Source organism: Paramagnetospirillum caucaseum (genome assembly GCF_000342045.1).
Classification (GTDB): Bacteria; Pseudomonadota; Alphaproteobacteria; order Rhodospirillales; family Magnetospirillaceae; genus Phaeospirillum; species Phaeospirillum caucaseum.
This window is the reverse complement of sequence record NZ_AONQ01000013.1, coordinates 1-56373: the sequence shown is the minus strand read 5'-3', so window position 1 is coordinate 56373 and position 56373 is coordinate 1. Positions and strand designations below refer to the sequence as shown.

53 protein-coding genes and 1 pseudogene (1 of these 54 only partly in view) are annotated in these 56373 nt (G+C 67.6%); 22 read left to right on the top strand and 32 right to left on the bottom strand.

The features are described 5' to 3' along the window. Together lexA and H261_RS06710 are read left to right on the top strand one after the other, a co-directional pair. Positions 1-444: the 3' portion of a transcriptional repressor LexA gene (gene lexA / locus H261_RS06715; protein WP_008615697.1), read on the top strand. Its footprint begins 264 nt before the window's first position; the window shows 444 of its 708 coding nt (coding positions 265-708); its start codon lies beyond the left edge, outside the window; the stop codon is at positions 442-444. 1 nt (position 445) lies between these two features. Next, positions 446-652: a hypothetical protein gene (locus H261_RS06710; RefSeq protein WP_008615687.1), complete on the top strand. Its 207-nt coding sequence runs from the start codon at positions 446-448 to the stop codon at positions 650-652. A gap of 120 nt (positions 653-772) precedes the next feature. Here the strand turns inward: H261_RS06710 and H261_RS06705 are convergent, their stop codons facing one another. The 7 genes from H261_RS06705 to H261_RS06675 all read right to left on the bottom strand — a co-directional run bounded on the left by H261_RS06705 (position 773) and on the right by H261_RS06675 (position 7908). Beyond that, positions 773-1531, bottom strand: coding sequence for a DUF748 domain-containing protein (locus H261_RS06705; RefSeq protein WP_008615685.1), 759 nt, complete (start codon positions 1529-1531; stop codon positions 773-775). Positions 1532-1629: 98 nt separating this feature from the next. Beyond that, positions 1630-3216, bottom strand: a complete 1587-nt coding sequence (locus H261_RS06700) for a benzoate-CoA ligase family protein (protein WP_008615683.1) — start codon at positions 3214-3216, stop codon at positions 1630-1632. A gap of 47 nt (positions 3217-3263) precedes the next feature. Then, positions 3264-3974 (bottom strand): ABC transporter ATP-binding protein, encoded by a 711-nt coding sequence (locus tag H261_RS06695; protein ID WP_008615682.1) that lies wholly within the window; start codon positions 3972-3974, stop codon positions 3264-3266. After that, positions 3974-4738 (bottom strand): ABC transporter ATP-binding protein, encoded by a 765-nt coding sequence (locus H261_RS06690; RefSeq protein ID WP_008615681.1) that lies wholly within the window; start codon positions 4736-4738, stop codon positions 3974-3976. The genes H261_RS06695 and H261_RS06690 overlap by 1 nt, the downstream gene beginning before the upstream one ends. Next, positions 4735-5727 carry a branched-chain amino acid ABC transporter permease gene (locus tag H261_RS06685; RefSeq protein WP_008615680.1) on the bottom strand — a complete coding sequence of 331 codons (993 nt, stop codon included), beginning with the start codon at positions 5725-5727 and terminating at the stop codon, positions 4735-4737. Before H261_RS06685 ends, H261_RS06690 begins: the two co-directional genes overlap by 4 nt. After that, entirely contained in the window at positions 5724-6584 is an 861-nt protein-coding gene (locus H261_RS06680) for a branched-chain amino acid ABC transporter permease (protein WP_008615679.1), read from the bottom strand. The genes H261_RS06685 and H261_RS06680 overlap by 4 nt, the downstream gene beginning before the upstream one ends. A 127-nt stretch (positions 6585-6711) precedes the next feature. Then, on the bottom strand, positions 6712-7908 hold the full coding sequence (locus H261_RS06675) for an ABC transporter substrate-binding protein (protein WP_040475878.1): 1197 nt from the start codon (positions 7906-7908) through the stop codon (positions 6712-6714). A 265-nt stretch (positions 7909-8173) separates the two neighbouring features. On the opposite strand from H261_RS06675, the gene H261_RS06670 reads away from it, so the two are divergent. After that, positions 8174-8863, top strand: a complete 690-nt coding sequence (locus H261_RS06670) for a fumarylacetoacetate hydrolase family protein (protein WP_008615677.1) — start codon at positions 8174-8176, stop codon at positions 8861-8863. Positions 8864-8872: 9 nt separating this feature from the next. Here H261_RS06670 and H261_RS06665 read toward each other — a convergent pair whose 3' ends face one another. After that, positions 8873-10555: an ATP-binding protein gene (locus H261_RS06665; RefSeq protein ID WP_008615676.1), complete on the bottom strand. Its 1683-nt coding sequence runs from the start codon at positions 10553-10555 to the stop codon at positions 8873-8875. 272 nt (positions 10556-10827) lie between these two features. On the opposite strand from H261_RS06665, the gene H261_RS06660 reads away from it, so the two are divergent. Continuing rightward, positions 10828-12306 carry a hypothetical protein gene (locus H261_RS06660; protein WP_008615675.1) on the top strand — a complete coding sequence of 493 codons (1479 nt, stop codon included), beginning with the start codon at positions 10828-10830 and terminating at the stop codon, positions 12304-12306. On the opposite strand, the gene H261_RS06655 is transcribed toward H261_RS06660, so the two are convergent. The 5 genes from H261_RS06655 to H261_RS06635 are packed head-to-tail and all read right to left on the bottom strand — an operon-like array spanning position 12296 to position 15714. Further along, on the bottom strand, positions 12296-12706 hold the full coding sequence (locus H261_RS06655; protein ID WP_008615674.1) for an iron-sulfur cluster assembly scaffold protein: 411 nt from the start codon (positions 12704-12706) through the stop codon (positions 12296-12298). The genes H261_RS06660 and H261_RS06655 overlap by 11 nt on opposite strands. Beyond that, the gene (locus tag H261_RS06650; RefSeq protein WP_008615673.1) at positions 12703-13905 is read right to left on the bottom strand and encodes an aminotransferase class V-fold PLP-dependent enzyme; all 1203 of its coding nucleotides are present in this window, start codon (positions 13903-13905) and stop codon (positions 12703-12705) included. The genes H261_RS06655 and H261_RS06650 overlap by 4 nt, the downstream gene beginning before the upstream one ends. After that, on the bottom strand, positions 13902-14471 hold the full coding sequence (locus H261_RS06645; RefSeq protein ID WP_008615672.1) for a nucleotidyltransferase family protein: 570 nt from the start codon (positions 14469-14471) through the stop codon (positions 13902-13904). The genes H261_RS06650 and H261_RS06645 overlap by 4 nt, the downstream gene beginning before the upstream one ends. Continuing rightward, positions 14468-15253 (bottom strand): FAD binding domain-containing protein, encoded by a 786-nt coding sequence (locus H261_RS06640; protein WP_008615671.1) that lies wholly within the window; start codon positions 15251-15253, stop codon positions 14468-14470. The genes H261_RS06645 and H261_RS06640 overlap by 4 nt, the downstream gene beginning before the upstream one ends. Continuing rightward, positions 15253-15714: a (2Fe-2S)-binding protein gene (locus tag H261_RS06635; RefSeq protein ID WP_008615670.1), complete on the bottom strand. Its 462-nt coding sequence runs from the start codon at positions 15712-15714 to the stop codon at positions 15253-15255. Before H261_RS06635 ends, H261_RS06640 begins: the two co-directional genes overlap by 1 nt. 69 nt (positions 15715-15783) lie before the next feature. Between H261_RS06635 and H261_RS06630 the strand changes: the two genes are divergently transcribed. Further along, entirely contained in the window at positions 15784-16353 is a 570-nt protein-coding gene (locus tag H261_RS06630) for a Panacea domain-containing protein (protein ID WP_008615669.1), read from the top strand. Next, on the top strand, positions 16353-17186 hold the full coding sequence (locus H261_RS06625; protein WP_008615668.1) for a glycoside hydrolase family 25 protein: 834 nt from the start codon (positions 16353-16355) through the stop codon (positions 17184-17186). The genes H261_RS06630 and H261_RS06625 overlap by 1 nt, the downstream gene beginning before the upstream one ends. Here the strand turns inward: H261_RS06625 and H261_RS06620 are convergent. Both H261_RS06620 and H261_RS06615 read right to left on the bottom strand, forming a co-directional pair. Further along, positions 17138-17602, bottom strand: coding sequence for a MaoC family dehydratase (locus H261_RS06620; RefSeq protein ID WP_008615667.1), 465 nt, complete (start codon positions 17600-17602; stop codon positions 17138-17140). The two genes, H261_RS06625 and H261_RS06620, sit on opposite strands and share 49 nt — an antisense overlap. Next, positions 17599-18879 (bottom strand): MFS transporter, encoded by a 1281-nt coding sequence (locus H261_RS06615; protein WP_008615666.1) that lies wholly within the window; start codon positions 18877-18879, stop codon positions 17599-17601. The genes H261_RS06620 and H261_RS06615 overlap by 4 nt, the downstream gene beginning before the upstream one ends. Before the next feature lie 65 nt (positions 18880-18944). Between H261_RS06615 and H261_RS06610 the strand changes: the two genes are divergently transcribed. The 3 genes from H261_RS06610 to H261_RS23260 all read left to right on the top strand — a co-directional run bounded on the left by H261_RS06610 (position 18945) and on the right by H261_RS23260 (position 21181). Beyond that, positions 18945-19580, top strand: a complete 636-nt coding sequence (locus H261_RS06610; RefSeq protein WP_152426743.1) for a TetR/AcrR family transcriptional regulator — start codon at positions 18945-18947, stop codon at positions 19578-19580. After that, positions 19577-20713 (top strand): NADH:flavin oxidoreductase/NADH oxidase, encoded by a 1137-nt coding sequence (locus H261_RS06605; protein ID WP_008615664.1) that lies wholly within the window; start codon positions 19577-19579, stop codon positions 20711-20713. The genes H261_RS06610 and H261_RS06605 overlap by 4 nt, the downstream gene beginning before the upstream one ends. An 84-nt stretch (positions 20714-20797) precedes the next feature. Then, the gene (locus H261_RS23260) at positions 20798-21181 is read left to right on the top strand and encodes a bacteriohemerythrin (RefSeq protein ID WP_008615663.1); all 384 of its coding nucleotides are present in this window, start codon (positions 20798-20800) and stop codon (positions 21179-21181) included. Between the two features lie 58 nt (positions 21182-21239). Here the strand turns inward: H261_RS23260 and H261_RS06595 are convergent, their stop codons facing one another. Next, a complete protein-coding gene (locus H261_RS06595; protein ID WP_008615662.1) occupies positions 21240-22487 on the bottom strand; it encodes a dicarboxylate/amino acid:cation symporter in 1248 nt (415 codons plus the stop codon). Between the two features lie 213 nt (positions 22488-22700). Here H261_RS06595 and H261_RS06590 point away from each other — a divergent pair, with 213 nt between their 5' ends. Beyond that, entirely contained in the window at positions 22701-23936 is a 1236-nt protein-coding gene (locus H261_RS06590; protein ID WP_008615661.1) for an MFS transporter, read from the top strand. Continuing rightward, positions 23936-24679 (top strand): hypothetical protein, encoded by a 744-nt coding sequence (locus tag H261_RS06585; protein ID WP_008615660.1) that lies wholly within the window; start codon positions 23936-23938, stop codon positions 24677-24679. Before H261_RS06590 ends, H261_RS06585 begins: the two co-directional genes overlap by 1 nt. Here the strand turns inward: H261_RS06585 and H261_RS06580 are convergent. Together H261_RS06580 and H261_RS06575 are read right to left on the bottom strand one after the other, a co-directional pair. Next, positions 24654-26036, bottom strand: coding sequence for a sensor histidine kinase (locus H261_RS06580; protein WP_008615659.1), 1383 nt, complete (start codon positions 26034-26036; stop codon positions 24654-24656). The genes H261_RS06585 and H261_RS06580 overlap by 26 nt on opposite strands. After that, positions 26023-26700 carry a response regulator transcription factor gene (locus tag H261_RS06575; RefSeq protein ID WP_008615658.1) on the bottom strand — a complete coding sequence of 226 codons (678 nt, stop codon included), beginning with the start codon at positions 26698-26700 and terminating at the stop codon, positions 26023-26025. The genes H261_RS06580 and H261_RS06575 overlap by 14 nt, the downstream gene beginning before the upstream one ends. Before the next feature lie 523 nt (positions 26701-27223). On the opposite strand from H261_RS06575, the gene H261_RS06570 reads away from it, so the two are divergent. Further along, positions 27224-27481 (top strand): hypothetical protein, encoded by a 258-nt coding sequence (locus H261_RS06570; RefSeq protein ID WP_008615657.1) that lies wholly within the window; start codon positions 27224-27226, stop codon positions 27479-27481. Here the strand turns inward: H261_RS06570 and H261_RS06565 are convergent. Both H261_RS06565 and H261_RS06560 read right to left on the bottom strand, forming a co-directional pair. Then, positions 27478-28041 (bottom strand): SOS response-associated peptidase, encoded by a 564-nt coding sequence (locus tag H261_RS06565; RefSeq protein WP_008615656.1) that lies wholly within the window; start codon positions 28039-28041, stop codon positions 27478-27480. The two genes, H261_RS06570 and H261_RS06565, sit on opposite strands and share 4 nt — an antisense overlap. Next, the gene (locus H261_RS06560; protein WP_040475855.1) at positions 28020-28787 is read right to left on the bottom strand and encodes a TlyA family RNA methyltransferase; all 768 of its coding nucleotides are present in this window, start codon (positions 28785-28787) and stop codon (positions 28020-28022) included. The genes H261_RS06565 and H261_RS06560 overlap by 22 nt, the downstream gene beginning before the upstream one ends. A gap of 96 nt (positions 28788-28883) precedes the next feature. On the opposite strand from H261_RS06560, the gene H261_RS06555 reads away from it, so the two are divergent. From H261_RS06555 to H261_RS06530, 6 genes and pseudogenes are all read left to right on the top strand, one after another. Next, positions 28884-29816 carry a histone deacetylase family protein gene (locus tag H261_RS06555; protein WP_040475854.1) on the top strand — a complete coding sequence of 311 codons (933 nt, stop codon included), beginning with the start codon at positions 28884-28886 and terminating at the stop codon, positions 29814-29816. 4 nt (positions 29817-29820) lie between these two features. Then, positions 29821-30939, top strand: a complete 1119-nt coding sequence (locus tag H261_RS06550) for a tetratricopeptide repeat protein (protein WP_008615653.1) — start codon at positions 29821-29823, stop codon at positions 30937-30939. Positions 30940-31110: 171 nt separating this feature from the next. Beyond that, positions 31111-31356 carry an exodeoxyribonuclease VII small subunit gene (locus tag H261_RS06545; protein ID WP_008615652.1) on the top strand — a complete coding sequence of 82 codons (246 nt, stop codon included), beginning with the start codon at positions 31111-31113 and terminating at the stop codon, positions 31354-31356. 37 nt (positions 31357-31393) lie between these two features. Beyond that, positions 31394-32284 (top strand): polyprenyl synthetase family protein, encoded by an 891-nt coding sequence (locus tag H261_RS06540; protein ID WP_008615651.1) that lies wholly within the window; start codon positions 31394-31396, stop codon positions 32282-32284. A gap of 10 nt (positions 32285-32294) precedes the next feature. After that, positions 32295-34210: pseudogene (gene dxs, locus H261_RS06535) on the top strand (1-deoxy-D-xylulose-5-phosphate synthase). A gap of 131 nt (positions 34211-34341) precedes the next feature. Beyond that, positions 34342-34659: an ArsR/SmtB family transcription factor gene (locus H261_RS06530; protein WP_008615650.1), complete on the top strand. Its 318-nt coding sequence runs from the start codon at positions 34342-34344 to the stop codon at positions 34657-34659. Between the two features lie 68 nt (positions 34660-34727). On the opposite strand, the gene H261_RS06525 is transcribed toward H261_RS06530, so the two are convergent. From H261_RS06525 to H261_RS06500, 6 genes are all read right to left on the bottom strand, one after another. Then, entirely contained in the window at positions 34728-35756 is a 1029-nt protein-coding gene (locus tag H261_RS06525) for an MBL fold metallo-hydrolase (RefSeq protein ID WP_008615649.1), read from the bottom strand. Positions 35757-35885: 129 nt separating this feature from the next. Beyond that, positions 35886-37268 carry a class II fumarate hydratase gene (gene fumC / locus H261_RS06520; protein ID WP_008615648.1) on the bottom strand — a complete coding sequence of 461 codons (1383 nt, stop codon included), beginning with the start codon at positions 37266-37268 and terminating at the stop codon, positions 35886-35888. A 114-nt stretch (positions 37269-37382) separates the two neighbouring features. Next, positions 37383-40046 carry a cation-translocating P-type ATPase gene (locus tag H261_RS06515; protein WP_008615647.1) on the bottom strand — a complete coding sequence of 888 codons (2664 nt, stop codon included), beginning with the start codon at positions 40044-40046 and terminating at the stop codon, positions 37383-37385. Between the two features lie 19 nt (positions 40047-40065). After that, on the bottom strand, positions 40066-42948 hold the full coding sequence (locus H261_RS06510) for a chemotaxis protein CheB (RefSeq protein WP_152426741.1): 2883 nt from the start codon (positions 42946-42948) through the stop codon (positions 40066-40068). A gap of 50 nt (positions 42949-42998) precedes the next feature. Then, positions 42999-44216, bottom strand: coding sequence for a sensor histidine kinase (locus H261_RS06505; RefSeq protein ID WP_008615645.1), 1218 nt, complete (start codon positions 44214-44216; stop codon positions 42999-43001). Between the two features lie 80 nt (positions 44217-44296). After that, the gene (locus H261_RS06500) at positions 44297-44869 is read right to left on the bottom strand and encodes a hypothetical protein (RefSeq protein ID WP_008615644.1); all 573 of its coding nucleotides are present in this window, start codon (positions 44867-44869) and stop codon (positions 44297-44299) included. A 254-nt stretch (positions 44870-45123) separates the two neighbouring features. On the opposite strand from H261_RS06500, the gene H261_RS26490 reads away from it, so the two are divergent. From H261_RS26490 to H261_RS25740, 4 genes are read left to right on the top strand one after another with little or no spacing between them, the layout of a single operon-like run. Then, positions 45124-45249, top strand: a complete 126-nt coding sequence (locus H261_RS26490; protein WP_268743947.1) for a hypothetical protein — start codon at positions 45124-45126, stop codon at positions 45247-45249. A gap of 21 nt (positions 45250-45270) precedes the next feature. Beyond that, positions 45271-45480 (top strand): hypothetical protein, encoded by a 210-nt coding sequence (locus H261_RS06495; RefSeq protein WP_008615643.1) that lies wholly within the window; start codon positions 45271-45273, stop codon positions 45478-45480. Positions 45481-45504: 24 nt separating this feature from the next. After that, positions 45505-45738, top strand: a complete 234-nt coding sequence (locus H261_RS25745; protein ID WP_008615642.1) for a hypothetical protein — start codon at positions 45505-45507, stop codon at positions 45736-45738. 2 nt (positions 45739-45740) lie between these two features. Then, complete coding sequence (locus tag H261_RS25740; protein ID WP_008615641.1) at positions 45741-45896, top strand: hypothetical protein; 156 nt, start codon at positions 45741-45743, stop codon at positions 45894-45896. A 12-nt stretch (positions 45897-45908) separates the two neighbouring features. Here the strand turns inward: H261_RS25740 and H261_RS06490 are convergent, their stop codons facing one another. The 6 genes from H261_RS06490 to H261_RS26485 form a co-directional block, all read right to left on the bottom strand. Then, positions 45909-47420 carry a radical SAM protein gene (locus H261_RS06490; RefSeq protein ID WP_008615640.1) on the bottom strand — a complete coding sequence of 504 codons (1512 nt, stop codon included), beginning with the start codon at positions 47418-47420 and terminating at the stop codon, positions 45909-45911. Positions 47421-47539: 119 nt separating this feature from the next. Further along, complete coding sequence (locus tag H261_RS06485) at positions 47540-48184, bottom strand: response regulator (protein ID WP_008615639.1); 645 nt, start codon at positions 48182-48184, stop codon at positions 47540-47542. Continuing rightward, complete coding sequence (locus H261_RS23255) at positions 48181-49371, bottom strand: PAS domain-containing sensor histidine kinase (RefSeq protein WP_161625009.1); 1191 nt, start codon at positions 49369-49371, stop codon at positions 48181-48183. The genes H261_RS06485 and H261_RS23255 overlap by 4 nt, the downstream gene beginning before the upstream one ends. 289 nt (positions 49372-49660) lie before the next feature. Further along, positions 49661-51637: an HlyD family type I secretion periplasmic adaptor subunit gene (locus H261_RS06470; RefSeq protein ID WP_152426740.1), complete on the bottom strand. Its 1977-nt coding sequence runs from the start codon at positions 51635-51637 to the stop codon at positions 49661-49663. A gap of 19 nt (positions 51638-51656) precedes the next feature. Then, a complete protein-coding gene (locus tag H261_RS23250; protein ID WP_008615636.1) occupies positions 51657-55628 on the bottom strand; it encodes a peptidase domain-containing ABC transporter in 3972 nt (1323 codons plus the stop codon). 33 nt (positions 55629-55661) lie between these two features. Further along, the coding region (locus H261_RS26485) for a calcium-binding protein (protein WP_008615635.1) at positions 55662-56373 on the bottom strand (712 nt) is incomplete at its 5' end.

The window sequence follows — 56373 nt, the reverse complement described above, 5'->3', positions numbered from 1 at the left end:
GTCATCAAGGGGGGCTTCGCCGCCCAGCAGCTGGCCGGGGCGCCGGTGGCCGGCCCGTCGGATTCCGTCTCCCTGCCGCTCTACGGCAAGATCGCCGCCGGCACCCCCATCGAGGCGCTGCGCGATCATTCCAACAGCGTCGATATTCCCGCCTCCATGCTGGGCAGCGGCAACCATTATGCGCTGACCGTCGATGGCGATTCCATGATCGAGGCCGGCATCAACGACGGCGACACCGTGGTGATCCGCTCCTGCGACAGCGCCGAGACCGGCACCATCGTGGTCGCCCTGGTGGACGACACCGAGGTGACGCTGAAGCGCCTGCGCCGCAAGGGCAATTCCGTGGCGCTGGAACCCGCCAACAAGGCCTACGAAACCCGCATCCTGCCCCCCGACCGGGTCAAGGTGCAGGGCCGTCTGGTCGGCCTGCTGAGGAGCTACTGAGATGGGTTCCTTCCGCCCCCTGCGCTTCGGCTTCACCGCCGACGGCCGCCTGGCCGAGGATGGCTGCGCCGAGATGAGCGTCACCTATGTGGGCCGCCTGTCGCGCTCCAAGGCCGAGGCCGACGCGCGGCGCCGCTTCGAGGAATGGTCCCGCCTGGCCAGCCCCCTGGCCCGGCTGCGCGGCGCCGATCAGGTGGTGCTGGGATAAGTCCGGCAAGGTTGGGCTGCCGCCCAAACCCGCCCGGAGGCCCAGCCTTCCGAACCTCTCGTTTTTCAAAGGAAAAGCCCCCCGGATCATACGATCCGGGGGGCTTCGCCATGATAAGGCCTACTTGCCCAGCAGCCCCTTGACCGCGTTGCCGGCGTCACCGGGGACCAGGGCCTTGGCCTTGTCGCCGACGCCCCCCAGCAGGTTGCCGAAGCTGGTGGCCGATTTGAGGGCGCCGCTGACCAGGGAATCCATCACCTTCTGCGCCACCTGGGCCGACGAGGCGCCGCCGCTGTCCTTGCCGATATTGGTCAGCACGATATCGGCCAGCTTGGCGGTGCCCTGGGCGCCGGGAATGCCGCCGGCCGCCAGCTTGACCTGGCCGCCGGTGATGGCCAGGCGCTCGATGACCAGCTTCTTCTCCTCGTCGTCCTTGGCGGGCTTCTTGGCCGGCTCGGCCTTGCCGCCGGCACCCTGCTTGGCGGTGAAGGCCTTCACGTTCTTCTGGATGGCGTCGATGTTGCTGCCGCCCGCGGCCATCTCGTAGGCCACGAAGGGCGACGCCACGGTGACCTCCTTGACCACCACCGGATTCTTGCCCAGCGAACCGGTGTCGAGCGCCAGGGCGATCTCGCCCAGGCGGATGGCCGGATCGGAGGAGAAGCCGGGCGGATTGGCCACGGTCAGGCCGGAGATGGAGCCCTTGCCCTCGGAGAGCGAGATCTTCACGTCGCCCACCGACACCTTCACGCCGGTGACCTGGGAGCCCACGTCCTCGATCACCTTCTTGACGATGGTGTCCAGCGACGACAGCAGGAACACCGCCGCCCCGACGATGAGGGTCACCAGAACACCCGCCCCGATAAGCAGCTTACGCATGGATTGCCCCCGACCTTGATTGCGGAGCGATTAGTGTGGGCCGGGATGCGGGGATTGTCGAGGGAGTGTCGCGCGACACTCCCTCGATCAGGCCGGCGCTACATCTGCGCGAGGGTACCGCGCAGCTTGAAGCGCTGGATCTTGCCGGTGGCGGTCTTGGGCAGCGCCTCGACGAATTCGATCCAGCGGGGATACTTGTAGGGAGCCAGCTTGGACTTGACGTAGGCCTGAAGCTCCTCCTTGAGGACCTCCGAGCCGCTCTCGCCGGGGGCCAGGACGACGAAGGCCTTGGGCTTGACCAGTCCCTCCGGGTCGGCCTCGCCGACCACGGCGGCTTCCAGCACCTTGTCGTGGGAGATCAGGGCGGCTTCCACCTCGAAGGGCGACACCCAGATGCCGCCGACCTTCAGCATGTCGTCGCCGCGGCCGGCGTAGCGGTAATAGCCGTCCTCGTCCACATAGTACTTGTCGCCGGTATGGGTCCACTCGCCGCGGAAGGTCTTCAGCGACTTCTCGCGCTGATTCCAGTAGGCGGTGGCCGAGGAGGGACCGCGCACGATCAGCTCGCCCATCTCGCCCTGGGGCACCTCGTGGCCGTCGTCGCCGACGATCTTGAGGTCGTAGCCCGGCACCGGCTTGCCCGAGGTGCCGTAGCGGACCTCGCCGTGACGGTTGGAGAGGAAGATGTGCAGCATCTCGGTGGAGCCCAGGCCGTCGAGGATGGCGGCGCCGAAGCGCTCCTCCCAGCGGCGGCCCACATCCTCGGGCAGCGCCTCGCCGGCCGAGACGCAGGCGCGCAGGCGGGTCGAGCCGCTGGCCCGGGTGTACTGGGGATCGGCGAGGATCGAGCCGTACAGGGTGGGCACCCCGTAGAAGATGGTCGGCTGGTGGTCCTTGAGGATCTTCATCACCGCGTCCGGCGTGGGCCGGTCCTTGAGCAGCACCGAGGTGGCGCCCACATGCAGCGAGAAGGTCATGCCGTTGCCCAGGCCATAGGCGAAGAACAGCTTGGCCGCCGAATAGGTGACGTCGGCCTCGGTGATGCCCAGCACCTGCTGGCCGTAATGCACGGCGGTGGCCGGCAGGTCGCGCTGCAGGTGGACGGCGCCCTTGGGCGCGCCGGTGGAGCCCGAGGAATAGAGCCAGAAGGCCACATCGTCGCGGGTGGTCTCGGCGGTCTTCAGCTTGGGCTCGGCGCCGGCCAGCAGATCGGACAGCAACGTATGGCCGTGGGCGTTCTTGCCCGAAACCACCACGTGCTCCAGCATGGGCAGGTCGGGAAGGATGGGCTCGACCTTGTCGAACAGCTCCTCGCTGATCACCAGCACACGGGCGCGCGAGTCGGACAGCATGTAGCCGTAATCGCCGGTGGTCAGCAGGGTGTTGAGAGGAATGGGAACGATGCCGGCCTTGATGGCGCCCCAGAACACCGCCGGGAAATCGACGGTGTCGAGCATGATCATGGCGACGCGGTTCTCCATGTGGAGCCCCAGCCCCTTCAGCGCATTGCCCGCCCGGTTGACCCTTTCCGCCAGTTGGCCATAGGTGTGGCTGCCGTCGGCATCGATGAAGGCCACCTTGTCGGAGCGGCCATCCTTGACGTGACGGTCGATGAACCAGGTGGCGGCGTTGTAGTCGCGCGGGATGTCGAGCGCATGCTCGGACGAGGCGATGGGGGACGTCATGAGGTGTTCTCCTTCCTCCTTAGGCGGGTTGGCGACTGCTTTGCCGGTCACAGCCCGATAAATCGTTCGAGTATGCTCGAATCGCTTTTCAGTTGGTGTGGGCCGCCGTCGAACACCACCTCGCCCTTGACGAGGATGACGTGACGGTCGGCGAGGTCCAGCAGGACCCCCACATTCTTGTCGACCACGATGGTGGCGATGCCGGTCTCCTTGACGTGGCGCACCACCCGCCAGATCTCGCGGCGGATCAGCGGCGCCAGTCCCTCGGTGGCCTCGTCCAGGATCAGCAGGTCGGGATTGGTCATCAGGGCGCGGCCGATGGACAGCATCTGCTGTTCGCCGCCCGACAGGTGGGTGCCCATGTTGTCCAGGCGCTCGGCCAGACGGGGAAAGGTCTCCAGCACCCGCTCATAGGTCCAGTCGGCCCGCCCGCCGGCACCCTTGCGCGCTGCCATCAGCAGGTGCTCGCGCACCGAGAGGTTATGGAACATGCCGCGTCCCTCGGGGACATAGGCGATGCCGCGGCGGATGATCGCGGAGGTCTCCATGCCGGTGACCTCCCGGCCCTGCACGCTCACCTTGCCCTGGCGCGGCGCCACGACGCCCAGCAGGCTTTTCAGCAGGGTGGACTTGCCCATGCCGTTGCGCCCCATCAGCGCCACCGTCTCGCCCACGCCCACGCGGAAATCGACGCCGTGCAACACCTGGGCGGCACCGTAGAAGGTCTGCAGGCCGGAGGCTTCGAGGAACAGTTCCATCAGTAGGCCTCCGCCCCGTCGCCGAGATAGGCGTCCTGCACCGCCTTGCTGGCGCGGATCTGCTCCAGCGGCCCGCTTTCCAGCAAGGTGCCGTTGACCATCACCGACAACACCCTGGCGATGGCGAACACCGCATCCATGTCGTGCTCGATGAGAATCAGCGTGTAGGCGCGGGCCAGATCCTGCAGCAGCCGGACCATGCCCTCGGATTCCTCCTTGCCCATGCCGGCCAGGGGCTCGTCGAGGACCAGGACCTGCGGCGCGGTGGCCAGCACCATGGCGATCTCCAGTTGGCGCTGCTCGCCATAGGACATGGTGCCGGCGACCCGGCCGGCCTTGGCCGCCAGACCGGCCCGCTCCAGTGCCTCGGACGCCATGGCCGAGATGTCGCGGTAGGCGGCTGCGGGCCGCAGGAAGCGCATGGAGGTGGACAGCCGCGACTGCGCCGCCAGCCGGCAGTTCTCGAAGCAGGTGAAGGTGGGGAAGACGTTGGTCTTCTGGTACGACCGGCCGATGCCCAGCCGCGCCACCTTGTGCGCCGGCAGCCGGGTGATGTCCGCGCCCCGGAACATCACATGGCCGCCCGAGGCCGGCAGATGGCCGGTCAGCAGGTTGACGAAGGTGCTCTTGCCCGCCCCGTTGGGGCCGATGATGGCGTGGGCCTCGCGCTCCTTGAAGCCGATGGACACCTGGTTGACGGCGATCAGGCCGCCGAACGCCTTGGTCAGCTCCTTGGTCTCGAACAGGAAGGGGGAGACGCTCATTGCCCGCCCTCCCCTTTCTTGCCGCACCACTGCAACAGCAGCCCGGCAACCCCCTTGGGCAGGGCGAGGACGATGGCGATCACCAGCACGCCCATGGGCAGCAGCCAGTGCTCGGTCACCGCTTCCAGGCCGAAATGGGCCAGCTCCAGGATGAAGGCCCCCAGGATGGGACCGAACAGGGTACCCATGCCGCCCAGGATGACCATCACCAGCACATGGCCCGACTGGTGCCAGCCCAACATGGCGGGGCTGACGAAGCCGTACTGGCTGGCGGCCAGGAAGCCGGCCAGCCCGGCCAGGGCGCCGGCAATGGTGAAGGCCACCAGCTTGTAGGCCATGGGGTCGAAGCCCAGGCCGCGCACCCGCCCCTCGTTGACGCCGATGGCCGCCAGCACCCGGCCGAACGGCGAGGCCAGCACCACCCGCAGCAGCAGGTAGACCGCCACCAGGGCGCCCAGCACCACGAAGAAGAAGCTCTGCTTGCTGTCCAGGTTGACCAGGGTGGTCCCGAAGGCTTCGACCACCGGCTTGACGTAGATGTAGGCCCCGTCCGACCCGCCGGCCAGCTTGGAATCGTTGAAGAAGTAATAGCCCATCTGGCCGAAGGCCAGGGTCACCATGATGAAGTAGATGCCGGCGGTGCGGATGGCCAGGAAGCCCACCACCGCCGAGACCGCCGCCACCGCCGCCATGGTGGCGGGCAGCACCACCCACAGGTTGGCCGCCTCGTATTGCGGGCTCAGTATGGCCAGCATGTAGCCGCCCAGGCCGAAGAAGGCGGCATGACCCAGGCTGACCAGCCCGGCGATGCCCACCAGCAGGTCGAGGCTCATGGCCAGGATGGCCAGGATCATGATGCCGGTCAGCTTCTGCAGCAGGAAGGCGTACTTGGCCGCGAAGGCCAGCGGCCCCCAGACCGGGAACAGCGCCAGGGCCGCCAGCAGGACGAGAAGGATCAGGGTAAGCCGCTTGGGCAGGCCGCCGGTCATGAGAACAACCCCCGCGGCTTCCACAGCAGCACCGCCGCCATGACGCCATAAACGGTGAAGCTGGCGAAATCGGGAACGAACACCTTGCCGAAGGTGTCGGCCAGGCCGATCAGCATGGCGCCGAGGAAGGCGCCCTTGATCGAGCCCACCCCGCCGATCACCACCACCACGAAACAGAGGATCAGCACGGAATCGCCCATGCCCGGCGCCACCGAGGTGATGGGCGTCGAGATGGCCCCGGCCAGCCCGGCCAGGGCGGCGCCGATGGCGAACACCAGCCCGAACAGCAGCTTCACGTCGATGCCGAGAGCCGCCACCATGTCGCGGTTGGACGCCCCGGCCCGCACCCACATGCCGAAGCGCGTCCGGGCGATCACCAGATACATGCCGATGGCCAGCACGGCGCAGACACCCGACAGCATCAGGCGGTAGACGGGATAGGACAGGGTGTCGGTCAGCTTGATGGACCAGTTCAGCGCCTCGGGCACCGGTACGCCGTGCACGTCGGCACCCCAGGCCATGCGGGTCGCCTCGTTGAAGATGAGGATCAGGCCGTAGGTCAGCAGCACCTGATCCAGATGGTCCCGGCGATACAGGGTGCGGACCAGCAACGCCTCGATCACATAGCCGATGGCGGCGGAGATGGGCAGCGACAGCAGCACCGCCGCAACCAGGCTGCCGGTAGTCCGGGCCAGCCAGTAGGCCAGATAGGCGCCCAGCATGTAGAAGGCGCCATGGGCCAGATTGATGATGCCCATGATGCCGAAGATCAGGGTCAGCCCGGAGGCGACCAGGAACAGCAGCAGCCCGTACTGGACGCCGTTCAGCACCTGAATCAGAAAAAACCAGAAATCCATCGTGGCTCCAGACCGCGCACGTCAAAGACCGGGGGTGCCGCGCCGCCCGCTTTCCACGAAGCCTCAGGCCGCACTTGGCGGCCCGAGCCTCCACCTCCATGGAAAGCCGGCGGCGCGCCCCGACGGATCAGCCCATCTTGCAGCCGGTGGCGGGATCGGCCAGCGCCTTGTCCGCCACGCCGACCACCACTTCCTGGCCGCCCTTGACCTGACGCAGGTAGATGTCCTGCACCGGATTGTGGGCCTTGGACAGGGTGAAGGTGCCGCGCGGGCTCTTGATCACCGCCTTTTCCATGGCGGCGATCAGGTTGGCCTTGGCCGCCGTGTCGCCCTTGACCTCCGCCATGCCCTGGAACAGCAGCTGGGCGGAATCATAGCCCTGAACGGCGTAGACGTCGGCGTCCTTGGAGAACGCCTTACGATAGGCGGCCCGGAACGACTTGTTCTCGGGCGTATCCAGGGCGTCGGCGTAATGCAGCGTGGTCAGCACGCCCTCGGCCGCCGCGCCCTGCTCCTTCAGCACGCCGTCGGTCAGGAAGCCCGGTCCCATCAGCGGAATGGACTTCAGCCCGGCCGCCGCGTAGTCCTTGACGAACTTCAGCGCGCCCGAACCGGCGAAGAAGACGAACACGCCGTCGGGCTTCAGCGCGGCGATCTCGGTCAGATTGGCCTGGAACTCCTCCTGCGGGAAGGGCACCAGGATCTGCTTGGCGATCTTGCCGCCGGCCTTGGTGAAGCCCTGCTCGAAGCCGGCCACCGCCTCCTCGCCCGCCGCGTACTTCCACGACATGGTGACGACATTCTTCATACCGCGTTCCATGGCCACCTTGGCCATGGGATAGGCGGTCTGCCAGTTGGTGAACGAGGTGCGGAAGATGTTGGGGGCGCACAGCGGACCGGTGGCGGCGCCCGCCCCGGCATTGGCGATGATGGCGATGGTGCCGGTCTCGCGCACCACCTTGACCATGCCCATGGCCACGCCGGAATGGACCGGGCCGACCACGAAATCGACATTCTCGCCGGTCACCAGCTTGTTGGTGTTCTCCGGCCCCTTGGCGGGGTTGGATTCGTCATCCACGGCGATGAACTGCACCTCGCGGCCGCCCAGCTTGCCGCCCCGTTCCTCCAGCGCCAGCTTGAAGCCGTTGGTGATGGCCTCGCCCAGCGCCGCGTAGGTGCCGGAATAGGGCAGCAGGAAGCCGATCTTGACCTTGGCGGTGTTGCCGATGGCGAAACGGGTCGGCACCAAGCCGCCCACGCCGGCGGCCACCACCGCACCGGCCCGCAACACCGTCCGGCGGGAAATATTCTTGAAATCTTCCATGACGTCCTCCCAGGCATTCAGGCCCATGGCCCGTTCCGTTGTCTTGATTGAAGGCTTGCGGCAGTCCCCGGCCGAAAAACCCTACCCCCGCCCACTTCCGCTCCACCGGAACGGGCGACATCGCATCGGATACGGATCCACTTAAATCGGCATCCTAATGCGCAATTCATCCGAATGCAATCTCGCCCCCGGAAGTGGAGTTGATCTTGGCCGGCGAGCGGTTCACCATTCGCCCGACGTTTGGCCAGACCGAGGAGACTCCGCCGTGACCGCCCATCTTTTCGAGCTTGCTCTTCCAGCCGTCGCCGTCAAGGGGGAAGCGGCGCTTTACCCCGTCCGCCGTGTTTTTTGCGTCGGCCGCAACTATGCCGGCCACGCCCGCGAGATGGGCAGCGACCCCAACCGCGAGCCGCCCTTCTACTTCACCAAGCCGGCCGACGCCCTGGTTCCGGGCGGCGGCGACCTGCCCTACCCGCCCGGCACCGCCAACCTGCATCACGAGGTCGAGCTGGTGGTGGCGCTGTCGCGCCCGGTCTACAAATGCACGCCCGACGAGGCCCGGTCGGCGGTGTTCGGCCACGCGATCGGCCTGGACATGACGCGGCGCGACCTGCAATTCGCCGCCCGCGACAAGGGCCGCCCGTGGTGCCTGGGCAAGGCGTTCGAATTCTCCGCCCCCATCTCCGCCCTGGTCCGCGCCGACGGCCCCAAGCTCAAGGGCCGCATCGCCCTGGAGGTCAACGGCGAGGTCCGCCAGAGCGGCGACATCGACGAGATGATCTGGTCGGTGCCCGAGGTGATCGCCCACCTGTCGCAATACTACCATCTGGGGCCGGGCGACCTGATCTTCACCGGCACGCCGGAAGGGGTCGGCCCGGTGGTGGCCGGCGACCGGCTGCGCGGGACCATCGACGGCGTCGGAGAGCTGGAGGTCGTCATCACCGCCGAAGCCTGAGCCCGCCACTCAGGCTTGGGCCGTCGGGCGCAGGGTGAAGTTGAAGGTCGTGCCCTTCCTGGGCTCGGACTCCACCCAGATGGTGCCGCCGAAGCGGTGGACGATGCGCCGGCACAGCGCCAGACCGATGCCGGTGCCGCCGGGAAAGCGGGCCGGCTCCAGGCGCTGGAAGATGATGAAGATCTTCTCGAAATAGGCCGGCTCGATACCGATGCCGTTGTCGCGGACGGCGACCCGCCACAGGCCCTTGGGCTCCAGCGTGGCGGTGATCTCGATCTGCGGCGGAGCGTCGGGCTGGCGGTAGATCAGGGCGTTTTCCAGCAGGTTCTGGAACAGGCTCTCGGCCTGCCGCGCCTCGGCCAGCACCACCGGCAGCTTGTCCATCTTGACGGTGGCGCCCGAATCCTGGATGTCGGGGCCGAGATTGGCCAGCACCGACTCCACCACCTGATTGAGGTCCACCGGCACGAATTCCGGCGGCGAGCGCGAGACGCGGGCATAGTCCAGCAGGTCGGGAATCATCGACGACATGTGCTTGGCACCGCCAACGATATAGCCGATGAACTCGTCCGCATCCTTGTCGAGGCGCCCCTCGTAGCGCCGCGCCAGCAGCTGCGCATAGCTGGCGATATTGCGCAGCGGCGTCTGCAGGTCGTGGGAGGCCACATAGGCGAACTGTTCGAGGTCGGCGTTGGAACGCGCCAGTTCGTCGGTCTGCCGCTCCAGCTTGCGCCAGCTGCGCAGCATGCCGATGCCGCCCAGGGTGGTGACCAGGATGAAGGCCCCGGCCAGGGCGATCACCTTGACGCCTTCCTTGCGCCATTCGCCGAGATAGTCGTCGGTGGCCATGCCCACCAGGGTGATCAGCGGGTAGTTGGCGATGGGGCGGTACGAGAAGGTGCGACGGATATTGTCGGCGCCGGCCACCGCCTCGTAGGTCCCGCCCTTGGGATTGGCGGTGATCCGCTCGCGGAAGGTCTTGGAGACCGTCGTCTGCCCCACATAGCCGGCATGGGGGAAACGGGCCAGCAGGTCGAAATTGCGCGAGGCGTCGCCGCGCATCACCACGGTGCCCTGGGGCCCCACCTCCAGATCGTTGAACTTCTGCTCGAACCACGCGATGGTCACCGGCGCGAAGACGATACCGCCGAAACCGCCATCGGGCAGAGGCAGGCGCCGGGCGAAGATCAGCACCCACTTGTTGCTGATGCGCCCCAAGATCGGCGACGAGATGGACATCTCCGCCTTGGGGTCGTCGCGCAGGCTGGTAAAGTAGGCCCGATCGGCGGTGTTGATCCCCGGCTGCGGCCCGTCCGATCCGGCGACCACGTCGCCCGCCGCGTTGGTCAGGCGCAGGCTGTCGGTCATCTTCAGACGGCTTTGCAGACGCCCCAGGAACTCCTGCATCCCGGGACCGGAGATCGTGCCGCCCGCCCCGTGGGTCCTGACGGCTTCGTCCACGACGGCGCGCAGGGCGAGATCGATCTGGTCGATATCGCCGGCGATGCTCTGCGACACGAGGCGGTTGGTATTGCGCGTCGAGACCGCCGCCCGGTCCTGGTACTGGCGGTAGCTGGCGTCCAGGGAAATCCAGGCAAGGCCGAGCACCGAGGCGTTGACGAACAGCAGCAGCGCCACGAGGCGCCAGCGCGAAGCCTTGAACTTGTTGAAATCCGCCCTGACCCCCGCCATCCCCGGCCCCCCTCCCCAGAAGGACAACAGCGTACGAAAAACACCTTACCCTAAGCCAATAGACCTTGCACAGAGGCTCAAATGCGCCTTGGACGATAATTCAGCCATTGACAGCCGCCCAAAACTCGTACCGACCCCGCCACAAGCCTCCCACGTAAGTAATCGTTCGATACCATGCTGGTTCGATTGCAAAAATCATTTGATGCCAACGGACCCCGACGATAATGATGGCGGAGCTAGCAACCAGCAAACGGGCAGCGGATTATCATTTGATGGCGACACCGACCAAAGACGATCTGGAAACGGCGCCGGAAGCCCTGCTGGAAGGTGCGTATTGCACCCGGTTCGAGGACTTCTTCTCGCCAGGCTCGCGCGACCTTATCGGCCGTTTCCTGACCAATTTCACCGAATCCCTGGTCATCACGCCGACCGAGCTGGTGTTCTCGTCCAAGTACCAGAAGCGGCTCAGCGATGCCGGCCGCACCATGATGAACGCCGTCGACAAGATCGCTACCCTGCAGGCCAAGACCAAGGGAGAAAGCGCGGCGCAGCGGCTGCGCGATCTCAACACCCTGATCAGCGCCGGCATGAAGAAGGTGTGGGACGACGACAAGGACAGGCCGCCGCCCTCCGTCACTCCGGAAGGCTTCTCCGCCTATTGCGCCGGACTGAAGGGCAGCCCGTCCGACAAGGATTATGCGGCCAACCGCGCCCTGACCGAACTCCTGTTCTCTCATAAAGTGTGGAAAGACAAGGTCTCCGTCCTGGTCAAGCTGTTCGAGAACACCAAGGGCAAGGACGAGAACCGCTATATCGAGCAGGCCCTGTCCGAATGCCTGAAGAGCGACCCGGCACTCGACCAGATGCTGGGTCTGTGCGAGACGCTGGAGGAACGCTGCAACGACCTGGCCGATTTGTGGAAGGGCGAGTGGAAGCAGCGCGACACCGCCCATTCGGCCATGGAAGCCATCGCGGCCATGATCTCCGACGGATCGGCGCCCAATTGCAAGGCGTCGGTGGAGTATTCCCTGCTGCGCACCCTGGCCAGCAAGATGCCGCTGCGCTCGGCCGAGCCCGAGATCGAGATTTCCACCCTGTTCGACCTGTTCAAGCGCATGTGGACGGGCACCACCCTGATCGGCGGCGCCAAGGCGTTGACCTCGCTGGAGCGGCGCCAGGCCCGCCACCTCAACAAGGAGGGTGTCACCGACCTGCTGCGCGAGCGCAAGGTGGTGGCCGACCGCTACGCCTTCCTGATGCAGTTGAGCACCGTGGCGGTGGGCCAGGGCAACCGCGCCACGCTGAAGACCTTTATCGAGCACTATTTCGGCGACAAGGATTTCGTGCCGCGCGTGGTGGCGGGCCAGGAGCCCCCGGTGCCCAAGCTGCAGACCCTGGCCGGCATCCACCGGGCCATCAAGGCCTCGTGGCTGCCCGACGGCGACAAGGCGGCGTTCGCCGCCCAGGTGGAACTGGCCCAGGCCCATCTGCTGAAGAATTCCCGCCTGTTCGAGCAGATCGACAAGAAGGGCGGCGGCCCGGCCCAGAAGGTCCTGACCCTGCTGGATCTGTGCCGCAAGGGAACCTTCATCGACGGTTCCAACATGGATGCCGTGCGCCAGTTGCTGAACACCTATCTGCGCGACGGCGGCTTCCTGACCGATTACCTGGGCAGCGCCTCGGGCGAGGAACGGGACCGCAAGATGCTGCTGCTGACCAAGACCCTGGCCAGCATCGGCATCACGGTATAGGCGCCGCCAGCACCTTCGCCAGGGCCTTGAACGGCAGCAGCACGCAGGCGTGGCGGCTCTTGTGCGGCCGCACCGGGATGAAGGCCGCCAGGGCGGGAAGCGCCGGCTCGGCCCCCGTCTTCAGCATGTTCGAGACCTGATCCAACAATCGGGCGGCCCCTTCCGCCCCCAGCCCGGGGGCCGTCCCGGCCGCCAGCGTGGCGGCGGCCTTGCAGAGCAGGCAGCCCTTGACCCGATGGCCGATGGCGGCCACCCGCCCGCCTTCCATCCTGACGTCGAGGGTAACCCGGTCGCCGCACAGGGGATTGTCCAGGGTGGCGCTGGCATCGGCACCGTCCAAGACCACCGGCTCCCGGGCCGCCAGGTCCTTGATGGCCTCGCCGTAAAGTTCCTCGTTCATCGCAGCACCTTGACCGCCTCGGCCAGTCCGGCCAGCAGGGCGTCCACGTCGGAGCGGTCGGAATAGGGGGCGAGCGAGGCGCGCAGCGTCCCCTCCTCCAGCCCCAGGGCGCTCATCAGCGGCCGGGCGCAGTGGGCGCCGCCGCGCACCGCCACGCCGCGCCCGGCCAGCAGGTGCGACAGGTCGTGGGGATGGCAGCCCGCCACCGTGAAGGACACCACCGGCACCCGCGCCTCCAGGCCCAGCGGCCCGATGACGCGGACGCCGTCCATGCTCCTCAGTCCGTCGAGCAGATGCCAGGCCAGCGCCGCTTCCTGCTGGCGCACCGCCGGCCAGTCCAGGTCGGCCATCCAGTTCAGGGCGGCGGCCAGCCCCACCGCCTGGGCCACCGGCGGCGTGCCGGCCTCGAAGCGGTGGGGCGGCTCGCCCCAGGTGAAATCGCCGTCCTCCACCGTGCCGACCATGCCGCCGCCCACCACCAGGGGTGCCATGCCGTCGAGGATTTCCGCCCGCCCCCACAGCACCCCGATGCCGGTGGGACCATAGGCCTTGTGCCCGGCGAAGGCGTAGAGGTCGGCCCCCAGGGCGCGGGGGTCGACGCGGCCGTGCGGCACCATCTGGGCGCCGTCGACCACCAGCTTGGCCCCCACCCCGTGGGCCGCCTCGGCCAGCCGGGGCAGGTCGCTGACCGCGCCGGTGACGTTGGAGGCATGGGTGACCGCCACCGCCTTGCAGCGCGGCGTGACCACAGTGCCCAGGCTGTCCAGGTCCAGACGCCCGTCAGGCGTCACCCCCAGCCAGCGCAGGGCGAAGCCGCGTTCCTTGGCCAGGGCCATCCAGGGCAGGCAGGCGGAATGATGCTCCAGCCGGCTGACCACCACCTCGTCGCCCGGCCCCAGGTTCCGCCCCAGCCCCCAGGCCGCCATGTTGAGCGCCAGGGTGCAGCCGGCGGTGAACACCACCTCCTCGGCGGGGGCGCCCAGGAAGCGGCCCACGGCGGCGCGGGCGCCGTCATAGGCGGCGTCGGCGCGCTGGGCCATCTCGTGCAGGCCGCGCCGCACGTTGGAGCGGGCGGTGCGGTTGTGATGGGTCACCGCCTCGGAGACCAGGCCGGGAATCTGCGCCATGGCGGCGCTGTCCAGATAGTGGAATCCCGGCCGGGCCAGGGCGGGAAAAGCTTCGCGGATGGTCTGGCTCATGACACTCCCCCAACCGCCCGCAACGCCTCGGGCGTGTCCACATCGATCAGGATTCCGTCGTCGCTCACCGCCACCTCGACGACGCAATCCGCATGCCCGGCGATCAGCCCCCTGGCGCCCTTGTCGCCGGTCAAGGCCAGGACCTCGGGGAAGAAACGCCGGGCCAGCAACACCGGATTGCCCCGCCGCCCCCCGAACACCGGCACGCAGATGCCGCCGGGACGGAAGGCGGCGGCCAGGGCCGCCACATGGGCGGCATTCACCCTGGGCATGTCGGCCAGCAGCACCATCACCCCCTCGACCTCCCCGGGCAGGGCAGCCACGCCCCCGGCCAGCGACGAGGCCATGCCGCGTCCGGGGTCGGCATTGACCACCCGGACCACCCCGGCCGGCAGGCCGGGCTGCGGCTCCGGCCCGGTGACCACCAGCACCGGCGACAGGCCGCCGGCCAGGGCCGCCTCGACGGCCCGCTCCAGCATGGAACGTCCCTCCACCCGCATCAGCCGCTTGTCGCCGCCCATGCGGCTGGCCCGCCCGGCGGCCAGCACCAGTCCGGCCAGGCTCATGACCCGCCTCCCAGTCCGAGAGCCCTGCGCGCCAGGACGGGGATCAGGGCGGCGCGGTATTCGGCGCTGGCGTGCAGGTCGCGGTTCAGCGCATCGGGAGGAACGCCCAGGCCCTCCAGGGCGGCGGGGGAGAAATCTCCTTCAAGCGCCATCTCGAACTCCGTCAGGCGGAACGGGCACGCCGCCGCCCCGGTCACCGCCACCCGGATTCCGCTATCGGTCTCGGCGACGAACACGCCGGCCACCGGATAGCCGGAAGCGGGATTGCGCACCTTGGCATAGCCGGCGCGGCGCGGCAGGGGATAGCCGACCGCGACGATCAGTTCGCCCGGCTCCAGCGCCGTCTCGAACATGCCGAGGAAGAAATCGTCGGCGGCGATGGTGCGGCGGTCGGTACGGATTTCCGCCCCCAGGCCCAGCACCCCGGCGGCGTGGTCGCTGGCCGGGTCGGCATTGGCCAGGGCGCCGCCCAGGGTGCCCATGTTGCGCACCTGCAGGTCGCCGATGGAGCCGGACAAAAGCGCCAGGGCCGGAATGTGCGGCAACGCCGCCATCCCGGCATGGGGCACCGCCGCTCCCACCACCAGCCGTCCATCCTCGACACGCGTTCCCGTCAGTTCCGGCAGGCGGGCCACGTCGATCAGGGCCGAGGGCTGGGCGAGCCGCAGCTTCAGCGCCGCCAGCAGGCTCTGGCCGCCGGCCAGATAGCGCCGCTCCCCGCCGTCATGGGCGGCGACCGCCTCGGCGGCGCTTTGGGGCCGCAGATAATCGAAGGGGAACATCAGCCCTTCTCCCGGATGCAATGGGCGATGGCCTCGACGATGGGGCGATAGCCGGTGCAGCGGCACAGATTGCCGTCCAGGCCGTGGCGGATGGCCGCCTCGTCGGGGCTGTCCAGGCGGGCGACCAGATCCAGGCCGCTCATCACCATGCCCGGCGTGCAGAAACCGCATTGCAGGGCGTGGCGGTCGCGGAAGGCCGCCTGCAGCGGATGCAGAACCTCGCCGTCGGCCACGCCTTCGATGGTCAGCACGCTCCGCCCGTCGGCCTGGGCGGCCAGCACCAGGCAGGATTTGACGGCGCGGCCGTCCAGGTGGACCGTGCAGGCACCGCACTGGCCGGTGTCGCAGCCCACATGGGTGCCGGTCAGCCCGAACCCCTCGCGCAGCAGCGTGGCCAGCAGGGTGCGGGGCTCGACTTTAGCCTCCACCGGCTTGCCGTTCAGGGTGAACGCGACGCGCATGGGCTGGCTCCTTTGATTTGCGCACCCGACGACGCTATCATCGGCATCGCTTCAAGGAAACCGGTCCCGATGCCCATTGCCGTTAAATCATCCCTCGACGTGGTGTTCTGGCTCTCCGACCAGGCGCTGAACGATCGCGAGTACATCCAGCCGCAGAAGCTGCACCGCCTGCTCTACCTGTCGCAGGCCTATTTCGCCGTGGCCTATCACGGCCGCAAGCTGATGCCGGCCACCTTCGTCACCGACGCCTTCGGCCCCGTCGAGCCGACGGTGTTCCACGCCTTGGCCTTCGGGCGGCCGCACATGATCGAGGGTAACCCGCTGTCCGAGCAGGTCCGCCACTTCCTCGACGGCATCTGGCGGCGCTACGGCCCCTATACCGCCGACCAGTTGATCAAGAAGATCGCCGAGCACGCCCCCGTGGCCCTGGCCATGGCCAAGGGGCAGAACGAGGAAATCCCCTTCGCCGACATGGTGAAGTACTATTCCGACGAGGCCGCCGCCCGCAACAAGCCGGCCTCGGGCGTCGATTCCATCGACCAGATCCTGAAGCCCCGCATGATGCGCTCGCAGACCGGCAAGCCGGTCACCGTCGGCGCCTGGAAGCCCAAGGCCCTCCAGCCCAAGAAGGACGAGTGATGCGCCGCCGGCGGGTCCTGGCCGGCGGACTGGCCCTGGCCGTCTCGGCCTGCGCGGGAGAGCCGGCCCGCACCATCCGCCCGCCGCGCCCCAAGGCCACCCCCGGCATGGTGGACGAGCCGGCCCTGGTCGGCCTGAACGCCGTCATCGACCTGCACCACGCCAACGGGGTGAAGAGCTTCGCCGCCGCCCGCGACGGCAGCGGCGTGCTGGCGGTGATCCACAAGGCCAGCGAAGGCGACTGGCAGGACCCGCGCTACGAGGAGCGCCGGGCCGCCGCCCTGGATGCCGGCCTGCTGTGGGGGGCCTATCATTTCGGCACCAGGCAGCATCCCGGCCGCGTCCAGGCCCGCATGTTCCTGGCCGCCGCCCGGCCCGATCCCGCCACCCTGCTGGTGCTCGACCTGGAGCCCAACGGCCGGGCGCCGGCCAATTCCATGCGCATCGAGGCGGCCGAGGAGTTCGTGCGCGAGATCGCCGACACCACCGGACGGCTGCCGCTGCTCTATACCCCGCCGGCCTGGGCCGACGGCGAGGCCATGGCGGGGCAAAGCCTGGGCGGCGCCGTCGAGCCGGGCTCGATCCTCGCCGCCTGCGACCTGTGGCTGGCCGATTACCGCTTCGAGCCGGAACTGCCCCGCGCCTGGGGAACCAAGGGCTGGCGCCTGTGGCAGTATGCCGGCGACGACGCGGTGGTCGGCGGGCCGTTCCGCGACCGCACCCGCGCCGTCCGGGGCGTCGAGCGCGGCAACCGCTCGGTGTTCGCCGGCAGCCGAGACCAGCTTTACGGCTGGTGGACCGGACTGCCGTCCCGACAAGGCACCACCAGCTGAGTCTCCAGGGTCTGCACCGGCAGCCCCCCGGAATCCAGGGTCTCGACCCGCAAGCGGGCCAGCCCCATGCCGGGCCGGGAACGCATCTCGCGGGTCTCCACCACCTCGATGCGCAGGGTCAGCACGTCGCCGGGCCGCACCGGACGGTGCCATTTCAGGTACTCCAGCCCGCTGCCGATGATGCCCAGCGGCAGTTGCAGTTCGCTGGTCACCATCAGGCGCATGGTGGCCGCCGCCGTGTGCCAGCCCGACGCCGCCAGCCCGGCGAAGAACGAATCCTTGGCGGAATCCTCGTCCAGGTGGAAATGCTGCGGGTCCCAGGCGGCGGCGAAGCCCTTGATGTCGTCGGCCGTCACCGCGTAGGCCGGCGAAGCGAACACCCGGCCGGGTGTGAGGTCTTCGAGATAATGGGTCATGCCGCCGCTCCTTCCGCCACCGGCTGCGGTCCCAGCTTGCGGCCGATCATCAGCGACATCACGGCGGCCACCAGACAGGCCAGCCCCGACAGCACGAAGGCCAGCCAGTAATCCCCCAGATCGGTGCGGATCACCCCGGCGGCGAAGGCGGCGGTGGCCGCCCCCAGCTGGTGGGCGGCGAAAATCCAGCCGAACATCACGCCGGCCTTTTCCCGCCCGAAGGCCTGGGTGGTCAGCTTGACGGTGGGCGGCACGGTGGCGATCCAGTCCAGGCCGTAGAACACCGCGAACAGCCACAGCCCGAACACGTCCGGCCCGAAGGCCAGATCGAGGAAGATCAGCGACAGGCCGCGCAACCCGTAATACCAGAACAGCAGCTTGCGCGAATCCCAGCGGTCCGACAGCCAGCCCGACGCGGTGGTGCCGATGATGTCGAAAATGCCCATGGCGGCCAGCAGCCCGGCGGCCTTGACCTCGGGGATGCCGTGGTCGAAGCAGGCCGAGATCAGGTGGGTGCCGATCAGCCCGTTGGTGGACAGGCCGCAGACGAAGAAGGTTCCGGCCAGCAGCCAGAAATCCCTGGACCGCATGCCCTCCCGCAGCGCCATCACCGCCGCCACCGCCGGATTGCCGGCGCGGATGGCCGGCGGCGGAGCGCTCGTGGCGCCCACCGGCCACAGGCCGAGATCGGCGGGACGGTCGCGCATGAACAGCCAGATCACCGGGGCGAACACCGCCGCCGCCGCCGCGATCAGCAGCACCGCCTCGCGCCAGCCCCAATGCTCGACCAGCATGGCCATCTGGGGCAGAAAGATCAGCTGGCCGGTGGCGGTGGCCGCCGACAGCAGCCCCATCACCGTGCCGCGATAGGCGTCGAACCAGCGGGTCACCACCGTGGCGCCCAGCACCAGGGCGATGGTGCCCGAGCCGCCGCCCACCACGATGCCCCACAGCAGCACCATGTGCCAGGGCGTGCGCATCAGGGTGGTGGCCGCCACCCCCAGCGCCAGTACACCCAAGGCCAGGGCCATGGTGCGGCGGATGCCGATGCGGTCCATCACGGCGGCCGCGAAGGGCGCCATCAGGCCGTAGAGCACCAGGTTGATGGAGACGGCGAACGAGATGGTGGCGCGGCTCCAGCCGAATTCGGCCTCCACCGGCACCATCATCACGCCGGGCGCCGAACGGATGCCCGCCGCCACCAGCAGGGTGACGAAGGTCAGCCCGGCGGCAATCCAGCCGTAATGCAGGCGGGGGGTGCGGGCCGGCTGGGGCATGGGGCTCTCCGGGAAAAGAGGTAGACAGGTCTGTATCATTTGACTAATACAGACAGGTCTGTATCATGTCAACCAAGGAAACCCGAGACATCCGCCGCAAGATGAACGACCCCGCCGACAAGCTTTCCGCCCGCGACCGCATCCTGGCCGCCGCCAACGACCTGTTCTACCGCGAAGGCATCCGGGCCATCGGCATCGACACGGTGATCGAGCGGGCCGGCGTCGCCAAGATGAGCCTCTACCGCGCCTTCCCCTCCAAGGACGACCTGATCGCCGCATTCCTGGAGATGCGCGACAGAATGTACTGGGAGTGGTGGGATTCCGTGGTGGCCCGCCATCCGGGCGAGCCGCGCCGCCAGCTGCGCGCCCTGTTCGAGGCGGTGGCCAAGCGCACCTCGGGTCCGCAGTACCGCGGTTGTCCCTTCGTCAACATGTCGGTGGAATTCCCCGACCACGCCCATCCCGGCCGCCACGTGGTGGCCAGCCATATGGAGGAACTGCGCCGCCGCCTCTCCGTCCTGGTGGAAGGGCTCGGCGTCGCCCAGCCCAAGCCGCTGACCGACCAGCTGATGCTGTTGCTGGAAGGCGCCTATTCCGCCGGCAACACCATGGGGGCCGACGGCCCCTCCGCCTCGGTGGCCGCCTGCGCCGAGATCATCATCAACGCCCATCTCTCCCCTGTCCTGTCGAGGCCCGCATGACCACCCAGCCCCGCCTGTTCCAGCCGCTGTCCCTGCGCGGCCTGACCGTTCCCAACCGGGTCGCCGTCGCTCCCATGTGCCAGTATTCGGCGGCGGACGGCGTGCCCCAGGACTGGCACCTGATGCATTACGGCGCCCTGGCCGCCTCGGGTCCCGGCATGGTGGTGATCGAGGCCACCGGCGTGGCGCCGGAAGGCCGCATCTCGCCCCGATGCCTGGGCCTCTACGACGAGATCACCGAGGCGGGCTTCACCCGGCTGGTCAAGGCCATCAAGGGTTTCGGCGGCGGTGGGGCCGTCGGGGTGCAGTTGGGCCATGCCGGCCGCAAGGGCGGCGCCGCCCCGCCGTGGGAGGGCGGCAAGTTCTCGCCCGATGGCTGGCCGACCGTTTCCGCCTCGGCCATCGCCTTCGACGACGGCTGGCCGGCCCCCAGGGCGGCGACGCGCGACGACCTCGCCCGGCTGAAGCAGGCCTTCGTGGACTCGGCCCGGCGGGCGCTCCGCGCCGGCTTCGACCTCATCGAACTGCACTCGGCCCACGGCTACCTGCTGCACCAGTTCCTGTCGCCGCTCTCCAACCGGCGCGACGACGAGTATGGCGGCAGCCTGGACAACCGCATGCGCTTCCCGCTCGAGGTGATCCGGGCGGTGCGCGCGGTCTGGCCGCAAGACAAGCCGCTGGGCCTTAGGATCAGCGCCACCGATTGGGCGGAGGGCGGCTGGGATTGCGACCAGGCGGTGGAATACGCCAAGGAATTCAAGGCGGCCGGCATCGGCTACGTCTGCGTCTCGTCGGGCGGGCTGGTGTCCTACGCCAAGGTTCCGGTCGGCCCCGGCTACCAGATCGATCTGGCGGCGCGCATCCGCCGCGAGGCGGGCATTCCCACCCGCGCCGTCGGCCTGATCGCCACGCCGCTTCAGGCCGAGGCCGCCCTGGCCGACGGCGCGGCCGACCTGATCGCCATCGGGCGCGGCTTCCTCGACAATCCCCGCTGGGTCTGGCACGCCGCCCAGGCGCTGGGCGCCGAGATGAGCTATCCGCCGCAATACCGGGCCGCCGGAACGCGGGCCTGGCCGGGGGCCGCCCTGGCGCGGCCCGGACTGGCAGCCGCCGAAGAGAGAGATTATGCCTGAAGGTGTATACAAAATCCGTATATTGTGTATGTGCAATGGACGGCGATATCTTCGCCGCCCTACTGCTGCGGGAAATACGCCTCCTTGGAATGGAATCCCATTTATGAAGTGGGTCACCCCGAACTGGACGCCGAACACCGGAGCCTGTTCGAGGTGCTCGCCACCCTATCCCAGGGCTCTTGCGAGACCGAAAGCGTCGACGCCCAGATTCAGGTCCTGGAGCATTACGTGGTCGCCCATTTCGACCGCGAGGAATACCTCATGGCCGAAGCGGGCTACCCCTTTCTGGCCGAACACCGCGAGCAGCACGAGGATTTCCGCGCCACGGTGAGCCGCCTGCGGACCCTGTGGGGCCGGGGCGACCTGGCCACCATCTGCCAGGAAATCATCAAGGAATTATCGGCCTGGCTGTCCTACCACATCATCGACGCCGACCACGGCTACAAGGGTTGGATCACCATGAAATAGGGCCCGTCCAGCATCGGCTGAACGGGCCCAGTCTGGTCCTGGAGGGAGGGGGGACAGCCTAGCCCAGGACCTCTTTCATCTTGTCGTGGTCCAGTTCCTTCTCCCACTTGGAGATCACCACGGCGGCGACGCCGTTGCCGACGAAATTGGTCAGCGCCCGGGCCTCGGACATGAAGCGGTCGATGCCCAGGATCAGCGCCAGGCCGGCCACCGGCACGGAAGGCACCACCGCCAGGGTGGCGGCCAGGGTGATGAAGCCGGCGCCGGTGACGCCCGACGCCCCCTTGGAGGTCAGCATGGCGACGCCGAGCAGGGTCGCCTGCTGGGTGAAGCTCAGTTCGATGTCCAGGGCCTGGGCGACGAACAGGGCGGCCATGGTCAGGTAGATGTTGGTGCCGTCCAGGTTGAAGGAATAGCCCGAGGGAACCACCAGACCGACCACCGACTTGGAGCAGCCCATGCCTTCCAGCTTCTTCATCAGCGGCACCAGGGCCGATTCCGAGGACGAGGTGCCCAGCACGGTCAGCAGCTCCTCCTTGATGTAGGCGATGAACTTGAAGATGTTGAAGCCGACCACCAGGGCGATGGCCCCCAGCACCAGGGCCACGAACAGGAAGCAGGTCAGGTAGAAGCTGCCCATCAGCGCCGCCAGCGGCTTCAGCGCCGCCACGCCGTACTTGCCGATGGTGAAGGCCATGGCGCCGCCGGCCCCCAGGGGGGCGACCTTCATGATGGTGTTCATCATGGCGAAGAAGATGTGCGAGCATTCCTCGATGAACATGTGCACGCCCTGGCCGGCGCGGCCCATATGGGTCATGGCGTAGCCGAACAGGATCGAGACCAGCAGGACCTGCAGCAGGTCGCCGCCGCCGGTGAAGGCATCCACCAGGGTCTTGGGGATGATGTGCAGGACGAAATCCACGGTGCTCTGCTCGGTGGCGGCCTTGGCGTACTTGGCCACCGCCTTGGCGTCCAGCTGGGCGGGGTCGGCGTGGAAGCCGTCGCCGGGCCTCAGGATGGTCATCACCACCAGGCCGATGACCAGGGCGAAGGTGGAGACCACCTCGAAATAGATCAGCGCCTTGCCGCCGACCCGGCCGACCTTCTTCATGTCGCCGGCCCCGGCGATACCCAGCACCACGGTGCAGAAGATCACCGGGCTGATCAGCATCTTGACCAGGGCGATGAAGCCGTCGCCCAGGGGCTTCAGGCTGACGCCGGCGTCCGGAAAGAAATAGCCGAGAGTGCCGCCGGCGAAAATCGCCAGCAGAACCCAGAAATACAGGTGGCCGGTCAGGCGCTTCATCAGCTTGGTCCTCGATGGAGTAAGAAAATTTCGCGCTTGGTAGCCTTTCGAACGCCGGCCTGTCGATTGCGGTTATCCGAATTGCGGTTATCCGATGGCCGGCGGCCAGGACGCATGGCACCCCGAGAATTTTTCACACGTGAATTTTTCAGTTGCCCCCGGCCCTGTGGCGGTTTTCCATGGCAAGTTCCGCCGGCCTCAAGGATTCACGCATTGCCCTCTTCCACCCCGCCTGCCGCGTCCGTCATGTTGGGACGGGTGGTCCTGCCCTTCGCGGCGGGGTACTTCCTGTCCTACCTGTACCGGACGGTGAACGCGGTCCTGGCCCCCGAGATCGGCCGCGCCATTCATCTGGACGGGTCGGATATCGGCCTGATGACCGGCATCTACTTCATGACCTTCGCCGCCGCGCAGCTGCCGCTGGGCATTCTGCTCGACCGTTTCGGCCCCCGCCGGGTCGAAGGCATCCTGCTGTGCTTCGCCGCCGCCGGGGCCTTCGCCTTCTCCCTGGCGGACTCGGTCCCCGCCCTGGTGGTGGGCCGCGCCCTGGTGGGATTCGGCGTGTCGTCCTGCCTGATGGCGGCACTGAAAGCCAACGTCCAGTTCTTCCCGCCGCAGCGCATTCCCCTGATGAACGGCATCATCCTGGGGGCCGGCGGGCTGGGGGCCATCGCCGCCACCGCCCCGGTCCAGGCCGCCCTGCAGCTGACCGACTGGCGCGGCGTCTATGCCGGCGTGGCCGTCCTCACCCTGGGCGCCGCCGCCTTCCTGTGGCTGACCGCCCCCGACCGGCCCCAAGCCCCGGGAGCCGGCGGCCTGCGGACCCAGATCGCCGAGGTGGGGGAAATCTACCGCAACCCCGGCTTCTGGCGGATCGCCCCCGCCACCATGCTGTCCATGGGCAGCTTCATGTCCATCCAGGGCCTGTGGGCCGGCCCCTGGCTGCGCGACGTGGCCGGTTTCACCCCCGCGCAATCCGCCACCGGTCTGACGGTGATGGCGGCGGCCATGGCGCTGGGCTACCTGTCGGTGGGGGCCATGGCGGAACGGCTGGAAAGGCTGGGCATCCCCCCCGTCACCCAGGGCGCCATCGGCATGGGCCTGCATGTGCTCGCCCTGGCCGCCATGGCGGCGGGATGGGATGCGGCCCCCCTGGCCCTGGCGGCGTTCTACGGTCTGACCGGCACCGCCTGCTCGATCAATTACGCGGTGCTGACCCGGCGCTTTCCCCTGCGCCTCGCCGGGCGGGTCAATACCAGCCTCAACCTGACCATCTTCGTCGCCGCCTTCATCATCCAGTGGGGCCTGGGCGCCCTGATCGGCCTGTGGGACAAGGTGGACGGGCGCTGGCCGCCGGTGGCCTGGGCGGCGGGACTGGGGGTGCCGGCCGTGATCACCCTGCTCGCCCTGATCTGGCAAATCCCCGCCTGCCGGGCGGAAAAGCCCTGATGCATCCGGCCATGGGGGATCGGCGGCAGGAAGCCGCCCTGGCGCTGTCGGCCCTGCTGCACCTGCTGGTCACCCTGGTCCTGCGGATGGACGACCTGTCGTTCCCGCGTTCCGAACGGATCGAACGCTCCATGGAGGTGGAGGTGGTGGCGGAGCCCCGCAAACCCCTCCCGGTCCCCGAGCCGCCGCCCCAGCACCAGCCCGCGCCCGAACCGCCGCCGGCCCCGGAACCGCCCAAGGCACGGCCGTCGCCCGAGCCGCCGCTTCCCCTGCAGCGCCCGCAGATGAAGCCCGCCCCGCTGGCCGAGACATCGGCGGTGCCCCACCCGGAACCCGCCAGGCCGGTACAGGGATTGTCGGCCGATACCGGGAAATTCTCGCGCCCCGCCCCGGCCGCCGGCGATCTCGCCCAAAGCGCCCAGGACAAGGTCCTGGCCCAGGTGGTGGCCATGTGGCACTTCAATTCCAATGCCTTGCGGGGCAGCGACATGGTGTTGAGCGCCACCCTGGTGATCAACCGCGACGGCACCCTGTCGGGCCCCATGCACAAGGACGCGCCATGGAACCCCGACGCGGTGATCAAGGGCTATTCGGGGTTGCCGGACGGCACCACCCGGCGGATGCTGGAAACCTTCCTGCTGGCGCTGCGCGTGGCCCAGCCGCTGAAATTGCCGCCCGACGACGGCAAGCCCTGGCCCCGGCGCATGCTGCTGCGCTTCAAGCCGGGCGATCTTTCACGCTGAATTCCATGTCCACCACCAGCCCCGGCTGATTGTCGCCCAGCGACAGGCGGGCGCCATGCAGGCGGGCCACCGCCTGGACCAGCGACAGCCCCAGGCCGTTGCCCGGCGTCGAGCGGGTGGCGTCCAGGCGCACGAAGCGATCCAGGACCAAGTCCCGCGATTCCTCGGGGATGCCGGGGCCGCTATCGACCACAGACAGCGTCACCGAACCCGGCCCGCCGGCGACGGAGACAGAGACCTCGCCGCCCGACGGAGTGTACTTGACGGCGTTGTCCACCAGATTGGCCAGCGCCTGGAACAGCAGGTGGCGGTCGACCTTGAGGGAAAGCCCGCCCTCGGCCCGGCAATGGAGGCGGATACCCTTCTCCTCGGCCAGGGGCTCGTAGAGTTCGACCACGTCGGCGGCCAGGGTCGCCGGGTCGATGGTCTCGAAGCGGTCGAGACGCGCCGCCGATTCGGCATGGCTGATGGTCAGGATGGCGTTGAAGGTGGCCAGCAGGTGGTCGGCCTCGGCCAGGGTTTCCTCCAGCGTGCGGCGGTAGCCGTCGCAATCGGGGGCGCCCAGCAGCGCCAGATCGATGCGCGAGCGCAGACGGTTCAGCGGCGTGCGCAGGTCGTGGGCGATATTGTCCGAGACGGTGCGGATGCCCTCCAGCAGGCGCTCCAGTTCGTCCATCATCTCGTTGAAGCTCTCGGCCAGGGAATCGAACTCGTCCTCAATGCCGGAGACCTGCATGCGCTGGCTCATGTCGCCGCCGAAGATGCGCCGCGCCGTGCGGCTCATCTCCTCCACCCGCTGCAGCAGGTGGCGGCTGGTGAAATAGCCGCCCACCACGCCCAGCAGGATGGTCAGCGCCAGGCCCCAGCCCAGCGCCCGGTTGATGGCCGACTTGACCCGCTTGGCGTCGGCCAGCGAGCGCCCGACCAACAGACGGTAGCCGTCGGCCAGTTCGTAGACGTGGGCCAGCACCTCGATCCCCGGCCCGACGCTGCCCACCTGGATCAGCCTGAAACGCACCCAGCCCAGCTGGGTATTGACCTCGGCCGGCCACGCCTTGATGTTGCCGGCCAGGATATGGCCGGAATGGCCCATCAGCAGGTAGGTGTTGCGGCTTTCGATATCCTGGCGCATGCGCTGGCCGATGATCTCGGACAGGCCGCCCAGCTCGCGCGAGTGGTAGACCTCGGACAGGCCGGTGGCCTCGGCCTCCACCGTCTCCTGCACCTGCCATTCGATGAACATGGTGGTGCTCCACGACACCAGCGCCAGCAGCGCGATGGCGGAGACCGTGAAGATGCCGAGATAGCTCAGCGCCAGCCGGAAGGTGGTGGTGCGAAGGAGGCTAGCGGGCCGCACGAAGGGTGTATCCGGCGCCGCGGACCGTATGGATCAGCGGCAGTTCGAAATCCTTGTCCACCTTCTGGCGCAGCCGGCTGATATGCACGTCGATCAGGTTGGTCTGGGGGTCGAAATGGTATTCCCAGACGTTCTCCAGCAACATGGTGCGGGTCACCACCTGGCCGGCATGGCGCATCAGGTATTCCAGCAGGCGGAATTCGCGCGGCTGCAGGTCGATCTCCTGGCCGCCGCGCACCACCGTGCGGGCCAGCAGGTCCATCTCCAGGTCCTCGACCTTGAGACGGGTTTCCGGCTGGGCGGTGGACACCCGGCGCGACAGCGCCTCGATACGGGCCAGCAATTCGGCGAAGGCGTAGGGCTTGACCAGATAATCGTCGCCGCCCGCCTTGAGGCCGCGCACCCGGTCGTCGACCTTGCCCAGCGCCGACAGCACCAGCACCGGCGTGGTGTTGCCGGCGGCACGCAGCGCCTGGATGATGGCCAGCCCGTCGAGGCCGGGCAGCATGCGGTCGATGATCATGGCGTCCCAGCGCTCGGACGTGGCCAGAAACAGCCCGTCGGTGCCGGTGGCGGCATGGTCGACCACATGGCCTGCCTCCTTGAGGCCCTTGGCCATATAGGCGGCCGCTTCGCTGTCGTCCTCGATCAGAAGGATGCGCATGTGTCCGATAACCTTGTTGTGCCGGGGACCATACAATCAACCACCCTCACGGAAAAGCCCCCGCGCCAGGGGGGAGGACGCGGGGGCCTTTTTCCGGTGTCCGGCAACGGGGGGACGCTGCCGGTCGTTTGACGGCGCCGCTCGGGGGGAAGAAGCGGCGCGCCAGTCGGCGGGAGTTCGGATTCCGCCGGGTTCGAGAGACTTTGGCGTGGAGCGCAAACTTGCCGCCGACCACCTCTCCAAACCTTACGAAGCGGATCATGGCAGGTGCCAGGTTACCGCAGCATTTCACCGCGGTTAACCTTTGGTAATGATCGGGAGCCTCACTCCCTCTCCTCATGACCACCATGACTACATCCCTGATTCCAAACCATAAAGCGCCTCTTGCCGCCCCCCCTGCCCCAACGGGAACGGCAGAAGGAAACGGGGCGCAGACCGGACACGCCCGGACAGCACAACCGCCCGGCGGGAAAATGTGGTAGCCTTCCTGCTTATCCGATCCCGGAGCGAGGGGAGGTCTGCCATGTTGAGCCTGGAAGACTGTATCGCCTTCAGCGGCTTGACGGCCGAGCAACTGGACGCCGTCGCCTGCCACGAGCATCTGCCCCTGATCATCGTCGCCGAATGGGCGGAATGCGTCCTGGAGGCCGAGGAAGGCTGCGCCAAGGTCGCCGCCATCCTGGCCGAGGAGGTGGAGGTCGCCGCCATCCATCACAAGGACCGCCTGGGCGACTGGGCGCATGGGCTGGAACAGTTCCTGCGCGAACATCCCGCGCATTAGCCGAACAGATCGGGCTGCCGGCGCGGCGCGGCGGTAATGGCGAACGGTCCGGCATGGGGCCGCAGCAATGGCGCGACCGCCTCGAACGGCTTGGAGCCGTCGATCCAGGCGGCCCCGGATTCGGGCGGCAGGATGACCGGCATGCGGTCGTGAACCGCCGCCAGCCCGGCCGACGGCGCGCAGGTGACGATCACCACCCCCCGTCCGTCGCTCAGCCCGGCGAAGGCGAGGAGATCCGCATCCACGGGAGCGATCCGGGTCTTGACCCGCCCCGGCCACTCCCACCATGCGCTGGCCAGAACCAGGACCCGCCCGCCGCTCAGCAGCGGGCGGAAAGTGGCCTTGGCGGCCAGGGTCTCGGCCCGGGCGTTGATCAGCGGCGCCGGTTGCCACTCCACCGCCAGGCCCCAGGGCATCAGGCCGAAGCCGTCTGCGCCGATCACCAGGATTGCATCGGTGGGCCGCCTCTCGCTTGCCTGGGGCCAGGGCGGCGGCGCGGTCAGGCCAAAGCGCCGGGCCAGAGCGCCGGGATCGGCGTTCAGTTCGAAGCGGGAGCACATGGCGCGCCCTCGAACCGTCCGACGATGAGGAATTCCTTGTTGCCCTCCGGCCCGAGAATGGGGCTTTCGGTGATGCCCTCCACCTGCCAACCGGGCAGCCCGTCCAGCCAGGCGCGGATGCGCTCGCACACCTCGGCGTGAAGCTCGGGCTCGCGCACCACGCCGCCCTTGCCCACCCGGCCCTTGCCCACCTCGAATTGCGGCTTGATCAGCGCCGCGACCCAGGCGCCGGGCCGCGCCAGGGCCAGGGCGGCGGGCAGCACCGTCTCCAGCCCGATGAAGCTGGCGTCGCAGACCACCATGTCCACCGGTTCGGGAATCCGCTCTGCCGTCAGGTGGCGGGCGTTGGTGCGTTCCAGCACCACCACGCGCGGGTCGCTCCGGAGCTTCCAGGCCAGTTGCCCGTGGCCGACGTCCACGGCGTAGACCCGCGCCGCCCCATGGGTGAGCAGCACGTCGGTGAAGCCGCCGGTCGAGGCCCCCACGTCGACGGCCACCTTGCCCGCCGGGTCGAGGGCGAAGGCCTCCAGCGCCTTGGCCAGCTTGAGCCCGCCGCGCGACACCCAGGGATGGTCCTGGCCCTTGAGCTCCAGGGCGCAATCCTCGGGAAGCGCGGTGCCCGGCTTGTCCACCCGCCGGTCGCCGCTGTAGACCAGCCCGGCCATGACCAGGGCCTGGGCCCTGGCCCGGCTTTCCACCAGCCCCCGATCCACCAGCAATTGATCGACCCGCTTTTTTGCGCTCATACGCTGCCGTCCCATGCAAAAATCAGGGATGGAAATTGCCCCCCCTTTCCCCGAGAATACAGAAAATTCATATAAACTCGGGACGTCCAAGCCAGAATGACAACGTTGCTGTTCACGCACCCCGTCTGTCTGCAGCACGACACGGGCGATTATCACCCCGAATGCGCCGACCGCATCAAGGCCGTCCTCGCCGCTCTGGAGAGCGAGGAGTTCATGATGCTGCTGCGCGACGAGGCGCCGCACGCCACCATGGAGCAGCTGATGCGGGCCCACCCGCTCAGCCATATCGACTACGTGCTGGACTCGGTGCCCACCAGCGACGGCCACCATCACCTGGACCCCGACACCATCCTGTCGCGCTATTCGGGCGAGGCGGCGCTGCGCTCCGCCGGCGCCGGGATCGCGGCGGTGGACGCCGTGGCCAAGGGCGAAGTGCGCAACAGCTTCTGCGCCGTGCGGCCGCCCGGCCACCACGCCGAGCGCGACAACGCCATGGGGTTCTGCTTCTTCAACAACGCCGCCATCGCGGCGCTGCACGCCCGCGAGGTCTACGGCTACAAGCGGGTGGCCATCGTCGATATCGACGTACACCACGGCAACGGCACCCAGCACATCCTGTGGGACGAGAAGGGCATGCTCTACGCCTCCACCCACCAGGAGCACGCCTACCCCAATACCGGGCTGGCCGACGAGACCGGCGGCGAAGGCATCATGGTCAACGTGCCGCTGCCGGCGGGAACCGGCTCGGACGACTACCGCATGGCCTTCACCGACATCCTGCTGCCCCGGCTGCGCGAGTTCGCCCCCGACTTCCTGATCATCTCGGCGGGCTTCGACGCCCATGCCGCCGACCCCCTGGCCCATCTGCGGCTGACCACCGCCGATTTCGGCTGGGTCACCCGGCAGTTGCTGCAGGTGGCGGAGGAAACCGCCGGCAACCGGGTGGTGTCGCTGCTGGAGGGCGGCTACGACCTGCGCGCCCTGGCCGCCAGCGCCCGCGAGCATGTCCGCGCCCTGATGGGGGTGTGACGGCATGACCGACAGCCGCCGCGCCGAGGCCGGTTCCGATTCCGAGGAACAGGCCAGGCTGCACTTCTTCAAGGGCAACGAGCTTTATCTGGTACGCCGGTTCAAGGAGGCGTCGGAGGAGTTCCGGGCCGCCCTCCGCCACAAGTCGGGGCATCCCCGCAGCCTCTACAACCTCGCCATGTCCGAGCTGGGGCTGGATCATCTGGAGGAAGCGGAATCCCTGCTCCGCCAGGCCATCGCCGCCGACCCGGACTATCGGGAGGCCCACGGGAACCTGATCCTTCTGTACAAGAGACTCGACGATTACGCGGCGGCGGAGCAATGCCTGGAGCGCGCCCGGGCCAAGTGGCCGGACGATCCCAACATCATCAGGATGGCCGAAGGCTTCCAGCGCGAGGCCTTCGCCCGGCAGGCCGAGGCGAGGCGCAAGCAGCTGACCGCCTATCTGGCCAGGGAATCCGGCATGAAGGTCCTGAACGGACCGTTCGCCGGCATGCTCGTCAACGACAAGACGTCGTGGGGCGACGGCGATATCGCGTCACGGATTCTGGGGTGCTACGAAGAGGAACTGAACGACGCGCTGGAACGGGCCATCGCCCGCTCTCCCTCCGTCGTCGTCAATGTCGGCTGCGCCGAGGGCCACTTCGCCATCGGACTGGCGCGGCGCCTCCCGGACAGCACAGTCTTCGCCCACGACATCTCCGACGACGCCCGCCGGCTGTGCCGGGAAACCGCCGAGGCCAACGGCGTCGCCGGTCATGTGACCATCGACGCCGCCTGCACCCATGAGATCCTGCGCCGGCATCTGGCCGGACGGGACCGGGCCCTGGCCGTATTGGATTGCGAGGGGGCGGAACTGTACCTTCTCGACCCGGCGGCGGTTCCCGAACTGGAATGCTGCGACCTGATCATCGAGTGTCACGACTTCCTGGACAGGACGATCACCCCCACCCTCTTCGACCGCTTTTCCCGGACCCACGACGTGGAAAAGGTGGTGGAGGCCGGGCGCAATCCCAACAAATACCCCCTGCTGCACCACATGCACTCCTCCGACAGATGGCTCGTGGTCAGCGAGGGACGCCCGGAATTCATGCATTGGCTGGTCTGCTGGTCGAAGCGGTGAGCGGCCGGAATGCGGCCGGCCCGCCCCCGCCCGACGAGTCCAAAAATTTCGCCGCGCCGCCCGGAGTTTTTCAATAGCTGCGCCGTCGCGCTTGCCTTCGGCGGCGGGCGCCCGTAAACTTCCGCGCTTCGTTGGAAGACCCGATACAGGTCGCTGGAAATACGTACCCCCATGGCAGAGTTCCCCACCGATATCGCCGCGATGAGCTTCGAAGAGGCCCTGGCCGAACTGGACCTCATCGTGCGCCGGCTGGAGGAAGGCAAGGGCCGTCTGGATGATTCCATCGTCGCCTACGAGCGTGGCGCGCTGCTGAAGAAGCATTGCGAGGCCAAGCTGGAAGAGGCGCGGACCAAGGTCGAGCGGATCGTGTCGGGTCCCGATGGCAGTGTGGCCCTTCAGGCCGTCGATAACGCGTGATCCATGAAAGCCGAGTGAACCATTGACTGATTCTCCCATGTCTCCGCGCCTCACCGAGGCTCTGACCGTCGTCAGCCAGGCCGTCAATTCCGAGCTGGACCGCCTGTTGCCGGTTTCCGAATCGCCTGATTCCCGTGTTCACGAGGCCATGCGCTATGCCTCCCTGGACGGCGGCAAGCGGCTGCGCCCCTTCCTGGTGATGCAGTCGGCCAGCCTGTTCAACGTGGCGGAAAGCGCCGCCATCCGCGTCGCCTGCGCCATCGAGATGATCCACTGCTACTCGCTGGTCCACGACGACCTGCCCTGCATGGACGACGACGATTTGCGCCGCGGGCGCCCCACCTGCCACAAGGCGTTCGACGAGGCCACCGCCCTGCTGGCCGGCGACGCCCTGCTGACCAAGGCGTTCGAGGTGCTGGTCAATCCCGCCACCCACGCCGACCCGGTGGTGCGCTGCGAGCTGGTGGCCGATCTGGCCCACGCCTCGGGCGGCCAGGGCATGGTCGGCGGCCAGATGATCGACCTGCAGGCCCACACCCTGGAACTGGACGTGGCGGGCATCACCCGCCTGCAGCAGTTGAAGACCGGCCGCCTGTTCTCGTTCTCGTGCGAGGCCGGCGCCGTGCTGGGCAAGGCCCATGGCGAACTGCGTCTGGCGCTCCGCAATTACGCCCATGACCTGGGTCTGGCCTTCCAGATCGCCGACGACATCCTGGATGTGGAAGGCGACGTGGCCGAGGTGGGCAAGCGCCTCAACAAGGATGCCGATGCCGGCAAGGCGACCTTCGTGTCGCTGCTCGGCCTCGAGCGCGCCAAGTCCCAGGCGGACATGCTGGCCGAACAGGCCTGCCGCCATCTCGATCCCTTCGGCGAGAAGGCCGACCTGATGCGCGACGTCGCCCGCTTCGTCGTTCGCCGCCGTTCGTGAGGTCCAAGGAATGACTAAGCCCAAGGCGTCCCTGCTCGACCGCGTCTCCAGCCCGGCCGATATCCGCGACTTCTCCATCGAGGAACTGGAGCAGCTGACCCACGAGGTCCGCCAGGAAATGATCCAGTCGGTCTCGTTCACCGGCGGCCATCTGGGCGCCGGCCTGGGCGTCGCCGAGCTGACCGTGGCGCTCCACCACATCTTCGACACGCCGCGCGACCGGCTGATCTGGGACGTGGGCCATCAGGCCTATCCCCACAAGATCCTCACCGGCCGCCGCCACCGCATGCGCACCATGCGCCAGGGCGGCGGGCTGTCGGGCTTCACCCGGCGATCGGAGAGCGAGTACGACCCCTTCGGCGCCGGCCATTCCTCCACCTCCATCTCGGCGGCGCTGGGCATGGCGGTGGCCCGCGACCTCAAGGGCGCCACCAATAACGTCATCGCGGTGATCGGCGACGGCGCCATGAGCGCCGGCCAGGCCTACGAGGCCATGAACAACGCCGGGGCGGCGGGCTCGCGCCTGATCGTCATCCTCAACGACAACGACATGTCCATCGCCCCGCCGGTGGGCGCGCTCTCCGCCCATCTGTCGCGCCTGCTGTCGTCGCCGTCCTACCACTCGCTGCGCCATCTGGTGAAGGATCTGGCGCACCTGCTGCGCCCCCCCTCGAGCGGGCCATGGGCCGCGCCGAGGAATACGCCCGCGGCATGGTCTCGGGCGGCGGCACCCTGTTCGAGGAACTGGGCTTCTATTACGTCGGCCCCATCGACGGCCACAATTTCGAGCACCTGCTGCCGGTGCTGAAGAACGTCCGCGATTCCGACGAAACCCGGCCGGTGCTGCTGCACGTGGTGACCAAGAAGGGCCGCGGCTACCCGCCGGCCGAGGCCGCCGCCGACAAGTATCACGGCGTCGGCCGCTTCGACGTGCTGACCGGCCAGTTGGAGAAGCCCAAGGCCAATGCGCCCAGCTACACCTCGGTGTTCTCCAAGGCGCTGATCGCCGAGGCCGAGGTGGACGATCGCGTGGTCGCCATCACCGCCGCCATGCCGGCGGGCACCGGTCTGGATAAGTTCGGCGACCGCTTTCCGGCGCGGACCTTCGACGTCGGCATCGCCGAGCAGCATGCGGTGACCTTCGCCGGCGGCCTGGCCACCGAAGGCTTCAAGCCGTTCTGCGCCATCTATTCGTCGTTCCTGCAGCGCGCCTACGATCAGGTGCAGCACGACGTGGTGCTGCAGAAGCTGCCCGTGCGCTTCGCCATCGACCGCGCCGGTCTGGTGGGCGCCGACGGCGCCACCCATGCCGGTTCCTACGACATGGCCTTCCTGGGCTGCCTGCCCGACATCGTCATCATGTGCCCCGCCGACGAGGCCGAGCTGATGCACGCCGTCGCCACCGCCGTCGCCATCGACGACCGTCCCTCCGCCTTCCGCTATCCGCGCGGCGAGGGCGTCGGCATCGAACTGCCCGAACGCGGCTCGGTGATGCCCATCGGCAAGGGCCGCATGGTGCGGGAAGGCAACCGGGTGGCCATCCTGTCGCTCGGCACCCGTCTGGCCGAGGTGCTGAAGGCCGCCGACGAACTGACGGCGCGCGGCCTCGCCCCCACCGTGGTGGACGCCCGCTTCATGAAGCCGTTGGACGAGGAGCTGATCCTCCGTCTGGCGCGCGAGCACGAGGTGCTGATCACCGTCGAGGAAGGCTCGGTCGGCGGCTTCGCCAGCCATGTGCTGCACCTGCTGGCCAGCAAGGGCGCCCTGGACCGCGGCCTCAAGGTCCGTCCGCTGGCCCTGCCCGACGTGTTCGTCGAACACGACGCCCCGGCCATCCAGTACGAGAAGATCGGCCTCAACGCCTCGGGCATCGTCGCCACCGTGCTGACCACCCTGGGCCAGGCCCGCGAAGCGGTCAGCGCCTGACAATATACACATATCTGTACGTAGTATTGCGGCGCCGCTCGATATCGAGCGGCGCCGTCTTGTATATGGATTGAATTACAGTGAATCAGTGATATCATATATGTAACATTCGAGTTCTGAGGAATGCCGTCATGGAATTGGAAAAACTTCAGGAAAGCGCCCGCCGGGCCAGCGCGTTGCTGAAGGCCATGAGCAACGAGCACCGCCTGATGATCCTCTGTCAGCTGCTTCCCGGCGAAAAGTCGGTGGGCGAGCTGGAACGCATCATCGGCCTCAGCCAGTCGGCGCTGTCCCAGCATCTGGCCCGCCTGCGCCGCGACTCTCTGGTCACCACAAGACGCCAGGCCCAGACCATCTTCTATTCCCTGGCCGGCATCGAGGCCCGCGCGGTGATCGACACCCTGTACGGGCTGTACTGCAAGCCGGAAGGCGTGGCCTGCGCGGGGTGACATCGGGGCTTGCGCCCCGATCCCCCATTGGGAGGCACAGCCTCCCAATGCCTCCAGTCTATTGAAACTCAGACCCGGCGATAGCGCCAGACCCCGTCTTCCTCCAGACTCCGCGCCACGCTGCCCAGCTTCATCAGGTGATGGAGATGGGCCAGGGTCTCGCCGGTGGCGAAGCCCAGCTGATGGGCGTCCAGGGGACGGGTGAACAGCACCCTCAGCACCTGCACCGCCGTGGACGGCTGGGCACAGGCCTCCAGGGTCTTGTCCAGGCGCTCGGCATGGTGGGCCTTGAGGTCGTCGATGCGGGTATGCAATCCCCGGAACGGCAGGCCGTGGGAGGGCAGAACCAGGGTCTCCGCCGGCAACTGGCGCAGACGGTCCAGGGCGTCGAGGAACAGGGACAGCGGCTCGGATTCCGGCTGCTGCGGCCAGACGCCGACGATGGGCGAGATGCGCGGCAGCACCTGATCGCCGGAGATCAGCAACCCGGCCTCCTCGCAATACAGGCAGGCATGCTCGGGGGAATGGCCGCCGCCCTCGATCACCCGCCATGTGCGGCCGCCGATGGACAGCGTGTCGCCGTGGCGGATACCGATGACCCGCACCGGCATCACGCCGATGCGCGAACGATAGGTGTTGCGGCGCTCCTTGACGCCCTCCAGCTGCTCGGCATCCAGGCCGATGCGGGTGTAGTAGCGCAGCTGGTTGGCGACGAAATCGGCGCTGTCCTCCAGCCACAGCATGCGGCCGAACAGCCATTCGCGCATCATGGCGGTGAGATCCACGTCCAGTCGGTCGCACAGCCAGCCGGCGAGGCCCATGTGGTCGGGATGGAAATGGGTGGCGACCAGCCGGTTGACCGCCCTGCCCTTCAGCGGCCCGGCGAAGATCTCCTCCCACAGGGCCTTGGTGGCGTCGTTGCCCAGGCCGGTATCCACCAGCACCACACCCTCGCCGTCGTCGAGAACCCACAGATTGATGTGGTCGAGGGCGAAGGGCAGCGGCATGCGAATCCACCGCACCCCCGGCGCCACCTCCAGCAATTGCGCGGCTTCCGGCGGCTCGGCCAGAGGATGGATCAGGGTCGAACGGCTCACGGCAAGACTCTCCGGGTTAATTCGGTAAGTCTTTGCATATTTGATGCGGTGCGGCAAGTTTCAAGCGGCGGTGTCGGTTCGCATCATGGATGGCGGTGAAATTCCCCAACCGCCGTCGACAAAGGTGCGTCAGACCATGTTCGCCGGGTCCACCCAGGCCTCGAACTGCTCCGCCGTGACATAGCCCGTCGCCAGGGCCGCCTGACGCAGGGTCAGGCCGTCGCCGTGGGCGCGCTTGGCGATCTCTGCGGCGCGGTCATAGCCGATATGGGGCGCCAGGGCGGTCACCAGCATCAGCGACTGATCCAGCAATTGGCCGATACGCTGGCGGTTGGCGGTGATGCCGCGCACGCAGTGGCGCTCGAAGCTCGCCATGCCGTCGGCCATCAGACGGAGGCTTTGCAGGACATTGTGGGCGATCAGCGGCTTGAAGACGTTCAGCTCGAAATTGCCCGAGGCGCCGCCCAGGGTGACGGCCACGTCGTTGCCCATGACCTGGCAGCAGGCCATGGTCAAGGCCTCGCATTGGGTGGGGTTGACCTTGCCGGGCATGATCGAGCTGCCGGGCTCGTTCTCCGGCAGGCTGATCTCGCCCAGCCCCGAGCGGGGGCCGGAGGCCAGCCAGCGGATGTCGTTGGCGATCTTCATCAACGCCACCGCCAGGGTCTTGATGGCGCCATGGGCGGCCACCAGTCCGTCATGGGCGGCCAGGGCGGCGAATTTGTTTTCGGCCGACCTGAACGCCAGACCGCAGGTTCGCGCCAGCTCCGCCGCGACGCGGGCGCCGAATTCCGGGTGGGTGTTGAGCCCGGTCCCCACAGCGGTACCGCCGATGGCCAGCGGATACAGCGACGGCAGCACCCCGTTCAGCACCGCTTCGGCGTGGTCCAGTTGCGCCACGTAGCCGGAGAACTCCTGCCCCAGGGTCAGCGGCGTGGCATCCTGCAGATGGGTGCGGCCGATCTTGACGATGGCGGCGAACTCGCCGGCCAGCCCCGCCAGGGTGGTCCGCAGGCCGGCGAGCGACGGCAACAGGGCGCCGGTCATGGCCATGGCGGCGGCCACGTGCATGGCGGTGGGAAAGACGTCGTTGGAGGATTGCCCCAGATTAACGTGGTCATTGGCGTGCACGCGACGGTTCAGGCCGCGCTCGCCCCCCAGGATTTCCGAGGCGCGGTTGGCCAGCACCTCGTTGATGTTCATGTTGGTCTGGGTGCCGGAGCCGGTCTGCCAGACCGACAGGGGGAATTCCTGCTCATGCCGGCCGGACAGCACCTCCTGCGCAGCGGCGGCGATGGCGTCGGCCGTGTCGGCGGCCAGCAGGCCCAGCCCGGCATTGACCCGGGCACAGGCGCCCTTCACCCGAGCCAGGGCGAGGATCATCTCGGTCGGCATGCGTTCGCCGGAGATGGCGAAATAGTCCAGCGAGCGTTGGGTCTGGGCTCCCCATATACGGGGCTCCGGCACCTGGATGATGCCGAAGGAATCCTTTTCCGGCCGGGTGATGTTCATGGGCTGCTCCTCTCCTGGACGACCGCCGCAATACGCAAGGAGGCTATCATGCCCCATGATCATCCGGCGCGTTGCGGAAACTCCCTTCGTGGCCGTCCCTTCCGTCCAGGTGGATCATTTCGGCAAGGGGGCGTCCCTGGGGCTCAGACGAATGACAAGCTTCCTCGCCTCTTCGGCCAGCAGCAGCAGCGCGGCGAACAGGCCGGCCCGCAGCCAGTCGGCCGCCGCCAGCGGAACGGTGGCGAACAGGGTGTTGCCGAGCGGCGAATAAACCAGGGCGGCGATCAGGGCGCCCTCGAAAATCAGTCCGGCGGGGATCAGGCGGTTGGTTCCGGGGCTCGGCCGGAACGCCGAGAGGTCATGGCTGCGGCAGGCGAACAGGTTGGCCATCTGCATGACCACCACGGTGGCGAGGCAGGCGGTGGTGGCCCGCAGATAAAGCGCCGAATCCACTGGAAGCTCCCGGCCCCAGGACCAGCCGCCTCCGGTGAGGACCAGGAAGAACGCCGCCATGGCGCCCGCCGCCTGCAGCGGACCGAGGAAACCGTAGGCGCGGGCCAGCAGGGCGCTGTCGATCAGGCGCTCGCCGCGGGCGCGTGGCGGGCGGGTCATCACGCCGGCCCGGGGGCGCTCCACCGCCAGGGCCAGGGCCGGCACCATGTCGGTGCCCAGGTCGATGGCCAGGATTTGCACCACCGTCAGGGCCAGGGGCACGTTGAACACGGCGAACAGCAGATAGGGCACCATCTCGGGAATGTTGGAGGTCAGGATATAGGTCAGGAACTTGCGGATATTGTCGAACACCGCGCGGCCTTCCTCGATGGCGGCGACGATGCTGGCGAAGTTATCGTCCAACAGGACCATGTCGGCGGCCTGGCGCGCCACGTCGGTGCCCGAGGCCCCCATGGCGATGCCGATATCGGCCTGTTTGAGGGCCGGCGCGTCGTTGACGCCGTCACCGGTAACCGCCACCACTTCGCCCTTGGCCTGCAATGCATCGACGATGCGCCATTTCTGATCGGCGCGGGTCCGGGCGAAGATGATCTCGGGGGCGTCCAGCGCCAGTTGCAGCTGGGTCTTGGACATGCGCTGCAGGTGATCTCCGACGATGATGCGCGGGTGGCGCCGCGTGACCAGCCCCACCTGCCGGGCGACCGCCTCGGCGGTGCGGGGATGGTCGCCGGTCACCATGATCACCTTGATGCCGGCCCCCCGGCAGCGGGCCACCGCGTCGGGAACCTCGGGGCGCGGCGGGTCCTGCAGCCCGATCAGGCCCAGCAGCACCAGATCCTGTTCCCACAACTCCTTGGCGGTGCCGGGCGCCATCTCCCGGCGGGCCAGGGCCAGCACCCGCATGCCCGCCTCGGCCATATCGATCTCGGCCTGCAGCAGGGCCTTGCGGTCGGTCTCGGCGATGCTTCGGACACCATCGGAATCGGCGACCCGGCCGCAGAGCGGCAGCAACGCCTCCAGCGCCCCCTTCACATGCAGCACCGCGCCGCTCTCGCCGGCATACAGCAGGGCCATGCGGCGGCGGGTGGAATCGAAGGAAATACCGTCGAGGGGCTCGCCGGCGGGCATGCCTCCGGCCAGTTCCACCAGGGCGATCTCGGTGGGGTCGCCCACCAATTGCCGATCCACCACATCCAGGGTCTGGCACAGGGCGGCGGTCTCCAGGGCCAGCTTTCCGGCCAGGCCGGCATCGGCGACGGCATCGGCCTCCATCAGGCGTCCGGCCATGAAGACCTGCCTGGCCCGCATGCGGTTCTCGGTCAGGGTGCCGGTCTTGTCGGTGCAGATGACGGTGGCCGAGCCCAGGGTCTCGACGCCGGTCAGCTTGCGCACCAGCACGTTCTTGCGGGCCAGCCGCCGGCTGGCCATGGCCAGGGCCAGGGTGACGGTGGGCAACAGCCCCTCGGGCACATTGGCGACCATCAGCCCGATGGCGAAGATCGAGGCATGCCAGATGTCCATGCCGCCGCTCATGCCGATGGCGAAGAACGCCACGCCGCTGCCCATCGCCAACACGGTGATGATGCGCGACAACCGCAGGACCTCCTTTTGCAGCGGCGAGGCCTGCTGGCCGGCGGTCTGGGTCAGGTGGGCGATGGCACCCAGCATGGTGCGCATGCCGGTGGCGAACACCACCGCCTCGGCCTCGCCGGCGGCGATATCGGCTCCGGCCGGCAGGACGTTGCGGGCGGCGCCGAGCTCGGCATGGGGGTCGGCATCGGCATCCCTGACCACCGGCACCGATTCCCCGGTGATGGACGCCAGATTGACCTGCACGCCCATGGAGCGCACGACGCGGCAATCGGCCGGCACCGCGTTGCCTTCCTCCAGCACCACCACGTCGCCCGGCACCAGCTGGGTGGCCGGGACCTCGACCAGTTCGCCGCCGCGCCGCGCCTTGATCTTGAGCGGCAACAGCAGGATCAGGGATTCCAAGGCCCGTTCGCTGCGATATTCCTGGAAGAACGAGAAGCTGCCGTTGATGGCGATCACCAGGATGATGGCGATGCCCAGCGTGCCCATGCCCTGCCCGGGCTGGAAAGTCTCGGCGAAAAAGGCCAGGGCCGCCGCCAGCCACAGCACCACCGCGAACAGATGGGTGAACTGGCGGGCAAAACGCAGCGGCAGGGATTCCGGGGCAATCCGTTCGACCTGGTTGATTCCGTACTCCGCCAGACGCCGCGCCGCCTCGGCGGCGGAAAGCCCCTCGGGTCCGGTGACCAGGGCGTCGTAGACGGCATCGACGGGCAGGTCCTGGATACGCATGGCGTTTCCCCCCGTGGGGCTATCCGGCGACGCCTTCCTCGAACGTCAGGAGAATCAATGGCCTGTTACTGGCTCCGCAAACGATTCGCCGGCCACTGAGCCGCATCTGGCGGTTGTCCAGCAAGAAGCCGTCGAAGCTCTGCTGGTTGGGCAGGACGGTTTCGAGCAGGTCCCGCAGCGCCGGGGTATCCCACGTATGGTTTTCCAGGGCGTAGACCGACCGTCCCCGCGTCTCGGCCGGCGAGGCCTTGAAGCCGCGATAGAACGCATTGTTGGCGAAGATGACGGTGAAGGCGCCGTCCAGCACCAGCATGGGCCTGTCCACGACATCGGCAATGCTCTCGGCGATGTCGTGGCCCTCCTGCTCGGCCTGTTCGGCGGCCACGCGGGCGCTGACGTTGGCGAAGGTGATCACCACGCCGTCGATGACGTTGTCCAGGGTGCGGTAGGGCTGGATGCGGGTCAGGTACCAGTCGCCGCCGGTGGTGCGCACCTCCCGCTCGTAGGGGATCAGGGTTTCGATCACCGTTTGCGCCTTGCTCAGCAGGTCCTCGTCGTCCAGGTCGGATTTGATGTCGCCCAAGGGACGCCCGACATCGGTATTGACCAGGCGGTAGACCTTGGCCGCCTCGCGGGTGAAGCGGCGGATGGCCAGGCGGTCGTCGAGGAAGATGGTGCCGACATTGATATTGTCGAGCAGGTTCTTCATGTCGTTCTGCATGCCGGCCAATTGCTCGATCTTGGCCTGCAGTTCGGCGTTGACGGTGATCAGCTCCTCGTTGACCGATTGCAGCTCCTCCTTGGAGGTTTCCAGCTCCTCGTTGGTGGATTGCAGTTCCTCGTTGGTGGATTGCATCTCTTCGTTGGCGGATTTCAGTTCCTCGTTGGAGGATTGCTGCTCCTCGATGGTGGCCTGGAGGTTTTCCCTTGTATAGGCCAGGTCGCGCTCCAGTTCCTCGGTGCGCTGGCGGTCGATGGAGCCGGTGGCGCGCCGGCGGCGGGCCGGCTTGCCGGAAGAGAGAGCGGGCAGTTCCTGGAAGCTGACCAGAACCAGTCCCAGGCCGGGCTCGGGGTCCGGCAGCGGCCTGACCCCCAGGCTGACCCGGCGGACCTCGGCGCCGACCATGAACGACACGTCCCGCTCCAGGGTCGGCGTGCCGTGGCTGACCGCCTGGCCCAGCGCCGTCCGCAATTCAAGCTGCAAGCCTTCGTGGGCCATCTCGACGGCGTTGAGGGTGGCCTGCCCGGGCGGCGGCCGCAGATAGCGGCTGGTGTCGCCGTGGACATAGAGAATGTCACCCTTGCAATCGGTCATCACCGAGACCGGGGCGAAGGACTGGACCAGCGCCCGGCGGGTCAGTTCGGCGATATTGGTTTCCTTGGTCTTGGTCATCACTTCCACGGGGGGGCTGCGGGTGGCGCCGGTGGCCCAGGACAGGCCGCTGGCCATCATGGCGCGGGTCGAGGCGATGGACGGGGCCGTCCGGTACAACTTCCACTTCCGGCTGAGCGGGGAAAACAGCTCGGTATGGCCGCCGATGCTCTCGGACGGCGACAGGAACAGTACGCCCCCGGTCTTCAGGGCATAGTGGAAGGCCGGAATCAGGCGGTTCTGCAACTCGGCTTCCAGATAGATCATCAGGTTGCGGCAGCTGACCAGATCCATCCTGGTGAAGGGCGGGTCCTTGATGACGTTCTGGATGGCGAACACCACCATCTCGCGGATTTCCTTTTTCACCCGGTAGCCGCTGTCTTCCTTGATAAAGAAGCGGCGCAGCCGCTCGGGCGAAACATCCTGGGTGATGTTGGGGGGGTAGAAGCCGGTGCGCGCCGTGGCGATGGCGTCATCGTCGAGGTCGGTGCTGTAGAGCTGGACCCTCAACTCCTGGCCGGATTCCTCCATGACCTCGCGCAGCACCATGGCGATGGAGTAGGCTTCCTCGCCGGTGGCGCAGCCGGCGACCCACAGGCGGACCACGTAATCGTCGGGCTTGTCGGCGAGAATCTGCGGCAGGACGTCCTTTTTCAGGATCGCGAAGGCTTCGGAGTCGCGGAAAAAGCTGGTGACGTTGATCAGCAGTTCCTTGAACAGAATCAGGATCTCAGCCGGATGTCCCTTGAGGTAGCGGGCGTAGAGTTCGATGTCCTCGATGTCGTGCTGGGCCATCCGCCGCTCGATGCGCCGGCCGATGGTGCTTTTCTTGTAGCCGGAGAAGTCGTGGCCGGTGCCCGAGCGCAACAGCATCATGATCTGGTTCATGCCGCCGATGGTCGCCGGGGTGGGGGCTGTTTCCTTGACGATCCCCTGGCGGCGCCATTTGGCCTGCAAGACGCCGGGCATCAGTTCGGGCGCCAGGACATGGGTGGCGAAGCCGGCATGGATGGCGCTGATCGGCATGCCGTCGTATTGGGCGGTGGCCGGGTCCTGCACCAGACTGACGCCGCCGCCTCCCAGAATGGCGCGCAGGCCCAGGGTCCCGTCCGAACCGGTGCCCGACAGGATGATGCCGACGGCGTTCTCGCCCCGGTCCTCGGCCAGCGAACGCAGGAAGGCGTCGATGGGCATGCGCTGGCCGCGCGGCCGTTCCGGCAGGCTGAGTTGCAGACGGCCCTGGAACAGGGTCATGTCGCGATTGGGTGGGATGACGTGGACCCGGTTGGCTTCCACCACCATCTGGTCGGTGGCCTCGACCACCGGCATGGTGGTGGTCCGCTGCAGGATCTCGGTAAGGATGCTGGTGTGACTGGGGTCGAGATGGGAGACCAGCACGAAGCCCATGCCGGTATCGGCGGGCAGATTGCGGAAGAAGGTCTCGAACGCCTCCAGCCCGCCGGCTGACGCTCCTAGCCCGACAATGGACAGTTCGGCGGCGGGGGGCTTGGGCAAGGCTTTGCTCGTCACCAGAAAGACTCCTGAACCCTGGCGGGATTGGGCGCCCTTGACGTGCGGCGTCAGGGGTCCGGTGCCGTGAAGAAGAACGTGCAGCCTGCCCCGGGATTGGCCTCCACCCAGATGCGGCCGCCGTGATGTTCGACGATCTTCTTGCACACGGCAAGACCGATACCGGTGCCGCTGTACTGGTCGCGGGTATGGAGGCGGCGGAAAACGGCGAAAATCTGCTCGAAATAGGCCGGATCGATCCCGATGCCGTTGTCGGTGACCGAAAACACCCATTGGTGCCCGTCGCGCCGGGCGGCGATGGCGATCTTCGGCGGGCAGGCTGGATCGCGGTACTTCACGGCGTTGCCGATCAGGTTCTGCATCAGGCGGATGAATTGGTGGCGGTCGTAGACGATACCGGGCAGGCCGGCATGGTCCACCTTGGCCCCGGCCTCGGCCATGGATTGGGACAGGCCGAACAGAGCTTCGGCCACGGCCTCGCCGCTGCCGAAGGATTCCTGCTTCCCCCCCATGCGGTCGACCCGCGAGAATTCCAGCAGATCGGTGACCATGGCCTGCATCCTGGCTCCGCCCTCGACCATGAAGCCGATGAAGGCATGGGCGTCATTGTCCAGCCGGTCGTGGTATTTCTTCTCCAGCAACTGGCCGTAGCTGACGACCATGCGCAGCGGTTCCTGCAGGTCGTGGGATGCCACGTAGGCGAACTGCTCCAGATCATGATTCGAGGTCCGCAGCCTCTCGTTGGCCCGCAGCAGCGCCTCGCGGGTCGTGGCCAGTTCCGCTTCGGCCCGCTTGCGCGCGGTGATATCGGCCAGGGCGACGCGCAGGACCGGGGCCGCCTCCAGCCCCTGCAGCAGGCAATCGAGGTGGCCGGCAAATTCGCTGCCGTCGCCCCGCAATAGGGCCAGTTCGCATTCGTGCCGGCCGGGGTGGTGCAGGGCATACACCAGATGCCTGTGCCAGCGATCGGTGTCGGCGGCAGCGATGAAGGCGTCGAAGCGCCGGGAAATCACCTTGGTGCGCTCCGTTCCCAGCATGGAGGCGCCGGTCAGGTTGATCTCGGTGATTACGCCGGTGTTGGACAGGATCAGGTAGCCGACCGGGGCGAACTCGTAGAGATCCACATAACGGTCGCGGGATTCCTCCAGCGCCAATTGGGTCCGCCGCAATTCGTCGTTCTGCATCTCCAGTTCAGCCTGGTGGACGCGAAGCTCGTGGAGAAGGCGTTCGGGGGACGGCGATACGTCCCCGCCGGGGTCCTGGATCATCAAAGGCCCCTTCCACCCAAGGACATCACCGGCATAACCTCATGCCATGGGATAAAAGAATATACCATTCAGGGTATAAATTATATGCGAGAAACACCAATCCCAGCGCTTGCCGTCTTTCCGGCAACCGCCTCGATTCTGCGGCCGGCGCTCCCGAGTGTCGCCCGAATATCGCGGCTTGCGGCGGTCGATCTCCGCCGCAGGGCCGCCGATACATGGTCGGCGGCATCCAGAACGATATTTGCGGCCAAACCGGATTCGGGGCGGCAGGCCTCGGAGCATTCCCCCAAGGCATCGGCGGCGCGTCCGGCAGCCTCCTGCGTCTTCAAGGATAGCGTCACCGCCAGGATGTGAATCTCCTCCAAGGCGGCATTGCCGGTTGCTTCCAGCCTGGCGGTTCCGGCATCCGCTTCGTGCCGGAGGGCCTGATCCGGGTGCGATGGCGCGGCATCGGCAATGCTCCGCAACCTCGCCTCAAGGGACAAGGCCTGGGCCGACAGGCGGGCGCAGGCCTTGGAGCACAGCGCGCCGATACGCTCGGCGGCCGCATCCACCTCGCCATGAAAGCCGGATTCCAGCAGATGGGCAGCGGCGATCCGGTCATAACCCTTGCGGGCATGGAGCCCGGCAATCAGCTGAGTAAGACTGGACATCGGATTCTTCCGCTTCTTTCACAGTGTCAGCGGGCCCCTGACCGCTTCAGCCGACCAAGGCTTTACCTAATAATACACCATGGATTGAAAAACAAAAATCCGCACAAATCATTACAATGGCTACCCATAAGCCGGTATATTCACTCAAATTGATTTGATAAATCCAAATTAATATGAGGCGGTGATTTGCAATATTACTGTATGACATTATATATCAATTGCCGGAGACCGATACGCCGGCGGAGGACGAGAAAATGAGCAATCAACTCCCCAAAGCTCCCTTTGAACTGAAGGAATGGATGGTTCCGCCGGTCCTCGTCCCACTTGCCCTGATTATCATGATCGCGCTCTGGAGCGTGTTGCGCCCCCATGTCGGTTGAGCGGCAACAGGAGTATCGGACATGACCGTCAACATGATGACCTTTCCCATCTCCCCCGGGATCGATGGGATGAACAGGCTGGCCGTGTTCCTCAACACCTCGCATCCGTCGGGAGACTGGCATTTCGGCCGGGGCACCCGCTTCGATCAAGGCATGGTGAGCATCGACTTCGACGATCCCGCCGATCTGGCTCCGGTCTGGCGGAGCTATTGCAGCACCCGGACGTCCTAGCCGGAGGAAAGGGAGGGGAGGGCCATGTCAGACAGCACGTCGTTCCAACTCAGCCGGATCTACGCCGGGGGATGGGGCGTGGGACGGCAATACGCCGATTCCGATCCGGCCGATATGGACGGGGAGGCCGACCGTCTCAACCCCTACCTGCTGCCGGTGGAGCGGGAACGCTGGGGCCAGGGATTCAGGGATGCGGTATCCCGTGTCCGGAACACGCCGGTGCGGTCCCGTGACCGCCTGATGCGAACAGGAGAATAGAGATGGCCAAGGGACAAAAGCGTAGCGGCCGCGAGCCGAAAAAACCCAAATCGGCGGTGAAGAAGATTCCCGAGGCGGTGTCGGTGTTCAGCGACGACAGCCGGATGGGCAAGAAGGCGCCCCGCCCCGCCGGCCCGCCGGCGGCAAAGCCGGATTGAGGCCGGCGGCGTTCAGTCGGCCTCCTGCCGCGGGACGGCACCGGTCAGGTGCCGTTCGGCGAACGCCTTCATGGACAATCCGATGATCCAGTCGGAAATGACCATGGGAATGCGCGATGGCGCCAGGAACGGAAAACTGCGCACGAACGGCACCAGGGTGGACACGCCACCCGACAGGATGCCCTTGACCAGCAGGCGGGCGACGATGCCGACCCGTTGGCGCATGGAATAGCCGCTGCCGTAGACCGGGACGCGCAGATGCACCGCCTTGTTGCGGATGCGCCGCCCGATCTCCGGGCCGGTGAGCAGGCGGCCGTAAAGGGTCTGGTAGGCGGCGGCCATGGCCTCGGCGCTCATGCATTTCGGCACGATGTTGGTGGTCAGGCAGGTGTTGTCCGAATGCCTTTCCATGGGCCGCAGGCGGCCCTCCTTCTGCATCCGCTCGTGCAGCGGGGTACGCGGTAACGCCATGAGCAGGCCGATCATCGCCGACTGGATGCCCGCCTCGGTGATGAAGCGGTACTGGTGCTCGAAGGTGTCCAGGGTATCGTGGTCGAAGCCGATGATAAAGCCGCCCAGCACGTCGATGCCGTGGGCGTAGATGCGCCGCACCGCCGTCAGGGTGTCTTCCCGCAGATTCTGGGTCTTGCCGGTTTCCTTCAGGCCGACGGGATCGGTCGTCTCGATGCCGATGAACACCCAGCCGAAATTGGCGGCGCGGAACAGATTCAGCAATTCGTCGTCCTGGGCCATGTTGAGCGACGCCTCGGTGCCGAAGCTGAACATGTAGCCGTGCCGCTGCTGGTAGGCGGCCAGGAAGCGCAGCAATTCCTTGGCTTCCTTCGGATTGCCGATCAGGTTGTCGTCCACGAAGAACACGCTGCGGGCGCCGAAGCGGCGCAACTGGTCCAGTTCCCGCCCGATCTGGTCCAGGCCCTTGACCCGCGGACGGCGCCCGAACATCACGATGATGTCGCAGAACTCGCAACGGAACGGACACCCGCGCGAGAACTGGATGGTGACGTTGGAATAGGCGTCCAGCCGGAGCAGGTCGTAGCGGGGAACCGGCGAATCGGCCAGCGCCACCGTTCCGGTCTCGTGGTAGAGGGGCTTGGGCGTTCCCGCCTCGAAGTCGCGGCAGAATTCCTTCCAGACATATTCGGCCTCGCCGGCCACCACCGTATGGGCCATCGGGACGTAATCGTCGTGACACAGGGAGGCGTAGCTGCCCCCCGCCACCACGTAATGCCCCTGGTCGCGGTAATGGTCCAGCAATTCGCGCTGACGGGCGAACTGGACACCCATGCCGCACACCCCGACGATGTCGGCGGTGGTGGCATGGGGAATCTCCTCGATATTCTCGTCGACGATCTCGACCCGCCAATGGGCGGGGCACAGGGCCGCCAGCGTCGCCAGGCCGAGGGGCGGATTGACCGCCCGCTTACCCGGCAGCACCTGATCGATGGCCCAGCGGAAGCTCCAGAAGCTTTCGGGGAATTTTGGATTGATCAGCAGCAGATGCATGAAGCGATCTTTCCCGGATAGCAGATCGCCGGGACGGCCCAACATGGTAGCGCATCGGTGGGATGGAACAATTCCGCCCCGCCCTTAGCGACACTACCCGAAACTTGGTAGCGCCGGTTTCAGGAGGGAATGAGCCCCTCATGGATGGCATAGCGGGTCAGGTCGGCGGTGCAGTTTATCCCGAGCTTCTGCTTGATGTTGCGGCGGTGGACCTCCACCGTCCCGACCGTGATGCCGAGGCTGGCGGCGATCTCGGCGGAACGCTTGCCGCCGGCCAGCAGGCTCAGCACCTCCCGCTCGCGCTTGCCGAGGACGCTGGGCGGCGGCGCCACGGCGCCTTGGTCGGGCTGGATGCGGCGGAGCATGACCTGGGTCGCTTCGGGCGAAAGAAAGCTGCGCCCGCCCGCCACGGTGCGGATGGCCGACACCAGTTCGTCGGCTCCGGACGACTTGACCACATAGCCGTGGGCTCCGGCCTTCAGCATCTCCTCGATATAGATGCGGTCGGCGAAGCCCGACAGCGCGACGATGCGCAAGGACGGATGTTGCCTGATCGCCATACGGGCCACCTCGATACCGTTGAGGTCCGGCAGGCCGATGTCGAGGACCAGGACGTCCGGGCAGGCCCACTCGAGGGAGGCCAGGGTATCGGCGCCGGAACTGGCCTCGGCGACGATCTCCACGTCCGGCTCGGCCTCCAGCGGGATGCGGAGCGCCTCGCGGAACATGCGGTGGTCGTCGGCAAGCATCACCCGGATGGTCATGGCGCCCGCTCCGGCGACTCGAGGGGGATTTCGAGGATGACGGTGGTGCCGTCGCCCGGGCTGGTCTTGACGCCCATGGTTCCCCCAAGGAAGGCGGTGCGCTCGTGAACGCTGGGCAGGCCGAAACCCTTGCCGTCCATCACCGTCCCCCGCCAATTGCCGATACCGCTTCCCTTGTCCTCGACGATCAGTCTCAACTGGCGGCCGATAGTGCGGATTTCGACGCGCGCGGCGGCGGTTCCCGCGTGCTTGGCGACGTTGATCAGCAACTCGCGCACCGCCCGGAACAGGATGGCCGCCTGGGACTGGGTCAGGGGCTTGGGGGCGCCGTCATCATCCACACTGACCGTCAGCCCGTAGACCCGCTCCATCTCGGCGGCCAGCCACGACAGGGCCGGCACCAGCCCCAGGTCCATCAGGGCCGGCGGGCTGAGCTTGGAGGTCAGCGAGCGCACTTCACGGCTGGCCTCGGCGAGCAGACCGCTCAACTCGTCGATCTGGGAGGTGACGCCGCTGCCCGCCGCCACGCCCTTCGCCAGGGTCCCCAGCTTGATCCGGGCCACATGCAGCGTCTGTCCCAGGCCGTCATGCAGATCGGTGGCGATGGCGTGGCGCTCCCGTTGCTCGGTCAGCATTTCCTCGACGGCCAGTTGGCGCAGGTGTTCCATCTGCAGGACGGCGCGCTGCTCCGCCTCGGCCTGCTTGCGCGCGGTGATGTCGGTCAGCGCGATGCGGAGGCTGGAATCCTGGGCGTCTCCGGCGATGCGCACGCAATCCAGCTGGGCGTGGAAACTCCGTCCGTCATGACGCACCAGGGAGAGTTCGACGCTTCGCCGCGTCTTGTCGGCGTCGCGCATCACCGACATGAGAAAGCGGTGCCAGCAATCGCAGTCCTCCACCGCCACCAGGGCGCTGAAGCGCGTTTGCCACAGCCCGATCCGATCCATCCCCAGGAGGGTCGTGGCGGTCAGGTTGATATCCTGGATCAGGCCGTTGCCGGACAGGGTGACATAGCCGACCGGAGCGAAATCATAGAGATCGACATAGCGGTCGCGGGATTCCTCCAGGGCCAGTTGAGCCCGGCGCAACTCCTCGTTCTGCATCTCCAGTTCGATCTGATGGACGCGGAGTTCATGGAGGAGCCGTTCGGCCGAGGGAAGCACATCGGCAAGAGGATGTCTCGCCACTTCCGCTTCGCCATGCCTTGGCGGAGAGGATGAGCGAGAGGGCTTTCTCGCCCTGAGAGGGACGGGCTCTGAAGTCGCGGCCATGGGACTACCCCCCCGCAGCTCCCCGGAAGGAGTTCCTGGCGATATAATTTATCACCATTACGACTTTATCATGGACGAGTCGCAAATATCGACGGTTATAGGCGTAAACGGCATTGCATTCCGGGAAGCGCAGAACTGCTCGGGGAGGCGGGCTGAACTTCGGGAGGAGTGACCGGGAGGCCACACCCTTGCCCCATGGATACGCTCAACGTTCCCGGAACGCCTGGGACGCCGCCAGTTGGATCGGCTTGAGCAGGTATTGCAGGATGGTCTTCTCGCCGGTGACCACGTCGGCCTGCACCGTCATGCCGGGCAGGATGCGGTTACGCTCCGGATCGTCGCCCACATGGCTCTTGGCCAGGGCCACCACCCCCTTGTAGTAGGGCAGCTTGTCCTCGTCGAGGAAGGTGGAGGGTGAAATCTGGGTCAGAACGCCGTCGACCGCGCCGAAACGGGCGAAGTCGTAGCTGGAGACCTTGATGCGCACCGGCTGGCCGGGTTGCACATGCCCCACGTCGCGGGGCTGGATCTGGTTCTCCACCAGCAGGGTGTCGTCCACCGGGACGATCTTGGTGACCAGCCCGCCCTGGGGAATCACCGCGCCGGGGCTGGCGACGCTCAGTTCCTGGACGATGCCGCGCACCGGGGCGACCAGGGCCAGCCGCTGCACCCGGTCCTCCAGCTTGGCCCGCGTCTCGCGCAGCTGGGCCAGCTCGGCGCCGGCGGTGCCCATTTCGGTCAAGGCGTCCTGGGCCAGCTTGCTGCGCTGGTCCTGCAGGCGCGATTCCGCCTCGGAAAGCGCCTCGCGCGAGGTGCGGATCTGGGCCAACAGCCTGGAACGCTCGCCCTTGAGGCGTTCGGACTCCCGCTTGATGATCAGGAACGACACCTGGGAATTCAACCCCTTGGCCAGCAGGTCCTCGCGGATGCGCACCTCGCGCTCCACCAGCTTGAGCTGCTCGCCCAGGGCGGCATGCTGGCCTTCGTACTGGCTGATCTCGGAGCGGCGTTGGGCGATCTGGGTCGCCAGGACGGCCACGCCGGCGCCGCGGGAGGCTTCCTGCGCCTTGAAGATGGTGTTCTGGTCGCTGACCTGGGAATCACCCATTCCGCCGCCGGCATGGGAGAAATCCGGGCCGCGCCCCTCGGCGAAGGCGCGCAGGCGCTCGGAACGCAATTCCAGGCCGGCCTCGCGCACCTTGATCTGCTCCAGTTCCGCCACCGCCTGGGCGGGATCGAGGCGCAGCAGCACCTCGCCCCTCTCGACAAGCTGCCCCTCGCGCACCAGGACCTCGGCGACGATGCCGCCCTCCAGGTGCTGGATGGGGCGGATCTGGCTGGAGGGCACCACCTGCCCGCTGGTGGCGGCCACTTCCTTGACCGGGGTGACGGCGCTCCAGCCCAGCAGCGCCAGCACCGTCAGGATGGTGGTCAGCACCGAGGCCCGTGCCAGCGGGCCGACGCCGCCCTCCTCGAACACCACCGCATGGGCGAGGTGGCGGCGGAAATGGTCGATGCTCTCGTAATCGTTCAGCTCGAGCGCCGTTTCCGCCGTTTCGGGATAGAGGCGGGTCAGCGAGAGCATCAGGAGGCTGAGGCCGATGAACCAGCCGAAGGCGCCCCAGCGGGCGGCGTCGGCGGCCATGGCCGGGCTGCCCAGGAAGGCCAGTTCCACCAGCCCCCGCACCCCCAGGATGCCGGCCAGGGCGCCGGCCGCGAACAGACGGGTGCCCCCCATGGGACGCTGCAGCAGGGCCGAGACCGCGCCCATGCGCCGGCCGATCAGCCACAGGCCGCCGAATCCCATGACCATCAGCCAGCAGGACTGAAGGACCGGCAGCCAACCGTCCGGCCCGAACCAGGCTCCCGCCGCCATCAGGACCGGGCCAAGCGCCAGCCAGCCCATCAGCCGGACCCAGCGATCCAGGCGAATCCCCAGCAACTCGTAGGCGAACGCCGCCGCCGCCGGGATGGCGACGGCCCAGGCCAGCCCGCCCCACGCCCCCAATCCCAGGCGGTTGCCGCCGCCGGGAACGGCGAACAGGCCGAGCGCGATGCTGACCAGCAGGGCCAGTTCCAGGGCGGTGCGGGCGAAATCGACCCGGCGGCGCAGCAGCAGGTAGCCCAGCAGGATGGCGGCCTGGAGCGCGCCGAGCAGGGGAAGGCTGTCCAACAGGGTCATGGCTTTGCTCTCCATTGCTCTATCCCGCCAGCTTGGCCCGGACCTCGGAGGCCGGACCCGAGATGCGGATCGCCCCCTTGTCCAGGACAAGGATCTGGTCGGCCAGCGACAGATGGCTGGGACGGTGGGTCACCAGGAAGATGGTGGCCAGCCCCCGGGTCCACTCGATGAACTCGCGGAACTTGCGGTCGCCCTCGGAATCCAGGCCGGTCACCGGCTCGTCCAGCAGGATGATCGGGCTGCGCTTCAGATAGGCGCGGGCCAGGGACAGGCCCTGGGCCAGGGCGCCGGGAATCAGGTTGTTGCGGGCGTCGCCCACCCTGGTGTCCAGACCGGAGGGAAGATCAGACACCTCATCGCGCACGCCCGCCATCTCCAGGGCGTGCCAAAGATCGTCCTCGCTGGCGTTGGGATGGGCCAGACGCAGATTCTGGGCGATGGAGCCGAACAGCAGCTCCGGCACCTGGGGGGCGTAGGCGATGGCCTTGCGCAGGGCCACGGGATCGAGCTGGCGGATATCCATGTCGTCGATCACCACGTTGCCCGCCTGCGGCTGGTACAGGCCGGCGATCAGCTTCAGAAGGGTCGACTTGCCCGCGCCGTCGGGACCGACCACCGCGATCACCTCTCCGGGATTGGCCTGGAAGGAAACGCCCAGCAGAGCCGGGTCGGCATCGCTGGAATAGCGGATGGACACCCGCGAGAAGGTCACCGCCCCCTTCAGCCGCAGGGCGGTGCTGCCCAGGGGGCGCTCCTCGGATTCGGTCTTGAGCGCCATCAGGTTCTCCACCTGCCGGATGGTGCCGCGGGCCTGTTCCAGACGCTGCAGCAGCCAGAAGCCGGCATGCATGGGGGCAAGCACCCGCCAGACCACCATCATGGCGGCGATCAGGGCGCCGGCGCTCATCCGCCCGGCCAGGACCTGATGCACCGCCACCGTCATGGTGGCGATTCCGGCGGCGATGACCATGGCCTGGGACAGGGCGGCCAGCCCCCCCGACAGGGCGGCGGCATGGCGGCCGGCCATGGCGGCGTCGGCGGAATAGGCGCGGAAGCGCTGCTCCCAGATATCCTGCAACCCGTCGGAATGCAGCGACCGCATCTTGGTCAGGGTCTCGACGATGAATTCCTGCCGCTGGTTGCCGGTGCGGGCCATGTCGGCCACCCGGGCGCGGACCAGGGGCATCAGGCCGACCAGGATCAGCAGGAACGCCCCCAGGGCGACCACCGGAACCAGGGCCACCGGCCCTCCGAGAACGAACAGCACCACCACGTAGAGGAAGACGAAGGGAAAATCGAGCAGGGCCACCGCCAGCCCCTCGGTGAACAGGGTGCGGAAACTTTCCAGCTCCCGGAAGCGGGCCAGCTGGCCGGCGATTCCCACCCGCTCGGTCATCTGCAGCGGCAGGGCCAGGGTGCGCTCGAACACCATGGCCGAGGTGATGAAGCTGAGCCGGACCCCCATATAGGCGTTGGCCCGGCTGCGCAGTTCCTGCAACACATGCTCGGCGACGATGACGATGCCGACACCGCCCAGGATGCCGATCAGCATCCGCGCGTCGCCGCTGCCGACGACCTTGTCGTAGACCGACATGGTGAACAGCGGCACGCCCAGCGACAGGACATTGATCAGCAGGCTTTGCGCCAGGATGGCCCAGATCAGCCCCCGGAACCGCTCCATCAGAGTCTGGAACCAGCGCCCGGGCTTGGGGCCGGCGGCGGCGTCGATGGCCGCGAAGAAGTAGGCGACGCCCCATAGCCGGCCATGGGGCACCTTCCGGGTGGCGCCATCGGCGCCGTCATAGACGGAGACGTGGTCGTGGGCGGCGTCCAGCAGCACCATGGGGGCTCCGTCCGCCGCCATGAACAGGCAGGGCAGCAGCCGCGGCTCCACCGGCTCGCCGCTCATGGCGATGGAGGAACTGCCGAATCCCAGATTGGCCATGACGTTGCGGAACGACACGATGTCCAGCTTGGACTGGATGTGCGGCATGGCCTCGGCGAGGCGGCGGGGATCGGTGCACCACCGCATGGCCTCCAGCAAAGGCACCAGGCAGCGCCCCAGGGGAGAGGCCTGCTTCAGGCCGCGCAGGAAATCCGCATCGGCGAGCGAGGCCGGCTCACCCTCGTCCTCGGCCGACAGGGAGGCGAGGATCATCGGCCCCATCATGGCGGCGGCGGCGGCGGCGGAATTGTCCGCCACCGGCCGCAGGGATTCGTGGCCCGCCGGGCACAGGCGCCCGTCGGCCAGTTCGAAGCTGCGGTCGGCCAGATTGAGCAAGGACGGGCGCGACGAGACCAGGACGATGGTCACCTTGCCCTTCAGGCGCTCCAGCATGTCGCGCAACGCCTGATTGCCGGCCCCGTCGACGGCGGTGTTGGCCTCGTCGAACAGGATGATGTTGGGCCGGCTGGCCAGGATGCGGCCGATGGCGATCAGCTGGCGGATGCCGCGCGGCAGGGAATCCTGCGGGCCGCTGGCCACGGGGGTGGAATATCCCAGGGGCAGCCGCGCGACGAAGCGCTCGATCCCCAGTTCGCGGGCCACCTCGCGGGCCGCCTCGATGCGGTCCGGGTCGAAGCTGGACAGATTCTCCAGGATGGTGCCGCGATACAGCTCGGTCCGCTGGGCGATGTAGCCGATCCGGGCGCGGCAGCTGCCGGGGGCGTGCGCCGCCAGATCGTGGCCGTCCACGCGGACCGAACCGGCGGTCGGGGCCTCCAGCCCCCCCATCAGGGCCAGCAGGCTGCTCTTGCCGGTGCCGCTGTCGCCGGTGATGCCGATCATCTCGCCGGGCGCGATGGCCAGATCGAGGCCGGCAATGACCTCGATGCCGGTGCCGTAGCGGAGGTGGAGGCCGGAAAGGGTCATTTCCCCGGACACCGGCGGCAGCGGAGGCTTGCCGCCGGCCTCATCGTCATCGCCCAACAGACTTTCCAGCCGCTCCTCGGCCAGGCGGGCGGCCTGGAACCGCGTCCAGCGGTCCAGCGCCAGCTGGATGGGCTGGGTCGCCCGCCCGGCCAGCAGCGAACAGGCCGCCAGCACGCCCGTGGACATGTCGCCCTCGATGACCAGCAGGCTGCCCAGGGCCACCACCAGGATGGTGGTCAGGCTGGAGAACAGCCGGCCCAGCGCCGCCGTCTTCTGGGACAGGTCGGCGGAATGGAATTCGGCCTGGGCGCTGCTTTCCTGCAGCCGGTCGTGGCGGCGCTGCAATTGCGCCTCCATGGCCAGGGACTTCACCGTCTGGATGGCGGACAGCACCTCCAGGATGAAGTTGTTGCGGCTCTGATCGAACAGCATGCGGCGCTTCAGCAGCACGCGCAGCCGATGGCCGGAGACGATGCCCACCACCACCATGGCCGCCAGCAGGGCCACCGGAACCAGCGCCAGCCAGCCGCCGAACACCGCCAGGAGGCCGAGGAACAGGAGGGCGAAGGGAATGTCGAAGATCGTCACGAAGGCCTGGCCGGCGTAGAAATCCCTCAGCCGCCCGATGGCGTTCATGGTCTCGAGATGGGCGCCGGCGCCGCTCGTCTCGAAGCTGTTCAACGGCGAGCGCAGCAGCGAGCGGAATACCCGGCTCGACGCCATGTGCTCGAAACGCCCGGCGGTCCAGGCGGTGATCGCCGAACGGGCCATGCGCAGGACCATCTCCAGCGTCACCGCCACGACGATCCCCGCCACCAGCGCCCCCAGGGTATCCACCGCCGCGTTGGGCAGGATGCGGTCGTAGACCTGCAGCAGGATCAGGGGAAGGGCCAGGCCCAGCAGGTTGAGGACGATGGTCGCCGCCATCAGGTCGGCGAAACAGCGCCGAAGTCCCGACATGTCCAGAATCGAGGCGGGCGGCGTCACCAGGGCGCGCCAGAACCTCTTCAGCTCCTGGCGGAACCAGCGGGGCGGCAGGCTGCGCCGGGCCAGCGAGCGGACCTGGCGGACCCAAGGCAGCCCCCTGCGCCGCGGAGGCTTCGCTCCCCCGGCGTCCATCGTCCCGTGCCGACCCTTATCCAAGACGCCCCATCAGTAGATGATCTTTTCCACACCATCCAGGTGGATGACCGAGTTGTCGCCGAACCGGATATCGCCTTGAATTCCCTGGGTATCCACGTATTCGTGCGATCCGGCGGGCAGCGGCTGCTCCACCCCGTTGATCAGCAGCTGGAAATTCTGCCCCACCGCCGAGATATCGAGCGTATCCGCCCCGCCGCCACCATAGACGAAATCGGCCAGGGTGCCACCCGATCCGGCGGGAAAATCCGAGGCGCGGAACACCAGCAGATCGTCGCCGCCGCCACCGTTCAGCGTATCGGACCCGCCGCCGCCGGTCAGGGTGTTGGCGCCCCCGTCGCCGGTCAGCAGATCGTTGCCGACGCCGCCGGTCAGATTTTCGATCCCCGCCAGAATGTCGCCCGCCGCGTCGCCACCGCTCTGGGCGGTGGCGCGGGTGAGGTCCACGTTCACCGCCGCGGCCGAGGCCGAGTAATCGGCGGTGTCGGCGCCGTCGCCGCCGGTCAGGCGGTCCGAACCGGCTCCGCCGGCCAGGATGTCGTCGCCCGCCCCGCCCGACAGAGTGTCGTTGCCCGCCGCGCCGCTCAGCCGGTTGGCGCCCGCGTCGCCGGTCAGGATGTCGGCGGCGTTGCCGCCCAGCAGGTTCTCGATGCCGCTCAGCACGTCGCCGGCCGCCTCGCCGCCCGAGGCGCTGCCGGTGCCCAGGTTGACGGTGACCGCCGTC

What these genes read in the sequence shown, in the direction of transcription:
- H261_RS06505 (WP_008615645.1), bottom strand. Translation starts at nt 44,216, where the DNA reads ATGATCCAGGACCCCGGCGGGGACGTATCGCCGTCCCCCGAACGCCTT.
- H261_RS06605 (WP_008615664.1), top strand. Translation starts at nt 19,577, where the DNA reads ATGACCACCCAGCCCCGCCTGTTCCAGCCGCTGTCCCTGCGCGGCCTG.
- H261_RS06640 (WP_008615671.1), bottom strand. Translation starts at nt 15,253, where the DNA reads ATGTTCCCCTTCGATTATCTGCGGCCCCAAAGCGCCGCCGAGGCGGTC.
- H261_RS06470 (WP_152426740.1), bottom strand. Translation starts at nt 51,637, where the DNA reads ATGACCCTGTTGGACAGCCTTCCCCTGCTCGGCGCGCTCCAGGCCGCC.
- H261_RS06545 (WP_008615652.1), top strand. Translation starts at nt 31,111, where the DNA reads ATGGCAGAGTTCCCCACCGATATCGCCGCGATGAGCTTCGAAGAGGCC.
- H261_RS06595 (WP_008615662.1), bottom strand. Translation starts at nt 22,487, where the DNA reads ATGAAGCGCCTGACCGGCCACCTGTATTTCTGGGTTCTGCTGGCGATT.
- H261_RS06500 (WP_008615644.1), bottom strand. Translation starts at nt 44,869, where the DNA reads ATGTCCAGTCTTACTCAGCTGATTGCCGGGCTCCATGCCCGCAAGGGT.
- H261_RS06515 (WP_008615647.1), bottom strand. Translation starts at nt 40,046, where the DNA reads ATGCGTATCCAGGACCTGCCCGTCGATGCCGTCTACGACGCCCTGGTC.
- H261_RS06695 (WP_008615682.1), bottom strand. Translation starts at nt 3,974, where the DNA reads ATGGAACTGTTCCTCGAAGCCTCCGGCCTGCAGACCTTCTACGGTGCC.
- H261_RS06490 (WP_008615640.1), bottom strand. Translation starts at nt 47,420, where the DNA reads ATGCATCTGCTGCTGATCAATCCAAAATTCCCCGAAAGCTTCTGGAGC.
- H261_RS06645 (WP_008615672.1), bottom strand. Translation starts at nt 14,471, where the DNA reads ATGAGCCTGGCCGGACTGGTGCTGGCCGCCGGGCGGGCCAGCCGCATG.
- H261_RS06615 (WP_008615666.1), bottom strand. Translation starts at nt 18,879, where the DNA reads ATGCCCCAGCCGGCCCGCACCCCCCGCCTGCATTACGGCTGGATTGCC.
- H261_RS06710 (WP_008615687.1), top strand. Translation starts at nt 446, where the DNA reads ATGGGTTCCTTCCGCCCCCTGCGCTTCGGCTTCACCGCCGACGGCCGC.
- H261_RS26490 (WP_268743947.1), top strand. Translation starts at nt 45,124, where the DNA reads ATGAGCAATCAACTCCCCAAAGCTCCCTTTGAACTGAAGGAATGGATG.
- H261_RS06550 (WP_008615653.1), top strand. Translation starts at nt 29,821, where the DNA reads ATGACCGACAGCCGCCGCGCCGAGGCCGGTTCCGATTCCGAGGAACAG.
- H261_RS25740 (WP_008615641.1), top strand. Translation starts at nt 45,741, where the DNA reads ATGGCCAAGGGACAAAAGCGTAGCGGCCGCGAGCCGAAAAAACCCAAA.
- H261_RS06570 (WP_008615657.1), top strand. Translation starts at nt 27,224, where the DNA reads ATGTTGAGCCTGGAAGACTGTATCGCCTTCAGCGGCTTGACGGCCGAG.
- H261_RS06565 (WP_008615656.1), bottom strand. Translation starts at nt 28,041, where the DNA reads ATGTGCTCCCGCTTCGAACTGAACGCCGATCCCGGCGCTCTGGCCCGG.
- H261_RS06690 (WP_008615681.1), bottom strand. Translation starts at nt 4,738, where the DNA reads ATGAGCGTCTCCCCCTTCCTGTTCGAGACCAAGGAGCTGACCAAGGCG.
- H261_RS06555 (WP_040475854.1), top strand. Translation starts at nt 28,884, where the DNA reads ATGACAACGTTGCTGTTCACGCACCCCGTCTGTCTGCAGCACGACACG.
- H261_RS25745 (WP_008615642.1), top strand. Translation starts at nt 45,505, where the DNA reads ATGTCAGACAGCACGTCGTTCCAACTCAGCCGGATCTACGCCGGGGGA.
- H261_RS06630 (WP_008615669.1), top strand. Translation starts at nt 15,784, where the DNA reads ATGCCCATTGCCGTTAAATCATCCCTCGACGTGGTGTTCTGGCTCTCC.
- H261_RS06560 (WP_040475855.1), bottom strand. Translation starts at nt 28,787, where the DNA reads ATGAGCGCAAAAAAGCGGGTCGATCAATTGCTGGTGGATCGGGGGCTG.
- H261_RS06540 (WP_008615651.1), top strand. Translation starts at nt 31,394, where the DNA reads ATGTCTCCGCGCCTCACCGAGGCTCTGACCGTCGTCAGCCAGGCCGTC.
- H261_RS06680 (WP_008615679.1), bottom strand. Translation starts at nt 6,584, where the DNA reads ATGGATTTCTGGTTTTTTCTGATTCAGGTGCTGAACGGCGTCCAGTAC.
- H261_RS06705 (WP_008615685.1), bottom strand. Translation starts at nt 1,531, where the DNA reads ATGCGTAAGCTGCTTATCGGGGCGGGTGTTCTGGTGACCCTCATCGTC.
- H261_RS06700 (WP_008615683.1), bottom strand. Translation starts at nt 3,216, where the DNA reads ATGACGTCCCCCATCGCCTCGTCCGAGCATGCGCTCGACATCCCGCGC.
- H261_RS06530 (WP_008615650.1), top strand. Translation starts at nt 34,342, where the DNA reads ATGGAATTGGAAAAACTTCAGGAAAGCGCCCGCCGGGCCAGCGCGTTG.
- H261_RS06495 (WP_008615643.1), top strand. Translation starts at nt 45,271, where the DNA reads ATGACCGTCAACATGATGACCTTTCCCATCTCCCCCGGGATCGATGGG.
- H261_RS06655 (WP_008615674.1), bottom strand. Translation starts at nt 12,706, where the DNA reads ATGAACGAGGAACTTTACGGCGAGGCCATCAAGGACCTGGCGGCCCGG.
- H261_RS06610 (WP_152426743.1), top strand. Translation starts at nt 18,945, where the DNA reads ATGTCAACCAAGGAAACCCGAGACATCCGCCGCAAGATGAACGACCCC.
- H261_RS06620 (WP_008615667.1), bottom strand. Translation starts at nt 17,602, where the DNA reads ATGACCCATTATCTCGAAGACCTCACACCCGGCCGGGTGTTCGCTTCG.
- H261_RS06675 (WP_040475878.1), bottom strand. Translation starts at nt 7,908, where the DNA reads ATGGAAGATTTCAAGAATATTTCCCGCCGGACGGTGTTGCGGGCCGGT.
- H261_RS06685 (WP_008615680.1), bottom strand. Translation starts at nt 5,727, where the DNA reads ATGACCGGCGGCCTGCCCAAGCGGCTTACCCTGATCCTTCTCGTCCTG.
- H261_RS06635 (WP_008615670.1), bottom strand. Translation starts at nt 15,714, where the DNA reads ATGCGCGTCGCGTTCACCCTGAACGGCAAGCCGGTGGAGGCTAAAGTC.
- H261_RS06585 (WP_008615660.1), top strand. Translation starts at nt 23,936, where the DNA reads ATGCATCCGGCCATGGGGGATCGGCGGCAGGAAGCCGCCCTGGCGCTG.
- H261_RS06650 (WP_008615673.1), bottom strand. Translation starts at nt 13,905, where the DNA reads ATGAGCCAGACCATCCGCGAAGCTTTTCCCGCCCTGGCCCGGCCGGGA.
- H261_RS06575 (WP_008615658.1), bottom strand. Translation starts at nt 26,700, where the DNA reads ATGCGCATCCTTCTGATCGAGGACGACAGCGAAGCGGCCGCCTATATG.
- H261_RS06485 (WP_008615639.1), bottom strand. Translation starts at nt 48,184, where the DNA reads ATGACCATCCGGGTGATGCTTGCCGACGACCACCGCATGTTCCGCGAG.
- fumC (WP_008615648.1), bottom strand. Translation starts at nt 37,268, where the DNA reads ATGAACATCACCCGGCCGGAAAAGGATTCCTTCGGCATCATCCAGGTG.
- H261_RS23250 (WP_008615636.1), bottom strand. Translation starts at nt 55,628, where the DNA reads ATGGACGCCGGGGGAGCGAAGCCTCCGCGGCGCAGGGGGCTGCCTTGG.
- H261_RS06665 (WP_008615676.1), bottom strand. Translation starts at nt 10,555, where the DNA reads ATGGCGGGGGTCAGGGCGGATTTCAACAAGTTCAAGGCTTCGCGCTGG.
- H261_RS06660 (WP_008615675.1), top strand. Translation starts at nt 10,828, where the DNA reads ATGGCGACACCGACCAAAGACGATCTGGAAACGGCGCCGGAAGCCCTG.
- H261_RS06625 (WP_008615668.1), top strand. Translation starts at nt 16,353, where the DNA reads ATGCGCCGCCGGCGGGTCCTGGCCGGCGGACTGGCCCTGGCCGTCTCG.